This window comes from Jezberella sp., from assembly GCF_964834465.1.
Window position 1 is genome coordinate 114,621 of the sequence record NZ_CBAZRM010000002.1, and the last position, 57,671, is coordinate 172,291.

Sequence of the window (57,671 nt, forward strand, 5' to 3'; positions counted from 1 at the left end):
AGCGCCGGTCGGCAGTCTTGAGTTGTTTGCGCCGGACTCTGCCGTTGCTGCGGCGACAGCCGCGCATCATTTCGGCATTGGTCATATGTTGAGCTCAGTTTGCCAAGTCAATGTTGAAGCCGTTGCGCACGCCGTACCAGAGGCGCTGCGGCTCTTTCAGCTATACGTTCATGGGGATGCGGCGTGGGTTGACGCCATGGCTGACCGCAGCATGGCTGCAGGTTGCAGCGCCTTTTGCTTAACCGTGGATAGCGCTTACTACAGCCGTCGCGAACGCGACATCGCGCAACGCAATATCCGTCGCAGTCAGGTGCCAGGGCGAGAGTTTCAACCTCAAATCACTTGGAAGGATATCGATCGCTTAAAGCAGAGACTGAGGGTTCCTTTGATATTGAAGGGCATCAGCACAGCCGACGATGCCGCGATGGCCATCGATCATGGCGTCGATATGATTTACGTTTCAAATCATGGGGGCAGGCAGTTAGATCACGACAGAGGCAGCATGGACGCACTGCCCGAAATCGTGCAGGCCGTCAAAGGGCGCGCGACGATCATCATTGATGGTGGGTTTAATCGTGGCACTGATGTGGTGAAAGCCATCGCGCTGGGCGCCAACATGGTTGGTTTGGGTCGGATGCAGTGCTTTGGCTTGGCGGCCGCCGGGGCCGAAGGCGTCGTTCGCGTGCTAGAGCTACTCGAAACAGAGATACGTACGTGTATGGGGTTGCTCGGTGTCACGTCACTCGGTGACCTCGATCCCGGCTACCTTCAAGCGCTGCCGCCTGTCACAGAAAGCCATGTTCTAAGCGCCTTCCCCCACCTTTCGCTGGATCAGAAAGCGTTTTATTGAGACCCCCAACCGTAAGGTAGCACCGTTGCACCACGATATTGAAATCCTTCGTTCGTTTTGGCTTGCCGCCAACGGCGATCCCGCCAAAGTCAGTCAAGTATCCCTCACCGGTGACGGAGAGTTGCCGTCAGTTTTCGCGGTCACCTCTTTTGCCTCGGCAACAGTCGGTGCTTGTGGCTTAGCGCTTGCGAGCCTCGTTCAGGCGATGGGATTCGATACTGAACAAAAAGCACGGGTCATGGTCGACCGCCGATTAGCCTCGTTTTGGTTTCGTGATTCGATACGCCCTGTTGGTTGGCAGACACCCCCGAACAGCGACCCTATCACTGGGGATTACCAAACTCGAGACGGGTGGATCAGGTTGCACACCAACGCGCCTCACCACTATCAAGCTGCCCTATCTGTTTTAAACGCTGAGGGGCATCGTGCATCCGTGGCGAAAGCCGTCGCCAACTGGTCAAGCAATGATTTAGAGTCTGCCATTGTTGCCAGCGGCGGGTGTGCGGCGACCATGCGATCGTTTGAAGATTGGCAACAACATCCGCAAGGGCAAGCCGTGATGGCCGAGCCTCTCATTGACTGGGCAGAGGGCGCAGTGCGCAGGCAGCCCGCTTGGGCATTCAATCTGGCCAGACCGTTACAGGGATTGAAAGTGCTCGATCTCACCCGCGTGTTGGCCGGGCCCACCTGCACAAGAATGCTAGCGGCCTTCGGCGCCGAGGTGCTTCGAATAGATCCCCCTTGGTGGGTCGAACCCGGTAATGAGCCAGAGATGACGGTGGGTAAACGCTGTGCACGGGTCGACTTGCTAGCACCTGGCCATCTAGATCTCTTCAAATCCTTACTGCAAGCCGCCGATGTCATCGTACATGGCTATCGTAGCGACGCGCTCGACCGCTTGGGTTTGGGCGCGGCCGCTCGACAGGACCTCAGCCCCGGTCTGGTGGACGTCTCACTCAATGCGTACGGGCATACTGGGCCATGGAGACACCGACGCGGGTTTGATAGTCTTGTACAAATGAGTATGGGGATCGCAGAGCGAGGACAGCGGATAACACAAACGCTTGAACCAAAGCCCCTACCTGTACAAGCGCTGGACTTTGGAACGGGCTATTTACTAGCGACGGCGGTATTGCGGGCTTTAGAGACCAGAATTCGGACAGGGGCAGGATCGACTGCTCGGCTATCTTTGGCCAGAACAGGGCTTGAAGTCATGAAACTTCAACATCCCAGCGAACACACTCACCTCGGTTTACGACCAGAAACGAGCGAAGATCAGGATGCGCGACCCGAGCACACGCATTGGGGGTTAGCTCATCGGCTCAAGTCGCCAGTTCATCTCTCTGGCGTGGCTCAGTATTGGCAAATACCCGCCCAGCCACTAGGGAGTTACCCTTGTCATTGGTAACAAAATGACAGCACGCCGGTGGGTGTTACTCGTCTATGCATTACACTTTTTGTTACAACAACACATTGAGAGGATTCAACCATGGCAACCGATCAAGCGCACGCCCTCAGCCGGCGCAAACTACTTGCGTTAGGCGTTGTAGGGGCGGCTTCATCTTCGCTCTCATCTCTTTCCTACGCGGCCGGCACGAAAGTCAACTTACCATTCGCGTCGGGCGAAAGAGATCTGGTTGCTTTTCCTGAAAAAAAACCACTCATTGTGTTGACAGTTCGGCCACCACAACTGGAAACGCCTTTTAGCTATTTCGACAATAAAGTCATCACCCCGAACGATGAGTTCTTCGTTCGCTATCACTGGAATGGCATCCCGACTTCGATTGATGCCGCGACCTATCGTCTGAAGATTGGCGGCAATGTCGCCAAGCCTCTCGAACTCACGTTGCAGGATTTAAAAACCAAATTCACGTCCAAAAAAATTGTCGCCGTCAATCAATGTTCAGGTAACAGCCGCGGTTTTTTTGAGCCTCGTGTCAACGGCGGACAACTCGGTAACGGTGCCATGGGCAATGCGACTTGGGTTGGCGTACCGTTGAAAGATATTTTGAAAGCGGCCAATCCTGGCCAAGGTGCAAAGCAAGTGACCTTTAACGGGCTCGATAAGCCGCCACTGGGCGACGGGCCAGATTTTGTCAAGGCATTGGATATCGATCACGCGTTAGACGGCGAAGTGATGGTCGCCTATCAGATGAATGGCGCAGACATCCCCTTCCTGAACGGCTATCCCATCAAGTTGATTGTGCCCGGCTATTTCGGCACTTATTGGATCAAGCATCTCAGCGAAATCAATGTGGTCAATGATGTGTTTAGCGGTTTTTGGATGGCCGCCGCCTATCGTGTGCCAGACAATGACTGTCAATGTGTTGAGCCCGGCGCTGCTGTGGCAAAAAGCATCCCCATCAACAAATTTGGTGTGCGCTCTTTCATCACCAATTTGACCGACAAGAGTGTCTTGCAGGTTGGCAAGTCGAGCTTGGTGCGGGGCATTGCGTTTGACGGTGGCGCGGGGATCAAAGCGGTTAAGTTCTCGCAAGATGGCGGTAAAAGCTGGATGGCAGCCAAATTGGGACAGGACCTTGGGCGGTATTCCTTCAGACCATGGAGCCTCGAGTTCAAACCTGCCCAGAAAGGCACACTGGATTTGCGTGTGCAGGCAATTAGCGCTTTGGGTGAAACCCAACCAACGAGCGCTCGCTGGAACCCGCCAGGTTACATGCGTAATGTCATTGAATCCATTGCTGTCACCGTAGCTTGAAGGACGCTCATATGAAAACCAAACTGATCTGCCTCGCGATCGTCTTATTACCCAGCACCCTCTTGGCTAAAGAGATCCAGTTGCCAGAAGATGGCATTCTGTGGCGCACGTCATCGCTGCCCGGCTACCAAACCACGCTGGCCAATTGCTCGACGTGCCACTCGGCACATTACGCAGAGTACCAACCGCCAAACAGCGGCAAGGGTTACTGGCAGGCGACCGTCGTTAAAATGAAAAACGTCTTTAAGGCACCTATTAATGAAGAAGACGTCCCCGCAATCGTTGAATACCTGACCGAAACCTACGGCGCCAACAGAAAGTAGGTTTTTCAGTGCCCTTGTGACGGTTTAAACCTTACCCAGATGAGTATTGTCGTCGTCAAACGTTTGTTAAGATAAAAATCCAGTGAAGCAGTTCAACGACAGGAGATCGACATGGGTCAAGTGGTTCAACTCAAGGCAAGTGATGGTCACGAATTCGCCGCCTACGTGGCAAAGCCCGTTGCTCAGGCGCGTGGGCTGATCGTGGTCGCCCCTGAAATTTTCGGTGTTAATAGCCATATAAAGTCAGTCGCTGATGCGTATGCCGCAGACGGCTATCTCGCCGTTGCCGCTTCGTACTTCGATCGTGCTCAGCGTGATTTTGAAGTGGGCTATACCCAGCCAGATATTGCCGCTGGTATCGAAATCATGAAACAGGTCAAGTTCGACGATGTCATGCGTGATGTGGCTGCGGTTCTCGACTTTGGCAAATCAGCCGGCAAGGCTGGGATCGTCGGCTATTGTTGGGGCGGTGTTGTCGCCTTTTTGGCCGCTGCTCGCGTCCCGGGGTTGGCTGCTGCGTCGTCTTACTACGGCGGCGCGTTGCCCAACTTCATGTCAGAGAAACTTCAGTGCCCTGTCGAATTTCATTTCGCTGAACTAGATCACTCAATTACCTTGGCACAAGCTCAAGCGGTCGCGGCTGCTTACCCCGGCAATCCCGCGTTTTACTATGCTGCGGATCACGGATTCAACTGTGATCAGCGTGGGTCGTATGATGCCGCTGCTTCAAAGTTAGCCAGAGAGCGCACGCTCGCGATGTTTCACAAGTATGTTGGTTAGTCTCAAGAAGTCTTGATTCGACCACTCATCCCCCGATCGTTCCTCTGGTAACGCGGGGGATTTTTTCTGGAGACAACATGGAATTCAGCATTCAACACGCGAAAGAGGCGAGCTTTAAACACGACGGATTACGTGAGTATTTCGACTACCGAGATTTAGGTATTCACAGTGCGACGACCGGCAAAGCAGTCATGCATGTCATCAAGGCCGTCAAAGGCACCAACGCCCATGGCGAATGGCATAAGCACGACGTAGACATGCAGCTAGTCTATGTTCTCAAGGGCTGGGCAATCTTCGAGTACGAAGGCCATGGTCAACACAAACTCGAGGCGGGCACCTGCGTGCATCAACCCCCTGGGATTCGGCATCGTGAAATCGCTCATTCCGATGATGTCGAAATTCTCGAGCTTGTCATGCCGGGTGATTTCAAAACGGTAGTGCTTGAGTAGCAATCCTCTGGCGGCTGAGGGGGCACTACTTGAAGCTTCTCATCGTTTGTTCGCTGCTATCCTCGCTGCCTGTGTCCTCTTCAGTGTCAGCGTTGCCCTCTTGCGGCACTTCAATTTTGACCGCATTCACGTCAATGACTTGAGGTTTATCAACAAAGACAGTGACCGTCTGGGGCAAAAAAATGACAATCACCACCAGTAAAAGTTGTAACAAGACAAACGGAATTGAACCGAGATAAATGTCTTTGGATAAGACTTTTTTGGGCAAGGCACCATCTTTATAAATCTGATCAGCCGCGCCCCGAAGATAGAACAGCGCAAAACCGAAGGGCGGATGCATAAAGCTGGTCTGCATGTTGACGCACAACAGCACACCAAACCAGATCATATCGATGCCCAGCTTATTGGCGACAGGCGCCAGCATGGGCAAAATAATGAAGGCGATTTCAAAGAAATCGAGAAAGAACGCCAAGAAAAATACAAAGAGGTTAACCGCAATCAAAAACCCGATTTGTCCGCCCGGCAAGGACGACAGCATATGTTCGATCCAGAGTGCGCCATCGACCCCCTGAAAGACCAGAGAAAAAACTCGTGAGCCAATCAAAATAAACACCACCATCGCGGTGATGCGCATGGTACCTGTCACACCATTTTTGATGATGGGCCAGTTTAAACGGCCATGAAACGCTGCCAACAGAATGGCACCCACGGCGCCCATGGCACCTGCTTCAGTCGGCGTTGCAACAGCTGTGTCCATCCATGGCAATCCGCCCATGCTGCCCAACACCGCGAAGATCAGCAAGGCCGACGGAATGATGCCGCGCAGACATTTCTTCCAGAGCGGCCACCCTCTGAGTTCAAGTGACGCTTTGGGGATCCCCGGCAAATAAGAGGGCTTCACGCGACTCAGGATAAAGGTGTAGAGCATGAAGATCCCCACTTGCAGGATCGACGGGCCCCAAGCCCCTTTATACATATCCCCCACCGAACGTCCCAGCTGATCAGCCATCACCACCAACACCAAAGACGGCGGGACAAGTTGAGTAATCGTGCCTGAAGCAGCCAGCACGCCTGTGGCATAGCGCATGTTGTAGCCGTAGCGCATCATGACGGGCAGAGAAATCATCGCCATGGCAATGACTTGCCCTGCCACCGTGCCAGTGATCGCACCAAGAATAAAACCGACGATAATGACCGAATAACCCAAGCCGCCGCGAATAGGCCCGAACAACTGGCCCATTGAGTCGAGCATATCCTCAGCCAGACCGCATTTTTCAAGCACCGCCCCCATCAGCGTGAAAAACGGGATAGCTAAGAGCAAGTCATTGGTCAGGATACTGAATACATTCAGTGGCAGGTTATACATGAAGCTGACAGGAAACCAGCCCATATAAATTGCGATCCCTGCCGACATCAGGCCTAAGGCCGACAACGAAAAGGCGACCGGAAAACCGATCAGCATAATGATGATCAATCCCGCAAACATCAGCGGGGCAAACGTCTGCATACTCATCATTGCAGTGGCCTCTCGTAGGTCAGGTCCATCTCATAACGACCCAGCAACCACCCGATTCGCTTAATTAACTCTGACCAACCCTGCAACCAGACCAGCGTAAATCCCACTGGCAACATCAGCACCACAGGCCAGCGGATTAAACCGCCCGTGTTGCTCGAGACTTCGCCAGAGACATACATCCCCCAGAACATCGGCCAAGACAAATAAGCGAAAATCGCCATTGCCGGAAGCAAAAAAAGAACAATGCCCATGATGTCGATCAGGATTCGCTTTTTGCTAGATAACGTACCATAGATCACATCGACGCGCACGTGTTCGTTGACTCGCAGCACTTGCGCCGCGCCCAGCAGCACACAGGCCGTAAACAAGTACCACTGGATTTCAATCCAGGCATTTGAGCTATAGCTCAACGTATAACGCACGATGGCGTTAATGGCACTGATAAAAACGCACAAAATGACCGACCACTTCGCGATCAGTGCGAAAAAATCGTTCACCGCATCGATGAGACGCGCGAGATTTAAAAAGGCTTTCATGGCTGTCCTGAACTACAACCGTCTGACCAATTGTCAAACGGTTATTTATGCTTGCAAGACAGCAATCATACCTAAAAGGCCAAGCGCTTGAGGATTTGAGCCCTCCGGGCACTGGTTGTCCATGCGCCCGAACGACTAGAAAGCGACGTTATTACCGCCTTTCAGGGCTAAGATATCTCGGGCTTCGTCTGGGGTTGCCACCTCGAAGTTCAGGGCTTCAAGAATCGTTCTGATGCGAGTCACTTGCGCCGCGCTGGATACGGCGAGTTGCCCCGGCCCCATCCACAGCGAGTCTTCCAGACCCACGCGTACGTGCGACCCCATGGCGGCACCAATCGTCGCCAGTGGGATTTGGTTGCGTCCAGCGCCCAGAATCGACCACTGGTAACTGTCACCGAAGAGGCGATCCGCGGTGCGACGCATGTGCATCAAATCCTCAGGATGAGGGCCGATACCACCTAAGATCCCGTAAACCGTTTGCACGAAGATGGGGCCGGTGACTAAGCCGCGCTCAGCAAAATGTGCCAGGTTGTACAAATGGCTGACGTCGTAGCACTCAAACTCGAATCGAGTACCGTTTTCAGTGCCTTTACGCAGAATCGTTTCGATATCTTTATAAGTATTTTTGAACACCAAATCACGGCTGTTTTCGAGATGTTGACGCTCCCATTCGTGTTTGAACTCTTTAAATCTGCCCAACATCGGAAACAAACCAAAGTTCATTGAACCCATATTGAGCGACGCCACCTCTGGCATGAAAGTCATCGCTGGGCGCATCCGTTCTTCAACTGTCATGTGCGGGCTGCCACCCGTTGTCAAGTTAATGACCGCGTTGGTTGCTGCTTTGATCTGTTTTAAAAATGGTAAAAAAAAGGCGGGGTCTTGCGTCGGTTTGCCATCGACAGGGTCGCGTGCATGCAAGTGCAAAATCGCCGCACCGGCATTCGCTGCGTCAATCGCCGCTTTGGCAATCTCATCTGCCGTACAGGGCAGGTAGGGCGACATGGATGGGGTATGGATTGCGCCTGTGGGTGCACAGGTAATAATGACTTTACGAGCTGATGCCATGTTATGTCTCACTTATGATGAAGTCTTTAAAAATGCATTAACACCTTGAAAACCGTTGCGTCATATAGGTTTTAATTATTGACCGATATCGCGCTCTGCCGCCTTTTTGTGCGCCGCGAGCCCCATCAACCGACGGTCGCGCCACATCCGTCGATCCAGCAATTTATCTGCGTCTAAATATTCGCGACGTTCTGCCTCTAGCTTGGCTACAATTTCGTCGGACCACGGTTCGGTCGAGGTCTGCTCCTTCGCGATCGATTCGTACATTGGTCCGTACCGTTTTGCGTAATCTGCAATGCCGCCTGGCGCGTTCAAATCAATGGTTTCAAACGGCCCCATGAAAGCCCACCGTAAGCCGAGCCCATCTTTGACGGTGACATCAAGACCTTCGGCGTCAACGTAACCTTGCTCTACCAAGCGAAATGCTTCTCGCAACAAAGCGCCTTGCAGTCGATTCAGAATGAACCCTTCTAACTCTTTATGCACCTTGACGGGCTTCTGACCCGTGCTTTGCATGACCTCCCAGGTGCGTGTCACGGTATCTGCATCCGTCCAAGGTGCGCCACAAATTTCAACAACCGGCACCAGGCACGGTGGATTCACCGGGTGTGCGATAACACACCTCGCTCGGCCAGACAGATGTTCTGTAAACGCTGATGCCGGAATACTTGAGGTTGAACTGGCGAGCACCGTACCCGCCGGTGCGATGTGATCCATACGTGCAAAGATCTCCTTTTTGATGTCGAGCTTCTCAGGCAAACTTTCTTGCACATACTCAGCACCTTCCAAAGCCTCTTCGAGCGTCTTTACGCCTTTGATTCGTGCCAGCAGGACGGCGGGTGACTCATCGATCAGACCGGCCCGCTGCAAGTCGCCAAGCTGCTCTGCAATCAATGGCCTCGCCTTTGTGGTCGCTTCTGCAAACCCATCCCACATGCGAACTTCGTGCTTGCCGCGGGCAAAAACGATTGCCCAAGCTTGTCCGATGAGTCCCGTCCCGATGACTGCGATTTTCATGGTTGTCTCTCAACTGAGTTTTTGGGTGTAGCCATCTACCACCAATTCTTGCCCGTTAATGTAGCGGGCGGCGTCTGTGGCAGCAAATAGGGCCATATTGGCGATGTCAATAACGGTGACTAATGAACCCATCGCCGCCTGGGTCTCGTAGATTTTGGCAATGTCATCGACCGGTGCACCCAAGGTTTGCGCTTTGGCTGCTATGACCGCCCGGATACGAGGGCCATCAACGGCGCCGGGCAAGATTGCGTTAACACGGATGCCGTGAGGCCCCAGCTCAAGTGCGAGGGATTTGGTAAAACCAATAACCCCCCACTTCGACGCTGCGTAAGCGCTACGACCGGGAAACCCCAGATGACCGGCAGCCGAAGACAGATTGATCATGCTTGCACCGTTACCCGCTTTCAAGCGTGGCACAGCGAGCCTGGCACACAAAAACTGACCCGTCAGGTTAATCGCTAGCGTTCGTTCCCAGTCACTTAATTGAAGGTCTTGCACCATGCCGGTGGGCCCGGCGATGCCCGCGTTGTTGATCATGATGTCTAATCCGCCAAGCGCTGTATCCACCGCTTGAAACAGCGTTGCAACACTTTGCTCATGAGAGACATCGGCGTGGCAGCTTAGCAATCCTGGCAGCTCATTGGTCGTCTTGGCCAACGCCGCATCATCTACATCACAGATGAACACTTTTGCACCGTTTTCAACAAACCCTTGTGCGATGGCGCGTCCAATACCGCTGGCACCGGCCGTCACCAGCACGCGCTTACCCTTCAAAGATGGATCTTTGAGAAACATGTCTACCCCTGTGGTTATTGTTTTTAGTCAGGGGATCATAACAATATCTTATCGCTTGCGTGCTGGTCGGTTGACGCTAGCTTTGGCAGCAAGCCAGAGACACATGGCAGTTCATCCCTAGGATGTCTCGCCACACGGTAAGTTCGGGCTCGCCGGGCTTGCGGGCGCCGAAAAACTGCACGGTCAAACCTTCGTCAGCATCGTAAAGTTCTACGGAAGTCACCCATCCATCGACCGTTGGCTTGCTAACCACCCAAGCGGATGCAATCGCTTGCGTATTGAGATGCAAGTTGAAGCTGGGGTCGATGATGTTGTACCAAGGACCTTGACGATAAAGCGTATGTATCTGGCCCGTGTAAATCTGAATAGCCCCTCGGTTTGCGACAAAACACATCAGCGGCATCGCCCGGGTGGCGGTGTCTGCGAGTATCGCTTCAACGGCCTCAATCTCAATCCGTTGTGCAAGGTCTGTGCCGACTGCTTTAAACGCCGCCACGCGTGACACTTTGAAGCGACGAATCAACCCGTGAAACTCATGCGTATCCTGTAGCGCGAGCCATGCCTGTCTGAGTACCTGAGGTTGATCGACGCTTGAGTTCAGCACCTCACCCGGAGAATCGGCGCAGAGAGGCCAGGTGTTAGCGGGTGCTAGAAAGTCTTCAACTAGTGCCTGATAGGCAAGCATATTCGTGCGTTCAGTGCAGTAAATTTTGTGTAGGGCTCGGCCCGCCCGATCGAAAAACTGCAGGCTGCACCGCCCTAGCTCTGAGACTGCCCAGATGCTTTGGATGGCTGCTGTGAAGATCCTGAGGTCAATGGGATCGCCTTGAATCAGGATGACATGCCCTTCGTGATTGACGCTTGAGTATTCACCTCTTAACTCATGAACGCAAGCGTCGTTTCGAGTGATGGCAATCACTTGTCCGAGCTCGCCCATGCGACCGAACAAAGCGCTCGGTTCGAGGCGCAACTGCCTACTTGAGAGACGGTCTTGCCCGGCTGCCACCCATTGCACTTCCGTCAGCCCAAGAGAGCTAGCGATATCTCTGGCTCTGGCAGATCGTTGTTCTGGGGTTAACGCTTTTAGCTTCTCTCGCACCTCTAGTTGTCTAGCCCGATAGGAGCAATCTGCGACGGTTGTGTTCATTTCACTTGCTTTCATTTCACTTGCCTTCATTTCTCTACTATTCATATGCCTGTGGTGTTCAGCTCCGATGCCCTCAACCGGTTGGCCTTTCGGTTGGCCTTTCGGTTGTCCTTCTGGTTGGCCTTCCGGCTGCCCTTGCGGTTGGCATTCCGATTGGCGGTCCTTGAGATCGCCGTATTTTCAATATTGATAGGTCAGGGTTAAGCGGTAGTTGCGACCAGGCTCGCTGTACCAGTCGACAGGGCGCTGAGTGAGCTGAGCCAGTGCGGCGGGCTTGGCCCCGGCCGACGGCACGCCAGACGAGAGCCAATACTGCTTATCAAACAAGTTATTGACCCCCAATTGAACCGTCAGCCCCTCAATCACCGAAGGCCGCCAGTAGGCCGCAAGATCTACCACGCCATAGCCAGGCGTTTGATAATCCGGGATAGGTACAGCCGGCGTTGCGGTTGGATACTTCACGCTCGTACGTGCTGCCGCTGCCGTCATGATGGCGTGAGCACCCCACTGCTGATGGCGATACCCCAACCCTAGGGTGGTCGTGAGCGGAGCGACCGAATTCAAGGCCTGGTCAGTTTGCTGGTCGCGGCCGTCAGCCCAAGCGGCGCTTCCCCAAAGCCGCCAACCACTGCCAAGGTCTAAGTGGCCGCGGGCCTCGAGACCGTAAATTCTCGCTTGCTCAATGTTGGAGGAGGTCGTGACGCCCAGTGGATACATCGACGCCATCCCCGCTTGCCAAGCGCTGTGAGTTGCGCCGATCGGCACATTGCTTTCAATGAGATTTTGATATTGGTTATCGAAATAAGTGAGGCTCGCGCCACGCGCCTGACTGCCCAGCTGCAAGCCAAGTTCATAGCCTTGACTGGTTTCTGGTTGCAAGTCTGGGTTACCCAGGTTCAGATATGAACCGTAGCTACCGTAACGGCTGTAGAGTTGGGTCGCGCTGGGAGCATTGAAGCCCGTCGCATATTGTGCATAGAGGGTTGCCTCGTCGTGGATTGACCAGGAAGCCAACAGCTTGGGCGAAAGCCTAGCACCACTTGCGGTGGTGTCTGTCGAGGCATCTGGCGCCGAGAATGCCGACTGCCCTTGCCCATGAGGCCGCAGTTGGTAGCTGTCATATCGGATCGACGGCGATAGCGTGAGCCCGATCTCGTTGAGCGCTATCGCATGCTGATACCAAGCTGCCCATTGAGTACCGAGCACAGGGGGTACGTCGGATTGGTTGCTGTTGAGCACGGTGCACGCGCGTGGCCCAAAGGGTTGCTTCAGTTGTGCTGAAATAGAAGGGCAGTTGTCTTGGCCGGCAGAATACTGGGTGACATCGGTGTTAAACCATTCACCGCCAAGGGTAAAGGTCTGAGCGACTGTGCCAGCCAGATACTTGGATATTTCAGCATCTGCGCCATAGAGGTTTTCAGCGATGCTATTTTGACGGACGAAACTGCCATAAGGGTAGGCATATTGGTAAGGGTCACCGCGCAATATTCGGCCTCTCGCATCTGGTTTTCGGATGGCGTTCAGGTCACTGGCTAGTGCCGTTTGCTGCCAGTAGACTTTTGCGTGTAGCTCATCGACGAGACCCTGGGGGTGTGCCGCCTGATAGCGGTAGTCGAATGACAAACGCTCTCGGCGATGTTGATCGTGCGTCTGATGGTGGTGTTGCCGATAAGGGGTGTTGGCACCCTGCGCTGACATGTTGTCGATATCCCCGTCCTTCTCAAAATGCTCACCGGTAAGACCGAAGCGATGCTCAGACCCCAAGCGTTGCTGCACTTTCAGTAAATACGTTTGCTGCCCATAGTTCGCTGGATCCATTTGGCTACGCCCTGCCCCGTAGCCACCTTGCTGGCCCTTGTTGCTTACTTCAAGACCTTCACGCACGCCAGCTTGCACCAACCATGATGTCGAGTGGTGACGCCAAGCAATTGCCGTGTTAATGCCTGTACTTTGATCCAAGGTACTCAGGTCTGTCTTGACAAGTGCTGCAAAGCCCTTGTCACCCGTCAGCAGATCGTGAGGGCTTAGCGTCGTGAGCTTGATGGCTGCACCCAATGCCCCTGAGCCGACTGCGTTAGAGTCAACCCCGCGCACAATATGTAACGCCCACAGCGTATTGAAATCAAAAGCACTCAACCCGCCACGCACCCCACGTGCACCATCGTTTAGCCAAGGCTGGCGTATCTCGTCGATTCGCGTATTGACACGGCTTTCGTCCAATCCTCTGATGTTGATGCTTTGCGTACGGGGATTGAACTTCACACCGGGGTCTGCACGTTGTCCAAAATCAGACCAACTTTGGATTTGCAAATCATCGAGCGCCTGCCGGTCTGTGTGGGTCGTCCACGGCGTGTCGATGGCGTGATATGGCGCTTGCACCACCACCGGTTGAAGTTGTGTGACCCCACTTTGCGTGTTGGCCAAGGCAATAGACACCACCCCCAGCGACACAAAGCAAAGCGAGGTTTTGTAAGCAGACCGTACCGGCATGAAGCCCCCTTTGAGACATAAAGCGAGGGATCATCAAAGCCCTCAAATGAGAATGAGAATTATATTCATTTGAGTTACTAACAATGCCATTTGCCCGGTAAATTATGGTTACGAATTGCAAGCAGATGTGTCTGCCATCACGACGAGCATCACCGTGTTGTTTTTATAAAATCCCTTCTGTCGTCAACGCACTCAATTCTTGGTCGGTATAACCAAACCATTTTGCGTAGATTTCAGCGTTATGTTGCCCCAAGGACGGGCTCGCGATGGTGTCGATCCGATCTGCGCCATGCAGCATCAACGAGGTGTGCGGCAGCACCACTCGGCCAAGCTCTGGGTCGTCAAACCACTCAAGCGTCCCGCGCGCGTGCATGTGCGGATCATTCATCACCTCAATCAAATCCCGAACAGGTGCCGCAGGAAACCCATACTTTTTACTCAGTTCAAAAATCGTTTGTCGTGTCAGTGTCTTTGTCCACGCTTGAATCACGCTGTCGGTGTACTCAATATTTTCAACACGGGCCTGGTTGGTGGATAGACGTACATCACCCTGCAAATCAAGACGATTCATCGCGGCGAGAATATTTCTCCAGTGAGGCTCAGTGACGCAGACAAACGCGATGTGCCCGTCCGCAGCTTCGTAGACGTTATATGGGGCAAGCGCCAAGCCCCCGTGCCGGTTCCCGACTCTTGGCGGAACCGCACCGTTTGCACGGTAGGCGAGCCCCAAGTTTGAAGCAAGCGTCGGATAGGCGGTCTCTTGCATCGATACTTCAACGAGTCGACCCACCCCAGTGCGGGTTCTTTCAAAAAGCGCAGTCATCAATCCAGCGTAGAGATGAACCCCACTCAGAAAATCGACCACTGAAGCCCCAGACCGCATGGGTGGGCCGTCTGCGACACCTGTCACACTCATTAACCCAGCAGCGGCTTGAATCGTGACATCCATGGCAAGGTTGTCGCGATCAGGTCCTGATAGCCCAAATCCAGTCCCACTGCCGTAGATAAGTTTGGGATTAATTTCATGCAACACCGACCAACCGACGCCCAGTCTATCCATGACACCTGGTGCGAAATTTTCGACAACAACGTCTGCCTTTTTGACCATCTCTTTAAAGATGGCGACGCCACGCGGCGACTTCAAATTCAGCGTAATCCCCTTTTTGTTGGTGTTGAGCATAGCCATCGGAAAAGACGCCCCACCTCCAACTTTTGCTCTCGTGCGCGTAGGTTCGCCGTGCACCGGCTCTATTTTGACGACCTCAGCACCCGCTTTGGCCATCAGGAAGGTGCAATATGGCCCCTGATAAATCTGCGTCAAATCTAAGACCGTCACCCCAGCCAGTGGTGTATTTGCCAATGCCGCCTGAGTCGCCCCGCTCATTTGGTGTCCTTGAGAATCTTCTTGGCGATCGACATGAGATGAACCTCGGTTGGCCCCTCATAAACCCGCATCACGCGGACCCGTTGCGCCATTAAGTGCAGCGGCAACTCTTTCGTGACACCCATCGCACCAAACGTCTGCATCGCATGATCGATGACCTCGCTTGCCATTTCGGTTGCGTAAACTTTGATCATCGATGCCTCAAACCGCACATCTTGACCCTCATCTTGTTTGCGCGCGGCGTCTAGCACCATCAGCCGGCAGGCGTGAATTTTCGTGGCTGCATCAGCAATCCACCACTGGATAGCCTGTCGGTTGGCGAGTGGTTCACCAAAGGTGACCCGCTGCTTCGCATGTGAGCACATCATCTCGAGCGCACGACTGGCCATCCCGATACACCACGCCCCCATTTGCAAGCGTCGAACAATCAGTCGAAGTTGCATGGGCCCGAAGCCGCTACCCAAAGACCCGAGTAAATTACCGACGGGAACGCGGCAATTCTCAAACGCAATCTCATAGGTGCGATGACCAGAGAGCATCGGGATTTCGCGCAGAATCTCATACCCTGGCGTCCCTTTATCAACCAAAAAGGCGGTGACGCCGTCTTGGCGCTTGCCTTCGCCTGTGCGAGCCATCACGATAGCAAAGTCCGCATAAGAAGCACGGCTCACCCAAATTTTGCGTCCATTGATGACCCAGTGATCGCCGTCAAGCTCCGCGCGAGTCAACATCCCCGAGGGGTCCCCTCCCGCACCGGGTTCAGAAATTGCAATGGCCCCAGTGATCTTGCCTTCTGCATAGGGCAGTAGATACTTTTCACGCTGTTGCTCGTTGGCGACTGCCAGCAGCATATGAAGATTCGGCGAATCCGGTGGGAACACGAACGGTACAACCGTGCGTCCGAGCGCTTCATTGATTGCCACCAAGGTCGTGGCATCCAGGTTGGCGCCCCCGAGCGCTTCTGGCGCATCCAAGGCCCAAAGGCCGAGAGATTTGCATTTTGTTAGCAGCGCCGCCTCTTCGTCGGGCAGCAACTTACAGGCTTCACCTTTGATTTCTCTTGCCAAAATCGCCGGTTCAAGCGGCATCAACTCTTGCTCAACAAATTTGACCACCAAGTCGGTGATCATCCGACGCTCTTCACTTTGCTCGCTGGGTAAACCGCTCATCCTGACTCCTCTTGACACGACTGTTTTGTTATTCTCGTTGCATATTACCGTTTGTTTTGAATGTAATTAAGGGCGCGGGGACTGCAAAGGCATTTTTCAGTTACCCCCGGTTAAAACAAGGACAACGCATGGCTCTCAGCAGACGTCAACTTCTGAAAACGGTCGCGACCATTGCCGCGAGTGCGTGTTCGGGTGCGTCGAACAGTGCCGTCAAGACAATGACAACTCAAACATCCATTCGTCTGCGCCAGACCGAAGATCGTCTCCTCAGCGCCGCGATCGCCAGTAAGGATATCCCGGGCGCAATTGCGCTGGTGACCACGGCTGACGACGTGCTGTACGAAGGTGCGTTTGGTGAGCGTGCGTTCGGTAGGGGCCAACCCATGTCGATGGACACCGTCCTCTGGATCGCTTCGATGACCAAGCCGGTCGTCGCCGTGGCGGCGATGCAACTGGTTGAGCGTGGTGAACTCCGTCTCGACGAACCGGCCTCTCAATGGCTTCCTTATCTGGGCAAAGCGCAGGTCTTGCGAGGGTTCGATGAGCACGGTCAACCAGTGCTGCGAGATCCTAAAAGTGCAATCACCCTGCGCCAGTTGCTCACCCACACGGCAGGCTTTACGTACGACTTATGGGATGCCAACCTCGCGAAATACCATCAAGTCACCGGAAAACCACACTCAGCATCGGGTAAAAGACAAGGCCTTGAACTACCACTTGCGTTTGATCCAGGCACCCAGTGGGCTTATGGCATCAACTTCGACTGGGTAGGCCTGATGATTGAAGCAGTCAGCGGGATGACGCTTGGCCAATACTTAAAAATGCATGTCACTGACCCGCTGGGCATGAACAGCACCGGTTTCAAGCTGACCCCCGACATGCGTTTACGCCTGGCTCCCATCCACAAACGGGATGCTAAAAGCCAATTCAACGTGACCGCCATCGAAGCAGGTGCACACGCTGAGTTTGAGTCTGGCGGCGCGGGCTTGTATTCAACGGCGCTCGACTATGCGAAGTTTATGCGAATGATATTGAATCAAGGCAGCGGTAACGGAAACCAGCTACTGCGACCAGAGACCGTCGCCTTGATCACGCAACGCGCCACAGGGTCCTTGACCATCAACCGGTTGCGAACGCAAAGTCAGGCCTGGTCAACCGACGTCGAGTTTTTTGTTGGCACCCCGAAGAGTTGGGGATTAGGTTTCATGAGAAATGAGGGGCGAGCGCCCACCGGCCGCTCTGCGGGCAGCTTATCCTGGGCAGGGATAGGCAACACTTTTTTCTGGATTGATCCCGAACAAGGTGTCGCTGGACTGATCCTGATGCAGTTGTTACCCTTTATGGATAAAAGAGCCGTACACCTTTTTACAAATTTTGAACGAACAGCCTACGATACGCTAACGTGACAGCAGGTTTTCGGCCGAGGTGATCAAAGCATCTCCCTACGAGGACGAAGCTCAAAGGACGACAAGGCAATGAAGCAAATTATCGATGCACTACTAAAACACGCCGTGGATGCGGGCGACGTACCTGGGGTGATCGCCGCGCTGACCAGTGCCGACAAGACAATCTATGAGGGGGCTTTCGGTGAGCGCGCACTTGCACACGGTACCCCGGTCAACATGGATACCGTCGTTTGGCTCGCGTCCATGACCAAGCCCATGGTTGGCGCCGCCGTGATGCAGTTGGTTGATCAGGGAAAATTGAGCCTGAGCTTGAATGAGCCGGCGGCAAAATGGCTTCCTCAACTTGGCAAGGTTCAGGTGTTAACCGGATGGGATGCCGCTGGTCAACCCACGCTTCGAGACCCGAAAAGCCCAATTACCGTGCGTCATTTACTGACCCACACCTGTGGGTTTGCAAACGACATCTGGTGCCCCGATCTGGCGAGATACCATCAAGTCACCGGCAAGCCGCGTGCGGGTTCTGGCAAAAAAATCGGGCTCGATGTCCCGCTCATGTTTGACCCTGGCACTCAATGGGAGTACGGCATTGGGATTGACTGGGCAGGTCAGCTGATTGAAGCGATCTCTGGCATGAGTCTTGGTGCCTTTATTAAGCAACACATCACAGAACCACTGGGCATGACCAGCACAGGTTTCAAACTGAGCCCAGAGATGCGTCAACGCATGGCGAAAGTTCATCAGCGAGATGCCGCGGGCAAACTCACCGCGACCCAATTTGAAACCAATCAGAATCCTGAGTTTGAACCTGGGGGCGGTGGCCTGTACTCAACCGCGAACGACTATCTCAAATTCACGCGGATGATCTTAAATCGAGGTTCTGGCAATGGGCATCAGATTCTCAAGCCCGGCACCGTCTCGTTGATGTCGCAAAATGCCATGGGGACATTGCGAGTGAAGATGCTTCACACCAATGATGTCAATCGGTCGCTAGACGCCGAGTTCTTCCCGGGTCTACATAAGACATGGGGCTTAAGCTTCATGATCAATGAAGAGACAGCAGCCACCGGGCGCTCAAAAGGCAGTCTTGCTTGGGCGGGACTGCCCAACACTTTTTTCTGGATCGACCCCAGCCGCAATGTCGCTGGGGTGATCCTGATGCAGATATTGCCCTTCGCCGATACCAAGGCGATGCAACTGTTCACCAACTTTGAGAAAGCAGCATACGATGCTTTACCCTAGCCCTTGACAACAGCAACGCTGTTCTTAGGCTGCCGGCATCGTTTGCGCCATGGCTGGCAATTTCACGACAGCTTCATACCAAGCCGTTAACTTGGGATGACCAAGCCGCCATGGCTCATTAGCAAATCTGAAATCCAGATAACCTAACGCGCACGCCACTGTCACTTCACCAATCGTGGTCAGTTGCCCGAAGCTGTCGACCTCTTGTTCGAGATCAGCGAGCGCGCGACTGACTTTGCCCTGCTGGGTCGCGATGTATGTGACACGACCTTCATCTTGTGGCAGCGCGATTTCGCGGCGGCGTGGCTGACTTGCATCCAGTATGCCATCACCGAGTGCCTGCAAGCGCAGGGCCTTCCATCGTGCTGGCCCAACCGGCGGAAACAGAGGAGGTGCGGTGCCAATGCTGTCAAGGTATTCACAAATGACGGGACTATCGAAAAGCGCGAGACCATCAGCTGTCAGCAGCGTCGGGATCTTGGCAAGCGGATTGGACTGAGCCAGTACTGGGTCTGTCGTGGCAATGACCCATTTCTCGACCTGAGCGTCAATGCCTCTGAGAATTGAACATACCGTTGCTTTACGTACGTAAGGGCTGGCGCCCGAAAACGTTAATTTCATTGATATCCCCATCTGTTGATGATTATGGTGCTTGGATTCTACCCAATGAACATCGAAAAATGACTACTCTTGCCCGATCAGTTCAATAGATTCAGCAACATCCTCGGGCCGATACCCATAACCATCCCGCGTCAAGACCGCTCTGACATGATCAATACTGGCTCTCAACGAGTAATACTCTGAAATCAGACTGCCCGGAACGGATAAATGCAGCGCACGATATTCAAGCTGATTGATCATTCGTAAGTAAGCATCTTGTTTGGCGGGATCATAGTCAACGCGCAGATCTTCCTCGAACGCGTGCAGATCCGCGTAAAGCGTGCTGAGCCTTTTACGCACTCGTTTTAAGCGAAAGCCGGGAAGCGCCAGCATGAATGGGTAGGCGACGGCACAAATGGGCAAGACAAGCACCGCAATTCTGTTGATGAGCTCTGCCAACCAGAACGGGAAATAATCCATCAACCACGGGGTACCGTTTTTTTCGAAACGGTTAGCGACCACGCTCTCTGTAAAATCCGAACTTTTGTACGAAGGAAACTCACCCCGCTGGGTAAAGAAAGTGCTCGATCCATTAATGGCAGTTGCTGCTTGTAAAAATAAAAACTGAATCGCTGGGTGCAAATTTTTATCGACCAGAATATGGGTCGTCGTTGCCAAAATTTGCATATCAGCCGCTGGTAAATCGCGCTTTAGACTAAAGCCGCCATGAGGAATTCGAATCGTTTTCAAATAAGGCAGAAAATGGGCGAAGGCGTCTGCGGTTTGAAAATCAGCCACCTCAATGGCTGGATCTTTCAGTAAATCTTGCACACTTTGCGAGTCGTAGGACTCAACAAGAAACAACCCATCAATCTCACCTTTCTGTAACGCCTTGACACCCGCTTCATAGGGCAGGTACTTGAAGTGCGGCCCAGGTGCGACTTCAAGGACAGACATGATCTTCAGCGACTGCGCGTGGCTGGCACTGCCAGGTACACCCAGAGAAATTCTCGCTTGATCAATTCTGCGCACCGATTCGGGCTTGCCGTTGAAATCATTCGCTTGTAGTGCGGGTCGGCGGTAAAAAAACCAGATCGGTTCGTACGCAATACTGCCCAGTGATTCAATTTTTACCTTGGGGTCAATTGAATCAATACCAGCCTGAACAAAAGCCGCTTGCACCCCCTCTTTGCGTGTCGCCAAATAATCTAGGTTGTCTTGAGCACCGCGAGTGGCAATCAGCGACAGCGTAATCCCTCTTTTAGCGAAATAAGTGACGTATTTTTTAGCCAAGACGTCATAGGAACTGCCGGGGATACCCGCTGCCATATAAATATGGCGAGGCGGTGGTGGGTCAACATAGAACCAGGTACCAAGCAGCGCAACCGCCACAAGCGTCAGGAGAGGCCAAGCATCTCTGATGAAACTCCACCATTCCGCTAAGGTATCGTGGGTCGCTTCGTACAACGCTGAATAAGTTTCGCGAATTTCGTTTTTTAAGGTTTGCATAGGGATTAGGCGCACTCACGCCGAGAAAAACAGAGTCAGTCAACAGACGAAGTCGTTGTACACAAAACCAGTGGTCATTGTAGGGTTTTTATTTTGTTGAAACCCCAATTCTTACAGTAAACTGAAACCGTGGAAGATATGCTTCACATGATTTACAGCAACCTGCGACAAGGCAAGGCAAACACATGAAGTTCGAAATCACAGCGGCTCAAGTCGATATCATCCGCGATGTACAAAGCAAAATCTCAAACAGTTATGAGCCGTCGCTGTTGAGCCTTTCGCTAAAACTAGCCGGCGTGGTGAAGGCACTAGATTCACAAATTCTCTCTGCAGAAGAAAGCCATGCTGCCATCATGGCAGCGATACGGCAAAAATCGACTTAACTACAACGATCAGTGCCTGTTTTCTGCCAGCCAAACATCGGCGATCAAGTCTAACGGTCTCGTTTCACTGCAAAAGCGCACAGGCCAAGCAACGCCTCTTTGTACTCAGATGCTGGGAACACCTCAAGTGCTTTTCGTGCGAGATCAGCCTCACGCTCTGCGGTGTGCATGGCATAACTTAACGCGTCATTATCGGTGATCGCCAAGGCAACCGCTTCAAAGTCGGCTTCACCATACTCGATCGCGCGACGGACTAAGTCACGTTGAGCGGCCGATCCTACTTCTAGCACCCGGATGAGGGGCAAGGTCGGTTTGCCTTCTTTCAAGTCATCGCCCACATTTTTTCCCAGAGTGGTCGTATCACCGCTGTAATCCAGCACATCATCGACAAGCTGAAACGCGGTCCCGATGTGACGACCGAAGGCCGCCGCGGCGTCGATTTGCTCGGGCGAGCTATCGCTCACCACGGCACCGGCCTGCGCTGCCGCCTCGAACAACTTGGCGGTTTTAAAGCGAACCACCTGCAGGTACCTTGACTCAGAGACGTCTGGATCGTGAATGTTGAGCAATTGCAACACTTCGCCCTCGGCGATCACCGTCGTCGCGCCAGACATAATCTGCATGATCCTCATCCGGTCTACATCGACCATCATCTCAAACGCCCGCGAGTAGAGGTAATCGCCGACCAGCACGCTGGCGGCATTGCCAAAAACGGCATTGGCGGTGCTGCGCCCACGACGAAGATCAGATTCATCAACCACATCATCGTGCAACAGCGTCGCAGTGTGTATGAATTCAACCACCGCCGCTAGTAAATGATGCTGCTGCCCTTGGTACCCGAGCGCTTTGGCGATCATCAACAAAATAGCTGGTCGCATGCGTTTGCCGCCTGCGCCGATGATGTAATCGGCAATCGTTCGGATTAAAACGACCTCAGAATTCAGGCGAGCTCGGATAACGGTATCAACAGCGAACATGTCCTGCGTGACAGGATGGAGTAAATCAGTAAGGTTTTGCACGCGACTTTCTTTTGACTTTCAATTAGTTACACGCTATTATCTATGGCTCAGCTGCGTATCCGCATTGCGAAATTGTGGCTGAACACATTTAATTGCAACAAAACACGAGGTTAACCCATGTACGCGGTCATAAAAACTGGTGGCAAGCAGTATCGCATTGCTACTGGCGAAAAATTGAAAATAGAACAGATACCGGCAGACATTGGGCAAGAAATCACGCTAGACCAGGTGCTTTCTGTAGGCGAAGGTGACCAACTTAAAGTTGGCACGCCGCTTGTAGCAGGCGCAGTGGTTAAAGCAACGGTTCTTGCACAAGGACGCCATGATAAGGTCACGATCTTCAAAATGCGTCGTCGTAAGCATTATCAGAAGCATCAAGGCCACCGTCAAAACTACACCGAGATCTTAATTGGTGATATCGCGGCTTAAGGCCTCGGTCATCAGATCCCGGCTCGCAACAGGAATAAATCATGGCACAGAAAAAAGGCGGCGGCTCGACGCGTAACGGTCGTGACTCAGAATCGAAACGCTTAGGTGTAAAAGCCTACGGTGGCGAACTGATCTCGGCTGGCTCAATCATTATTCGCCAGCGTGGCACTAAGTTTCATCCCGGCACGAACGTTGGTATTGGCAAAGACCATACTTTGTTTGCGCTGGTCGAGGGCAAAGTGCAATTCGCTGTTAAAGGCAAACTCAACAAATCGACGGTTTCTATCGTCGCAGCTGAGTAAGTTATCAAGTAGTACTAAAGGCCCTGTCGCAAGCGGCAGGGCTTTTTTATTTTCGAGTGCTGATAAATTATGAAATTCGTTGACGAAGCTACCATTGAAGTCATCGCCGGTAAGGGTGGTAACGGCGCGCACAGCTTTCGTCGCGAAAAATTCATCCCCAAAGGTGGCCCTGACGGGGGTGACGGTGGGCGCGGTGGCAGTGTGTTCGCGGTGGCCGATCGTAATATCAACACGCTGATTGATTATCGCTATGCGCGCAAGCACATCGCCCGAAATGGCGAACACGGCCGGGGTTCTGATCAATACGGCGCTGGCGCAGAAGACATTGTCTTGCGCTTGCCCGTCGGCACCATCATTTACGACGCGGACACGGGCGAAGAACTTTTCGACATGAATCGCCATGGCCAAGAAGTGGTCTTGGCCGCTGGTGGTGAAGGGGGCTTGGGCAACCTGCACTTCAAATCAAGCGTTAATCGTGCGCCCAAGCAATGGACGCCGGGCAAAGAAGGCGAACAACGTCGCCTTCGCTTTGAACTGAAAGTGTTGGCTGACGTGGGCTTGCTTGGGATGCCGAACGCAGGCAAATCAACGTTGATTAGCCGCATCTCTAACGCACGTCCCAAAATCGCAGACTACCCATTTACGACCCTGCACCCTAACCTAGGTGTCGTTCGAACGTCAGAGTCGCGCAGCTTTGTGGTTGCGGATATTCCTGGATTAATTGAAGGCGCCTCAGAAGGGGCGGGGCTCGGCCATCTCTTTTTACGCCATTTAGCGCGCACGCGGATTCTTTTGCATCTGGTGGATGTCTCATCGCTTGATCCAGACGAAGACAGTGTGGCGCGGGCCGTTGGTGAGGCACGAGCCATCATTGAAGAACTGCGCAAGTACGACGAAACGCTTTACGAAAAACCACGCTGGCTGGTACTGAACAAACTAGATGTCGTCCCAGACGCCGACGCCGTCAAGGCTCGGTTTTGCGAAGAATTCGGTTGGGATGGCAAGGTCTACGCGATTTCTGCGCTCTCTGGCGAGGGCACTCAGCAACTGATCTGGGATCTTCAAGACGCCATTGATGCTTATCGACAAGTCGACAATATCGCCGAAGATAAGGCAGCGGGGACCTTTGTTGCAGAAGACCCTCGGTTTGATGACGCCCGGGGCGATAACCTTCCTCCTCGTTAAACAACAGATATGGCGAAGCACGCATCTCTCACTTCAGTGGTTGCAACGGCCAAACGCGTGGTTGCAAAGGTTGGTTCTTCGTTAGTCACTAATGACGGCCGCGGACTTGACCGCGACGCTGTGGCTCAATGGGCTGCTCAAATTGCCGCTCTGCATGCGCAAGGCAAGCAGGTAGTTCTCGTGTCCAGTGGTGCGATCGCAGAAGGGATGGCTAGGCTTGGGTGGCCAAAACGTCCCACCTCGATGAACGAGCTGCAAGCGGCCGCTGCAGTTGGTCAGATGGGACTGGCGCAAGCCTATGAAGTTGCGTTTGGTCTTCACCAGATTAAAGCGGCGCAAATCCTGCTGACCCACGAAGATTTGTCTGATCGACAGCGTTACCTCAATGCGCGATCCACGATCTTTGCACTCCTTCGTTTAGGCGTGGTGCCCATTGTCAATGAAAACGACACCGTATCCACGGAAGAAATTGCCGTGGGTGACAACGACACCCTTGGTGCACTGGTGACAAATTTGATTGAAGCAGATGCGTTGATCATTTTGACGGATCAGAGAGGCCTTTACGAATCCGATCCTCGCAAAGACCCTGAGGCTAAATTTGTCGCGCACGCGCAGGCGGGTGATGCCAAGCTGGAAGCGATGGCAGGGGGCGCGGGATCTGGCATCGGCAAGGGCGGCATGCTCACAAAAATCCTCGCAGCCAAACGCGCTGCCGGCAGTGGTGCTCACACCATCATTGCCTCAGGGCGTGAACCGAATGTCATGGTGAGATTAGCCGCAGGCGAATGCATTGGGACCGAACTCAAGGCTAGCGTTCAGGTGTTGTCAGCGCGCAAACAGTGGATGGCGGATCACTTAAGGTTACGCGGTCGGCTGGTGCTGGACGATGGGGCCGTTAAAGCCCTTCGCAAAGAGGGTAAAAGCTTGCTCCCGATTGGGGTCAGAAGCGTGCAAGGGCGTTTTGAGCCCGGCGATGTGGTCGCCTGCCTGGATAAAGACGGTCATGAGTGTGCACGCGGCTTGATCAACTACTCATCCGCCGATGCCCGCAGGATCATGGGTAAGCCATCCGGGGACATCATGGCAATTCTCGGTACGATGAGTGAGCCAGAGCTCATGCATCGGGATAATCTCATCCTTGTCTGACCGATCGAACCTCAGCGGCAGATAAGCTATCATTAGGTAGTTTTGCGGGGGTACTTGGCGATGGCGTCAGGTTGAGAAATACCCTTCGTACCAGTACGGATAATGCCGATGCTGGGAGCGCTTTCCGGTGTTGCCGGAATCCATCCCGATTCGGCTCCAATCATTGGAGCTCATCAGAAAATGAATGCAAACCCAAAATTTTTAGCGGCTACCGCTGAAGTCGACGCAGCTGCGGTTGCACCTTTGCCCATGTCGCGCAAAGTCTACGAGATCGGCTCACGGCCAGACATCAGAGTCCCGTTTCGGGAAATTAGTCAGGGTGATACGCCAACATCGTTTGGCGGGGAAAAAAACCCGCCACTAACCGTCTATGACTGCAGCGGCCCCTATACAGATCCCGATGCCACTATCGATATTCGTCACGGTCTGCCTGAACTGCGCCGAGCTTGGATCGAAGAGCGTCACGACACCGAATTGCTGGCCGGCCCCAGTAGTGAATACGGTCAAGAGCGACTCAATGATCCGAAACTCACCGCCATGCGCTTCAATCTGCGCCGCCACCCCCGCCGTGCAAAAGCGGGAGCCAATGTGTCGCAAATGCACTATGCCCGAAAAGGCATCATCACCCCTGAGATGGAGTTTGTTGCCATCCGCGAAAATCTTCGGATAGAGCAGTACATCGACAATCTGCGAGCCAGCGGCCCAGACGGTGAAAAGCTCGTGCGCCGCATGTTGCGCCAACATCCTGGTCAATCATTCGGGGCCTCAATCCCTAACAAAATCACCCCTGAATTCGTACGTGACGAGATCGCGCGTGGCCGAGCGATTATCCCTGCCAATATCAATCATCCAGAACTCGAGCCTATGGCCATTGGCCGTAACTTTTTAGTCAAAATCAACGCCAATATCGGCAACTCAGCGGTTAGCTCTGGCATTGGTGAAGAGGTCGAAAAAATGACGTGGGCTATCCGCTGGGGTGGTGACACGATCATGGATTTATCGACTGGCAAAGACATCCACGAAACGCGCGAATGGATCGTGCGAAATTCGCCAGTCCCCATTGGTACTGTTCCAATTTATCAAGCGCTCGAGAAAGTGAACGGCAAAGCCGAAGATCTGACCTGGGAAATCTTCCGTGACACGCTGATTGAGCAGGCCGAGCAAGGCGTCGATTACTTCACCATTCACGCAGGTGTGCGCCTACCCTTCATCCCCATGACGGCAGACCGAATGACCGGGATCGTGTCTCGTGGCGGCTCGATCATGGCCAAATGGTGTCTGGCTCATCACAAAGAAAGTTTCTTGTACGAACGCTTCGAAGAAATCTGCGACATCATGAAAGCGTATGACGTGAGCTTTTCGTTGGGCGACGGCCTGCGCCCCGGCTCAGGGTACGACGCCAATGACGAAGCGCAATTGGCTGAACTCAAGACCTTGGGTGAACTCACCCAAGTAGCCTGGAAGCACGACGTGCAAGTGATGATCGAGGGCCCTGGTCATGTGCCTATGCATATGATTAAAGAGAACATGGACTTGCAACTTGAGCAGTGCGGCGAAGCGCCCTTCTATACCTTGGGGCCTTTGACTACTGACATTGCCCCAGGCTATGACCACATCACCTCAGGCATTGGGGCAGCGCTCATTGGGTGGTACGGCACTGCTATGCTGTGCTACGTGACCCCTAAAGAGCATCTGGGTCTGCCTAACAAAAAGGACGTTAAGGACGGGATCATTACCTACAAGATTGCGGCTCACGCGGCAGACTTGGCCAAGGGTCACCCGGGGTCAGCGATTCGTGACAACGCGTTATCGAAGGCTCGTTTCGAATTCAGGTGGGATGATCAATTCAATCTCGGTCTTGATCCAGATACTGCCAAAGACTTTCACGATGAGACCTTGCCCAAGGATTCAATGAAAGTTGCCCACTTCTGCTCTATGTGTGGCCCGCACTTCTGTAGTATGAAAATCACCCAGGATGTTCGTGACTATGCGGCAAAACAGGGCCTTGAAAATGACAAGGCACTGAAAGCGGGCATGCAAGAAAAAGCCATTGAATTTGTGAAAAAAGGCGCTGAAATTTATCACAAGGCTTAACGCATCAATCGAGAAGCTTCATTTCATGATTGACACTTTGCCCAGCCGTTAAAGACTTATCTTGCAAGTTCAGGCGAAGCCACCAACAGCGTCAAGACTCCCTTTCATCGATGCGATGAAAGGGGTCGGCTGCCTCGCCATCATCTTGCATCACCTTGCCTTTTATGGCCCCATGGCTAACGTCGTAGAGGTGGCTGCGCCTGGCTTGATCGGCTGGTTGTTCGATGAGGCACGTCTTGCCGTGCAAATGTTTTTCGTTTTAGGGGGCTATCTTGTTGCGGCGCGCCTAGCACCCCAAGCGAGGCCAACACCGTCCGGTCATTTTGATTTGATTTGGGGAAGATACAAGCGTCTCGTTACGCCATTTGTGTTTGCCGTTGCACTGGCAACCCTCGTGACGGGCCTCACTCGTCCTTGGTTCGAGCATGACTCATTGTCAGCCCCGCCGTCCGTCGCGCAATGGATCGCACACGGTCTATTGATTCATGATTTGCTCGGCTACCAGGCCTTATCGGCGGGTGTCTGGTACGTTGCGATTGATTTTCAGCTGTTCATCATCACCGTGTTGTTGACCCTCATCATGCGGACATTACCCCCCCGTTGGCAAGTATTGTTTCCGGTCAGCATCATCGCTCTGTCTTGCGCATCGCTCTTTGTCATCAATCGACACACCGAGCTTGACGTCTATGCCCTCTATTTCTTTGGCGCCTACGGGTTGGGCATGTTGGCTTACTGGTCCAACCGCTCGATCATGGGTGCCATGGCCATGCTCATGATTGCACTACTGGGCACGAGCGCGCTGGTGATTGAATTCCGGCGACCGGTTGCCGTCGCTTTAGTGGCAGCCCTGTTAGTGAGCCTTGCCGCTCGTTTTGAATGGCTTGAAAAATGGCCCAAACCAGGATTTTTTACCACCCCCGGCCAACGCTCTTATTCTATTTTTTTAATCCATTACGGCGTCTGCATCGGTATCAATGCCATTTGGCACAGGTATTTTCCTCAGGGTGTCGTGATAAATGTGGTGGGCATGATGGTGGCCACTGCGCTATCCATCGGGTCGGGCTTCGTGCTCTACCGTTACATCGAAAGCAAAAGCAAGGTATTCGGGCCAAACCTGCCCACACTCGCCTTGGCGCTCATGATCGGCGCCGCCTTCTGGGTAGAAAGCGTATCTTGGTGATGTTCGCGGACGGTCAACCTTCACCATGGATACACCAGCTGATTTGACGACCGCCAGGTGTCCGAGCACATTTCTTCCATCTGAACTACGATCTCGACAAGCAAATTAAGCTTTGTTTAGAACCAAGATCAAGTTGATAACCTTTTCTGATATCTTTTCCTTTGACTATTTTCGAATACAACCATGATTAACAACTCCTCAAGAAAGGTCAGTTCATGAGTGCTAAACGGATCGCAATACCAGTTGCCATCGCCTTCGTTCTTGGCACCATTTGGGTTGGGGGTAGCATGTATGCCCAACGTCGTTTCCAAACAGAAATGGCTTCACTCAATGAACAAATCCGGACAATCGATTCAAGATTGCGGATTGAAAACGAAAAGCATGAGCGTGGTTTTCTCACGTCATCTGGCGAATTCACCGTCGTCTTGGATTATCCGACGCTACCCGTCCCGATCAGTTTTAAATCAGCGTATCAGGCGTCACATTTCATCACGCCTAGCGCCGTGACCAGCACGCAATGGTCGATTAAGCCAGCTGGGATGATTGGCACTTTCGTAAACAAGATGTTTCAAACTGAATTGCAAGTGTCAGGCACAGCGAAGATGGGGCTAACCGGTTCGATCAGTTCGACACTGGAGATGCCTAAACTCATCGCTAAAACAGATGCTGTGGCTGTCGATCTTGGGCCACTGACCGGTCACTTTAGTCATGGCCAAAACACTCGCTCTACCCAGTTTGACTTGCCGCGCGTGATGTTTGAAGACAAACATATTTTGGTTGATATCAAAGACATTAAATATCAGGCCGACTATCTCGACATCAACGCCATGACCAGCGTTGATCAAATTTCAATCAGAGAAATCAAATACCACCACGATACGTTGAGTGATGCAGAAGTCCTGTTATCCGACTTTGTGGGAAAGGGAAAATCCGACACGCATGATGGTCGCCTAAATGTAGCGCTCACGACAAAAACGAAAAGCTTTGCCGCCAAAGGTCACACGATTAGCGGCATCGAATTTGACTACGGTATCAAAAACCTCGATGTCCAAAGCGTTCGTCGTCTCAAAACGATCTTTCAAAAAGTACGCTTTGGCGGGCTAGACAAACTGCAAGAGGAAGATGAAACGGCTATTCACACTGCCCTAAAAGATATAGTCTTGCAAGGGTTTGTGTTTGACATTCCCAATGTAAAGGCCAGCTCGTCACAAGGTGTGCTTGAGGGCAAGGCATTCATCGAGTTAGGCAAGAGCGCATCAGAAGACCCGCTGAACTACGACTTAACCAAACAATTACAGTCATCAGGCCAATTGGTGATCAAGGACTTGATCTCTCCCGTCAAAGACATGTTGAGAGCCATGCAAGTAGGGCAAGATAGCCCAGAAGGCTATAAGCTTGCCTACGACTTACGTGAAGGCAAACTAAGTTTTGACGGCAAAACCATCAATGTCTCGGATAAACTAGCAGAATCACAGTCACGGTTTCGAAAGTTTCTCAACAATCCGAAATTCTTAAGCCAGAAATAAAACACCCCGCAACGTCGAGACTCAGGGTAGATCCCTCTACCCTAAACTCGGCGCTAAGCTGCGGCGCACATCCTGCTCGCTACGGCCGCTTCGCTTGACGTAATCACTCACTTGGTCGTCGCCAATCATCCCGACATTAAAGTACTGAGATTGTGGATGGCTGAAATAAAAACCTGAAACACTTGCCGCCGGATGCATGGCAAAGCTATCTGTCAGCATCATGCCAATATCAGCGCCGTCTAACACCTGAAACATGTCACGTTTAACGACATGTTCTGGGCACGCAGGGTAGCCCGGTGCTGGGCGAATGCCTTGATACTTCTCTGCGATCATCTCTTCGTTCGACAAGGATTCATCGGTGACGTAACCCCAAATGTCGGTGCGCACACGAGCATGCAAAGCCTCGGCAAAAGCCTCAGCACAACGATCTGCCAAAGATTTGAACATGATCGCTGAATAATCGTCCTGGGCTTTTTCAAACGCTTGTTCTTTCTTTTCGACACCGATGCCAGCAGTGACTGCAAACAGACCGATGTAATCCATGACCCCCGAGGACTTCGGTGCGATGTAATCGGCCAGACATTTGTTGTCAACGCCTTCGCGCTTGACGCCCTGCTGACGAAGACCTCGCCATGTGAATAGCACTTTTTCACGCGTCTCGTCTTGATAGACCTCAATATCATCATCATTGACCGTATTAGCGGGATAGAAACCCACCACGCCATTGGCAGTGATCCAACGACCGTCGATCATCTTTTTGAGCATGGCCTGGCCATCGGCGTAAACCTTTTTGGCTTGCTCACCCACGACCTGATCGTCGAGGATGGCTGGAAACTGACCAAACAAGCTCCAGGTCTGAAAAAATGGCGTCCAATCAATAAAGCGCGAGAGCTCAGCCAAATCAAAATTTTTGAAAGTACGCCGACCGATAAACTTAGGTCTGGGTGGTTGATAGTTTGCCCAGTCGATCTTGGGTTTACCCGCCCGCGCATCAGCGATGGATACCAGAGGCGTCACTTTGCGACTTGCATAGCGCCGCCTTACATCTTCATATTCCTGAGACAGTTCTGCAAGGTACGTATTGGCCGTCTCAGACACAAGGTTGGTCGCCACACCCACCGAACGACTCGCATCGGGCACATAAATGACCGGCCCGTCATAATGCGGGGCAATCTTCACGGCGGTATGCACTCGGCTGGTCGTCGCACCACCAATCATCAGTGGCATTTTGCGGCTACGAAAATACTCATCCCGTTGCATCTCGCTCGCCACGTAAGCCATCTCTTCGAGACTTGGGGTGATGAGGCCAGACAGGCCAATAATATCAACACCTTCGGCCTTGGCTCTGGCCAGGATTTCAGCGGCAGGCACCATCACGCCCATGTTGATGACATCGAAATTATTGCACTGAAGGACTACTGTCACGATGTTCTTGCCGATGTCGTGGACATCGCCTTTGACGGTGGCGATCAGGATTTTCCCTTTAGCACGCACGTCACCGCCTGCGGCTTCAATCTGCCGTTTCTCTTCTTCGATGTAAGGCACTAAGTGGCTCACTGCTTGTTTCATGACTCGGGCAGATTTCACCACTTGAGGCAAAAACATTTTGCCTTCACCAAAGAGGTCACCGACGATGTTCATGCCATCCATCAGCGGCCCTTCGATAACTTCGATCGGGCGCCCGCCGCGATCCGCAATTTGCTGGCGAACTTCTTCGGTGTCTTCGACAATGAAGTTAGTGATGCCGTGCACGAGCGAATGTGCCAGGCGCTTTTGCACGTCTTGCGAACGCCAGGCGAGATCCTCTTCCTTTTTGGCGCCAGTGCCCTTGATGGTGTCTGCCGCAATGACCAGACGTTCAGTTGGTGTTCTGGTGTCGTCAACATCTTTTTTACCGAGCGGTACAGCACGGTCAAGCACCACATCTTCAACAAGCTCTCGCAATTCGGCAGAGATATCTGCATAGACGCCCAGTTGACCGGCATTGACAATGCCCATGGTCATCCCTTCACGGATAGCGTAATACAAGAAGACGGTATGGATCGCTTCGCGCATCGGTTCATTACCGCGAAACGAGAAGCTCACGTTTGAGACCCCACCCGAGATGCGGGCATGAGGCAAATGCTCACGAATCCATTGGGTCGACTCGATAAAGTCGACCGCATAATGGTTGTGTTCGTCTATCCCAGTGGCAATTGCAAAAACATTGGGATCAAAAATAATGTCTTCAGGCGGGAACCCCACCACATCCACCAATAACCGATAGGCTCGTGTGCAGATCTCTTTACGACGCTCAAGCGTATCGGCCTGACCCTTTTCGTCAAACGCCATGACAACTGCTGCCGCGCCATAGCGACGACAAAGATGCGCTTGCCTTAGAAACGGCTCTTCGCCCTCCTTCAATGAAATCGAGTTGACAATCGCTTTACCCTGCACACACTTAAGACCTGCTTCGATCACGGCCCACTTTGAGCTGTCGATCATGACGGGCACTCGGGCAATGTCAGGCTCAGACGCAATCAGATTCATGAACCTGTGCATACTGGCGACTGAGTCCAGCATGGCTTCGTCCATATTGACATCGATGATCTGGGCGCCATTTTCGACCTGCTGTCGCGCGACTGCGACCGCCTCGTCGTATTTTTCTTCTTTAATCAACCGAGCAAACATCTTGCTGCCGGTCACGTTGGTACGTTCACCGACATTGATAAACAACGACTGTTCATCGAAATTCAGTGCCTCGAGACCCGACAACCGCGTTTTGACTTCGATGTCAGGCACGACGCGTGAGGGCAAGAATTGCACTTGTTGCACGATGGCTTGAATATGATCAGGCGTGGTCCCACAACAGCCGCCCACCATGTTGACCAGACCTGAGCGGGCAAACTCTTCCAGCAACGCTGAGGTATCACTTGGCAGCTCATCAAAACCCGTATCACTCATGGGGTTAGGCAAACCGGCGTTGGGATAAACGCAGACATAGGTGTCGCAAATTTTCGACAACTCGGCCACGTAAGGGCGCATCAACGCGGCGCCTAAGGCACAGTTCAAGCCGATCGTGACGGGTTTCGCATGTCGGACAGAGTTCCAGAAGGCCTCGACCGTCTGACCTGACAGGATTCGACCCGATGCGTCAGTGACCGTGCCGGAAATCATCACAGGCAACCGCTCGCCGCGGACGAGAAAAACTTCTTCGACCGCAAAAATAGCGGCTTTGGCATTGAGCGTGTCGAAAATCGTTTCGATCAGCACAATATCAATGCCACCGTCTAACAAGCCATTCAATTGCTCAGCGTAAGCGACCCGAAGCTCGTCAAACGTGACATTTCTTGCGCCTGGGTCATTGACATCTGGCGAAATCGAGGCAGTTTTAGGCTGAGGGCCCAGCGCGCCGGCGACAAACCGAGGACGCTCTAAGGTGCTGAATTTATTGCACGCAAGTCTAGCTAGCTTGGCAGACTCGAGGTTCAGTTCATACGCCAGTTCAGGCAAGTCATAATCACTCTGTGCAACAGCGGTAGCGCCAAAGGTATTGGTCTCAATGACATCGGCACCGGCTTGCAGATATTGTTCATGAATGGCAAGAATGACGTCGGGCCGAACCAACGACAACAATTCGTTATTGCCTTTCACGTCTTTGTGGTGATCGACAAACCGTGTCCCACGGAAATCAGCCTCAGACAATTTGTAGCGCTGGATCATAGTGCCCATGGCGCCATCCAAGATCAAGATCCGCCGCCCCAGCTGCTGCACGAATGCGGCGCCACGGGTATAGCTTTCGATTGGATAGGGCAATTTAGGATAAGACATGGCACACACTAAAAAAAGGGCTCGCCCCGATCTCAAAGAAATGAGGCATAAGCAACCCTACATCGTACCAAAAACCCCGCAGCTTCCCCAATCAATCTACCCACGGGCATCGTAAGGATATTCAGCAGCAGTCGATGTCGATCACTTCGTAGCTGCCGAAAGCAATCCTTTGTTGCGGCCAATCTCTCGCGCTTAAGATGCGCGGCTGCTGATGGGCAGTTTCGTTTAAAAAATGAACCGCTTTAATGACCCCCGCGTGAGTCAGCCAAACGCCCTCAACCTGATGGGTCAGGGCGCGCAATCGCGATTGAACCCGTTGGACCAGTTGGCTTGCAGATTCACCCCCACCAAACTGATGGTCGGCAAAATCTTTCACCCATACATCCACGGCCTCTTTCGGGATGTCATCCCACGCCTTTCCTTCCCAACGACCAAAATCCACCTCTTTTAGCGCATCATCGAACTGCAGCGTCAGGTCAGGACGCCGTAGAGCCAGCGAGTAGGCCAGCGAGGCCGCCCGAGCTAATGGGGACGAAAACAGCGGCAGGTCTCGTGGAAGCGCTTTTTCTAACGCGGTCGTGGCCGCCACGACAGCAGCTGGATCTGCAGCCACGTCGAGCTGTCCATAACAGATCCCCTCGGCAATCAAGGGTTGAGGATGACGGACCAACCACAGTCTCACCCCGGCACCACGCCCAGGTATGCAAGCATCGCGACGTAACAGCCCAGCTCTGAACACTGCTGAATGGCACCCAAGGCATCGCCGTTAAATCCACCTAACCGTCGTTTGATCAGTCGATAGATCAAGTGAAAACCAAAAATGCTGCCAACCGTCGCAGCCAACCAAACGAGACTGGGCAGCCAGAGTACCAAGGCAAGCATGACAATTGAGGTAAAGCTCAATGCGAGCTGCACGACATCTCGCCCCGCCACCACGATGCCGGATTTGGAATTCGCAGGATCACCGATATAAGGCAAGATACGAATCGCGACAACAGGCATGAAACGCGACAAAACATGCCCGCCTATCAATGCGGCTGCCGCCAATAAAGGATTGACCTCAAGCAAGGCCGTTAACAGGATGACTTTGCCGAACAAAGCAAAAAACAAAGCGCTTGCACCGAAAGTACCAATGCGTGAATCCTTCATGATCTCGAGCGCCCGGCTTCGATCAGCGGATCCGCCCAGACCATCGATCAAGTCAGTGAGCCCATCCTCGTGAAATGCACCTGTCAGCACTAACCCAAAGGCGGTGCTGCCAGCCGCCGCCAGCCACGGTCTAGCACCTGTCGCTGGCATCGCAAACTCAATCAACAACAACACTGCCGCAGTCAGCACGCCGATCAACAGTCCAATCAGGGGAAAATATCCCATCGCCCGTGTCAACATGCTTTGATCAAAACCAACCCAACGCGCAAGCTTCCCGGCAATGGGGATGCGCGTAAAGAACTGCACAGCCAGCAGAAAGTGCTTGATGGCCATGATGACTGTCTTAACCTGTTGATTCACGGGCAACCCCTGCCGCTTCAAAACTCGCCATCTGGTTAAGGATGGCACACGCTGACACCAGTAACGGCCAAGCCAACATGGCGCCCGACCCTTCGCCCAGGCGCAGCCCCAGATCCAGCAAGGGTTGCGCATTGAGATGAGTCAGCAATAACGTGTGCCCTTTTTCCCCAGATCGATGGGCAAAGACACAGTAATCAAGTACCGCTGGATCGATTTTTGAAGCGACCAGCACAGCTGCGCTGACAATAAAACCGTCCACTAAAATGACTCGTCTCGAGGCGGCGGCTTCAAGCAATGAACCGACCATGGTGGCGATTTCAAAACCGCCCATCGCCGCGAGGGCGTCGAGAGGCTGCACGGCTGCATGATGTAACGCCAGCGTGAGTGACAATACACTCGTTTTATGCAGAATCGCTGCTGAATCCAGCCCCGTGCCGGCGCCAGTACATTGCTCAATCTCTAAGCACGCCAACCTCGCGAGCAATAGCGACGCAGCTGAGGTATTGCCTATGCCCATTTCACCTAGAATGAGCACGTTGCCGGGCAATGCTCGCACAATCTCAATACCGTGCGAGATCGCTTGGAGGCATTGGGCCATTGACATGGCGACATCGCAAGAGGCGTCCGCTGTCCCGGGGCCCAGCTTTTTACTGATCAAGCGGGGATGCGCCTCGAACACATGATTGACCCCACAATCCACGACTGTCATCGCAATCTGATGCTGCCGCGCAAGCACACTTACGGCGGCCCCCCCAGAGAGAAAATTTTGAACCATCTGCCAGGTCACTTCGCTCGGAAAAGCCGACACCCGTTGCCGGGTGATGCCATGATCGGCCGCATAGACCACCAACTGAGGTTGCGTCAATATCGGCGTTGTTGTCCCGAGTATGCTGCCGAGACGAACAGCAAGCGTCTCGAGCTGCCCGAGAGAGCCTTGCGGCTTGGTTTTGTTATCGATCTTGCCGGCTAATTGCTGTATCAGCAAAGCGTCGCCACACGGTTGAATCGTCGGTGTCATGGGGATCATCGCTAATCCTCGATACCTCGTTGGGCCGGGACGCCGGCATTAAAAGCATGTTTAATCTGCTGCATCTGCGTCACGGTATCTGCGATTTCGATAATCTCTGGCGGGCAATTTCTGCCAGTTAAGCATATATGTACCGATTTAGGACGGTCTCTCAAGGTATTGACGACTTCATCCACCGCCAGCCAGCCATAAATCAGCGGGTAAGTCGCTTCATCAAGGACCACCAGAAAATAGTCCCCCGACATAATGTCAGCTTTCGCTTGCGCCCAACCATCGCGCGCCAATTGAGCAGAGCGATCAAGGTCTTTGCTCTTCCAGCTAAAGCCGTCGCCCAAACCAACAATCGGGACCTCCATGGCTTCAAAGGACCGATGTTCACCAAATCTTGCCGTCGGCACTTTCATAAACTGATAAATTTTTACTTTCTTGCCACGGCCATGAGCTCGCAAAGACAGCCCAAAAGCGGCAGTGCTTTTGCCCTTGCCGTCACCCGTATTGACAATGAGCAGGCCTCGACGCTCTCCTTCAGGATTTTCGTAAGGCTTTTCTGTGGGTGGGGTTTCAATTTGCATGAATACGCTTCCTAGAAATGAATCAATCGTTAAACGGGAAACACCACCAACCTGTCCATGAACAGCTGGATGTCGATTCTGTTCTCAAAGACCTGTTTGATCTGCTCGTGTGTTTTAGGATCATGGTTCGACCCTTGATAGACAATCAAGCCCTTATCCATGACAATCATTTCATCGGCATAGAGTGCAAACCCAATATCGTGCAAGACGGTGATGACGGTTGTGCCTTGCAAGACTATGTTTTGGATAAGTTGTAAGCAATCTGATTGGTGGTGGGGATCTAAATGATTAAAAGGTTCATCCATCAGCATGATGTCTGCTTCCACGGCCAGCGCTCTCGCGATAAAGACCCGCTGCTGTTCACCGCCAGACAACTCGGCGATCGACCTATCTTTTAAAGCCAGTGCTCGCATCATTTTCAGTGAATTCGTGACGATGTGATGATCATATTCAGTGGGGGAATCAAGCCAGGACTGATAAGGCAACCTGCCAAGCATGACAACATCGTAGGCCGACATATCCCCCGATATCCGCTCATTTTGACCCAGCCAGGATATTTTTTTTGCGCTTTCGCGGCGCGACATTTCAGTGAAGGCGACACCAGCCAATGAAACAGCCGCTTGTTTGCCCTGCAGACCGGCGAGCGAACGCAGCAAGGTTGACTTGCCTGCCCCGTTCGGGCCAACAACGGCAGTCCACTTACCCTGGGGAACTTTCAAGCTAACGCGATCCAAGGCGACGACCGCGCCAAGCTTGACGGTCAAATCCTGAACATCGATTGCAGGTAAGGATCTGTCAGGTTTCATGGGTGAAACTCATTTTTTTGTCGCCCGGTGTACATCAACCAACAAAGGTAACCTCCCCCCAGCACTGCGGTCAGAACACCCACGGGTAACTCTTGCGGGGCAATCAGGGCGCGCGCCAGAATATCCGCCGCCAGCAACAAGATCCCACCCATCAAGGCTGACAGCATGATCAGCTTAGCGTGATTGACACGTAGCAGCGAACGCACAAGATGTGGTGCCACCAAACCAACAAACGCAACCAAGCCCACCTGCGCAACGGCGGCGCCTGTCGTCAGAGACATCACCACAATCAAGGCCCCGCGCATCAACGTTAAATTCAAGCCCAGACTTGCCGCCGTTGTTTCGCCCAAAGTTAAACCGTCGAGCACTTTGCTCAGTAGGGTGGCCATCAATAAACTGAACAGCAATGCCATCGCCATGACGGCGCAAGCAGCCCAGCTAATAAACCCGGTCGAGCCGAGCAAGAACGCCTGCATCGACTGTAGACTATCGGGGGATCTCAGGGCCACAATAGAACTGAGCGCCGAACCGATCACACCAATCACGACCCCAGACAACAATAGCCGCAGCGTGTTTTGCACCCCTTTGGCTAGAACCAGTGTCAAGAGCACCGCACCCATGGCACCGATGAACGCAGCCCCTGTCAAACCAAGCCTATTCAACAAATAACCAGTAAAAGGGCTACTGCCATAGAACGCCAAGCTCAATGCCACAGCCAGCGAAGCCCCAGAGGCGCTCCCTAATAGATAGGGATCGGCGAGCGGGTTACGAAACAGGCCTTGTGCAATGGCGCCCGTCATCCCAAGCAATGCCCCTGCAAGCAACGCCCCCATCGATCTGGGCAAACGAATCGTCCAGACAATCTGCCCGGATATTGGATCAGAGAACACATCCGCAAGCGTATTTATCCCAGTGCTTCCAACCGAGACACCCACTAGCACCAGCATGCAGGAGAGCACAAGCAATAGGGCTGTCATGAACCGATAGCGTGTCACGGCGTGGGCTGCGAACGCTATCATCATTGGCCTTGCACTTTAGCGGATGCCGCATTGATCTTCTCCAACAGACATTGCGCAATGATTTCAGCGCCTTCTGCAATCCTCGGGCCTGGCCTGACGATCACATCAGCCTCTTGCTCTTTAAAAACACAGACACGGCCATCTCGAATCGCGCGCATATCAGACCAACCAGGGCGCTCGCTCATCCCGTGGTAGTTTTGATGACTCATCATGACGACGTCTGGATTTGCCCGTACTACCAGCTCTGGATTAATTTTAGGAAACGGCCCTAAGCTGGGTGAAAGAATATTTTCTACGCCCAACCGCCTCAGGGTCTCACCAATAAATGAGTTCGGCCCCGCCGCAAACGGCACATCGCTCACTTCAAAATAAACTCGCAATGTTGGCGGCACATGCGGCAACCTGCGCGCAATGGTCGTGAGGTCGTCGTTTATTTTCTGCCATACCGCTTTTGCCTCAGCCATTGGCACATTCAACAGAATGCTCAGCGTCTCTAGCAACCGCTGAACGTCCGCATAAGATTCAGCCTCCATTGAAAACACGGTCAACCCAAGCGCTCGCAACCGCTCTGTCGCACGGGGTGATGCCCCAACAAGTACGACATCTGGCTTGAGCGCGACGATCGCTTCAACGTTAGGGTCAAGGCCGCCCCCAAGTCTGAGCAGATGCAGCACTGCTGCAGGCGCATTTGAATAACGATCAACCCCGACCAGCAATTCGCACTTGCCAAGCGTACAAACAGACTCTGTGATGGACGGCAACAAGCTAACAATTCTCACTGGCGGTCGTTCAAAATGAACCATCACGCCTTTGTCATCTTTGAGCTCAAAGGCTAAGACCGTTGTCCCAAAGACAAAACCAATAAGAACCGCCAAAAGTCTCACGCCGGTCTCTTTATCTCGAGAGGAATCCCTGCAACCATCAAGGTCACCGCTTCGCACAAGGCAGCTGCCATCTGGTTGAGTCTTCCTAACTCGTCGACAAATTGTCGTGTTTCTCGTCCCATGGGGATCACGCCGAGACCGATTTCATTGCTCACCAACACCACCGGCCCTTTTGCTTGCTTGATCGCTTGAAAAAAAGCACTTATCTCGTCTTGCGGGTCAGCTTGCTGAGCGGCCCTCAGCTCAGGATGGGGCATCAGCAAATTGGTTAACCAAACCGTCAGACAATCAACCACAACGAGCTGTTGCGCTGACGAGTAGCAGTTAATCATTTCACCAAGATGCAGCGGTTCTTCAATGGTGTTCAACGTTGGGATATTTTTGGCCCGTGTCGCCACATGCCTATCCACGCGAGCCTGCATTTCATCATCAAATATGGTTGCGGTGGCAATAAGGAGCGCCGAGTGCGAATCCAGTCTATCGAGCCATTGACGCACGCGCCGCTCGGCCAGGTTTGATTTGCCGCTCTTTTGCCCACCCACGATCAGCTCTGTCGAGTGAATCAGCCGCGCCGCCGAGTGGGTGTTGTTCAAAGGCATGCTTATCCTTTAATGCAAAGCATATCTGACACCCAGAAAGACGTTCGATCCAGGGGTACTATAGCCCGAGGTTAGCTGATATTGGGCGTTCAAGATGTTGTTCCATTTTATGAATAGCGCCCAGTCTTTATCAATGTCGTAGTTCGCATAAAGGTTAATGAGCGCATAACTGGCGAGGGTTTCTGTGTTCGCCGAGTCGGCGTAGCGGGCGCCTGACCAGGTTAGGGTCGAACCAATGCTGACAGGCCCCGTCTTGTAATCCGCAGCGAGGTTAAAAACATTGTTCGCTCTTAAGGGTAGCTGTTGGTTCGTTGAGAGATCCAACGGATTCATGATATCGAATGAACCACGCAAGGTGAGCTTGTCGATGACAGCGTTCGCTCCCAGCGAAATGCCACTAATGTCCGTCTTAGCAAAATTGGTTGGGCAATAACCGCTTGATTGCCCACTGCAAGGAAGTGCCACGATCAGATTGTCTATCTTGTTGTCATACCCAACCAGATGCAACCCGTATTGCTTGGTTTCGTAATGAATGCCCACCTCAAAGTTCTGGTTAGTCTCAGGCTTCAATGCGGCGTTGCCGTAGCCCGGGTAGTAAAGGTCATTGAACGTCGGCGCACGAAAGCCCGTGCCGTAGTTCATGTTGGCCCTCAGCTCATCGGTGATGAAATAGCCATACGCCACACTGCCCGTGGTTTGATTACCGTAGCCAGAGATGCTGTCGTTGCGCAACGCCACGGTGGCGATGTTCGACCCCCGGTTAAGTTGGTATGAAGCAGCGACTGAATCGGTGGTGCGACTCTGATTCACGGTGGTGACATCTGTTAGGCCCGTGGTCAGGGCAGCGTAAGAAGCAGTGACGTATTGAACCCTGTGCTCAGCCAGTACTTGCGCCGCGTCTGTCCCAATCTTGATATTGTTTTGCCACAAGATATCGGTCTCCGGTGTGCTGATCGGATCGGTGGTGTAGGTGGTGAGGTTCTGACTTGGGCTATTCGCCTGCGACACCTGAATCAAGCTTGACCATTTGTCGGTCAGTTGATTTTTTGAATACAGCGCAGCGCTGTAGCTACCGCCAGCCTGCGCAGCAATTTCTGGTAGTGAGAAGTTATAGTCGTAACTCGGGTATTTATAATTGTTATGGGTCGCAAAAAACTTGACACCGAACTCTTGACCCGCCCCCCAATCTTGCGACACCTGACCTGCCGCCCCTGTGCGGGTATACCCAGTCGCCGTGGTCGGGTAACCTGGCGCACATCCATGCTTCGCGGCATTCGCCGCGCTGCAGTCATTGTTTGCTGCGACCGTATTAAATCCGTTTGAGCTCTCATGACTGATGCCGATGGCATAGCGGGTTTTATGCGCACCCTCTGTCGAACCAGAAACGCTGATGCTAGAGAGGCTCGTGCCATAGCTGCCATAACCCGTCGAGGCATTGACTTGCAGGGGTCCGTCTCCTCGCTTGGTAAATATCTGAATGACGCCACCCAGCGCGTCAGCTCCGTAAAACGTGCTCTGTGGCCCGAAAACGATTTCAATATGATCTACCAACGACACTGGGATATTGCCCCATACGGCACCGCCAAAACTAGAAGATTCGCTACGAACACCGTCAATTAAGACCAAGGCTTGATTGTTATCAGTGCCTCTGAGAAAAACACTCGACAGATTTCCCGCAGCTCCATACGTGATGACTTGCACGCCCCGTTGCTGTTGAAGCAACTCGGGCACACTGCTTTGCCCAGCGCGTTCGATTTGCTCAGCGCCAATATAGACATGGTCGGCCAGCACATCGTTGGCCGGCGTTGGTTCAATGGTCGCGGTGACGATTATCGGATTGAGGATTTCCGAATCGCGAGCCGCAGACGATGACTGCGCAAGCGCACCGCCGCAAAAGAACATCATGGAGATAGCAACAGCGAGGTGGCACCCACCTTTGTCAGGGCGCGAAACATTGTCGTAAGACATGAAAGAAATTCCGATAACAAGCTCTCTCGCCAACGCTCCCCGTTGGTAAGATGAATAAGGATATCTTGTGAATATCCCACCCGTTGAAGCCGGTATCCGGACTAATGAGAACAAGCCTGCACCTTCTCAGGCATTTCTACCCAATGGTTTCGCAAACCCTTGCATCGTTTTAAGGATGCGCTCACTTACCGTTGCGGGGACAGTATGGTGGCTCTGAAACAGAACGCCAGTTTCCCGTTTAACTGTCTTCTTTGAACAAAAAGACGAGCACTATCAACCTGGCCATGATAGCACTGGTTTGGCTCGATGGATCTTAGGGCGATTACAATGAAAACCGCTGCGGCCTGATGGTGTGGCCTGCCCCTTACCGAAAAATACCTGATTGGACGTATATAGATGACTATGTCAGACCCGCTCGTTATCGCAGGCAAACCCTATCGATCGCGCCTGCTCGTCGGTACGGGAAAGTACAAAGACTTCATGGAGACACAACAGGCGATCGAAACCAGTGGGGCCGAGATCATTACCGTGGCGATCCGGCGCACGAATATTGGTCAAACCGCGGGTGAGCCCAGCTTGCTCGATTACCTGCCCCCTAGCCGATACACCATGCTGCCCAACACGGCAGGTTGCTACAGTGCTGACGATGCCGTTCGCACCTTGCGATTAGCACGGGAGCTGCTCGACGGCCACACACTTGTCAAACTGGAAGTGCTGGGTGACCCTCATACGTTGTTCCCAAACATGCCCGAAACCTTGGCTGCAGCGAAGACGCTGGTCGCTGATGGCTTCGATGTCATGGTTTATTGCACGGATGATCCTATCCAGTGCAGGATGCTTGAAGATATCGGCTGTGTGGCGGTGATGCCTCTTGCCTCGCTGATTGGCTCGGGCATGGGCATCTTGAACCCCTGGAACTTAAAACTGATTATCGACCAAGCTCGCGTCCCCGTGCTGGTCGACGCGGGGGTGGGGACTGCATCAGATGCAGCCATCGCCATGGAGCTTGGTTGTGATGGTGTGCTCATGAACACGGCGATCGCTGGCGCTAACAATCCGCTGCTGATGGCCAGCGCCATGAAAAAAGCGGTCGAGGCGGGTCGTGAGGCTTTCATGGCCGGTCGGGTACCACGTAAGACCTATCAAGCGGCACCCAGCTCACCGACCACTGGCATGATTGGTAGCTAAGATGTCAACCCAGATACCCAATACGTTAACGATTGCTGGCGTCGACCCAAGCGGTGGGGCCGGCATCTTGGCAGATGTCAAAACCATGAGTGCGCTTGGCGCGTATGCCTGCGCAGTTGTCGCGGCGCTCACCGCCCAAAATACCCATCGGGTGTCCGATATCTCGGTCGTTGATCCGAATTTCATCAGCGCGCAAATTGACACACTGTTCGAAGATGTCCGCATTGATGCGGTAAAAATCGGCATGCTGGGTCAACGTAAGACGATCGAAACCGTCGGAGATCGTCTAGCACACTGGAAGCCAAGCCATCTTGTCCTAGACCCAGTGATGGTCGCCAAAAGCGGGGATTTACTGCTAGAACAAGACGCTATATCGACCCTTCGAGAATATTTGCTTCCTCAAGCAACCATCTTGACCCCAAATTTGCCCGAGGCGGGGGTATTACTTAACCAACGCCAGGTAGAGTCGGTGCGCGACATGCGACGCGTCGCCGAACGTCTCAGAAACCTGCTCAATCTCAACGGTCACCGCTGGGTGCTGCTCAAAGGTGGGCATCTGCCCGGGGATGAAACGATTGATCTCTTGCACGATGGCGACAAAATGATCGAGTTACCGGGGCACAGAATTCAAACTCGACATACCCACGGCACAGGGTGCACCCTATCGGCTGCTTTAACGGCGTTGCTACCCCAAATACGAGATGTGCCCGAGACGGCGAGACAGGCAAAAGCTTATCTCGTTGAAGCGATTGCTTCAGGCGCTAAGCTTGAGGTTGGGACGGGTCATGGCCCACTCCACCATTTTCATCGTATTTGGTGAAAACCCCTATTACAATCGCGATACTATTTTTACAACTTGATGGATCTTGATTGATGAAAGCCTCTTCAATACCTGATATCGAACGCGCCCGCTTCAATATGGTCGAGCAACAGATTCGTCCCTGGGACGTTTACGACGCAAACGTCTTAGACGCGTTGTTGACAGTCAAGCGCGAGTTGTTTGTCCCAACGGTCCATCGGGCACTGGCATTTTCTGATCTTGAAATTCCGTTGATCGTTCAGTCTGTTGACACCCATCAAACCATGTTGTCCCCTAAGCTCGAAGCCAGACTGGCTGGGGCGTTGTTGCTGACTTCAGAAGACTGTGTGCTCGAAATAGGCACAGGTTCGGGTTATCAAGCAGCACTTCTCGCGAGCTTAGCGCGTGAAGTGATCACCGTTGAAATCGACCCAAGACTGGCAGCGTTTGCACAAGATAACCTGCGTCAGACGCACACTGAACATGTTAAGGTCGAAACGGGCGATGGTAGCAACGGCTGGGGAACCACCGAGTACGACGCTATTTTAGTCACTGGCTCGCTGCCAACGATCCCTGACGGTCTCAAATACCAATTGCGTGTCGGCGGCCGTATGGTTGTCGTCGTGGGTAGTGCGCCAGCAATGACTGTTTATCGGATTACACGCAGCACCGCGGCTAGTTTTGAAACGGTGTCGTTATTCGAAACCGTGATCAAACCTCTGATTGGTTCAGTCGTGAGCCGTTTCAAATTTTAAGCGTGAGAGGCGCCGGTTCAAGTGGTTCGTATCTTTTGAACCAGCGCAGTCGTTGACCGATTAAATTCGAAGGCAATCGCCACGGCTTTACCGCCCCAAGACTCCACCAGTTGGGTTTCTGGCAATTTCTGCATATCGTAATCGCCACCTTTGACGATCACATCGGGCCGTAATTGCCGAATTGTTTCGACTGGTGTATCTTCTTCAAAAATCACGACTGCTGTCACGCACGCTAAAGCCGCCAGCAGCGCAGCGCGATCCTGCTCGTTATTCAGCGGGCGATCTGGGCCTTTACCCAACCGTTTAGCGGACGTGTCTGCGTTAACGGCAACGATCAGTGTGCTACCCAACTGTGCCGCTTCATCAAGATAAGTCACGTGGCCGCGGTGCAAGATATCAAAGACACCGTTGGTAAAAACAATGGGCCCGGGCCAACTGCCTGCGGCGATACGGCCCGCGCAGTCGGCAATCGACATCACCTTGCTTTCGAACCTTGCAGACATACCGCTTGACCTGTCGCCGCTCAAGCGCCTGCGGATTGCAAGGCAGGCGTCGCTCGTAACAACTCTTTGCGATAACGATTCAAATCTTGAACCGTTTTGAACGAGACATCCATCAGCAAGGACATATTATGCAAAATACGGGTGCTGACTTTAACTTCCCACGCTTTATCAAACACGATCTGCTGATCAAGCCAGCGCTCTAACCAACCGGGTTCAGGCAACTTCGATTGCACCGTATCGTCAGGAAACATCTCTTTATTGACATGCAAGTTCGTTGGGTGCAACGCTTGCGGTGTGCGGTGCGCAGATGCCATCAGCACGCCGATTTTTGCAAATGCCATCCGTGCCTGAGCACCGATCTCTTGCCCGCGATGGGTCAATGCTCTTTTCATGTAACGCAAATAGGCGCCTGCGTGACGAGCTTCGTCTTGCGAAATCACTTTGTAAATTGCCTTGATGACAGGCTCAGTGTGCCAGTCAGAGGCACAGCGGTACCAATGGTTGAGCCTGACCTCACCGCAAAAGTGCAGCATCAGGGTCTCGAGCGGTGGGGCTGGATCAAACTCAAACCGAACCTTATGCAACTCTTCTTCCGTCGGCAGCAAATCTGGGGCGAACCGCCGCAAGTATTCCATCAACACTAACGAGTGCTTCTGCTCTTCGAAAAACCAGACCGACATGAAAGCTGAAAAATCGCTGTCGTCCTTGTTATCACGCAGAAACATCTCTGTGGCGGGCAATGCCGCCCACTCAGTGATGGCGTTCATTTTGATCGTTTGAGCTTGCTCATCCGTGAGTTTGCTCCGATCAAAATCAGCCCAAGGGATATCAGACTCCATATTCCAACGGACTGACTCCATTGATCTAAAAAGCTCAGCGTAAAGCATCATTAATTGCCTTTAAATTACATAACTCATCATTATTAGCAAACGGTAACGTCAAATTGATGACAAAACCATTAAATAATTAGAATTTACCGTAAAAATACCACCAACTTACCGCAACGCCTGCAGCTAAAACGAGCCCAGCAAGCACAACCAATAGCCGATTGCCACGCTCACGAGCCAATCGGTTCAACTTTAATTCTTGCAAAATCTCTGCTGACACATCCCGCTGAGTCAGGCGCTGATGCAGCAGTCTGGGAAACTCGGGCGTCATCTGCGCCCACTGGCTTGCCTCTTTGGCGATTTTCGCTCGAAAACCACGAAACCCCATGCGCTCATGCATCCAGCGCTCAAGGTAGGGCTTCGCTGTCATCCACAAGTCTAACTGAGGATCAAGCTCTCGGCCCAATCCCTCTACATTGAGGAGGGTCTTTTGCAGCAACACTAACTGAGGCTGAATCTGTACATGAAACCTGCGGGACATTTGAAAGAGCCTCAGTAACACTTGACCCAGCGAGATTTCAGCTAAGGGCCTATCGAAATAAGGTTCGCAAACGGCACGTACAGCAGCTTCGAGCTCTTCTTCCCGGGTATTTTCGGGCACCCAACCTGATTCAATATGCAACCGAGCCACTCGGCGGTAATCACGTTGAAAAAAGGCCAGAAAGTTCTGCGCCAGATAGTTTTTATCAAAATCTGACAGCGAACCCACGATACCGAAGTCAAGTGCAATATATCGGCCTAAGGTTTCGGGTCTGTTCGACACAAATATATTGCCAGGATGCATGTCGGCATGAAAGAAGCCATCACTAAACACTTGCGTAAAAAAGATCTCGACGCCTGTTTGAGCCAACTTGGCGATATCGACGCCAGCGTCGCGCAGCCGATCAATCTGGCTGATCGGCAAGCCGTACATGCGCTCCATGGTGAAGACGGTGGTGGCGCAATAATCCCACATCACCTCAGGCACCCAGAGTATCTTGCCTCTTTCAGTCCCTGGTGCGAAATTACGTCGCAACTGACTACAGTTCGACGCCTCGCGCAACAGATCGAGTTCGTCATGTAAGTGCTTATCGAACTCACCGACCACTTCCCGCGGTTTCAGACGCTTGCCGTCGACGAGCATCTTTTCAACCAGATTGGCGAGTGCTCGCATTAATGACAGATCTTGCTCGATCACCGCTTGCATACCAGGTCGCAGCACTTTAACGGCGACATGCCGGCCATCGTGCAACGTTGCAAAATGCACCTGCGCGACCGAGGCCGAGGCGACCGGATCAGTTTCGAAATGAGCAAAAATTTGATGCGGTGAAGCACCCAAGGCCGCTTCAATCACTGCAGCGGCCTGATCTGAGGGGAAGGGTGCGACCTGATCCTGCAACAATGAGAGCTCATCCGCGATATCCGACGGGATTAAATCCCGCCTGGTCGATAGCACTTGCCCAAACTTGACAAATACTGGCCCAAGCGTCTCCAAGGCCAACCGCAGCCGCATACCCCGTGATATTTGCGGGCGTTTGCCAAACCGCAGACAGCGGATCAAGACGGCAGCAAAAGGGTGATTAATTCCGGATAAAACGAGATCATCCAGCCGGTAACGGTATACCACCAGGAAAATGCGAGCGAGCCTGATCCACGACATCATGATGCTGGGCGATCTCGACGCAACATCAGTTGTTCAACGCGGGCGTTTAACAGCGTCTCACGCGCTGAGAGTTCATTTAACTGAGCGCTTAATGCCGCCATTGATTCAGCAAAGGTCAACACTGATCCTTTATCGACCAAGGCTTGCGTTTCATAGGTTAGATATTCGATGACATTTTGACCGAGATTCAGTAGTGAAGATTGCACAGTATTTACCGTCTGCCGGACAGCTTGCGTGATTCGTGCCGCTGGAATATCACCGACTCGTTTTGCCAATCCGTCTTCGATATCTGGTCGCAAATCACGGGCAAGCATTGACAGCGTTTGAGCCAATGCCGCATCCCCTGAAACACGAATATTTAAAGGCAACGCTTGTTCGGTGGCTTGCAATGGCCTCGACATCAATTCGGCCAAACTATCGTCGAGGTAAATGTCGACATCAGGCGTCGCCGAGGCAGCCGCTGTCGTCAAATGACCCGTGTCGCCAATGGTCAGCATAACCGCCACTTCTCGCCAATGTATTTGAAACGTCTTACCTGCTTGGGTTGACAGCAGATCGGTTGCCCAAGGCTGCTGCTGCGCGAGTTGATTGACCCCAAACGTCAGCAAACGCGCACCCCGAGCTTTTGCTCCAGCGAACAGGTCAGGCAGTTCAGAGGTGGGGTAACGAGTCAAAACGAGGGCGCCATACGTGGAAACCCTCATTTTAGCGTTTAACTGGGCACTGCAACATCTCACTTGCGAATGCGCACGTTAACCAATGACCTCAGCTTGCCATTTCGACAGGGATTTGCTGAATCCCAGCGAGCATCCAACCGCCTTGCTCTGATTTGAAGAGGTTCCAGATTTCCTCGAAGCGGAATGCTTCTGTCTGAGGTTTCTCACGCAGCATCCCAGAGAAGCGAACGCTTGCTAGATGTCCGTCGGTGACTTTTTCCATCCCTAGCATCTCAGCATTCAGCAACACCACTTCGGTTTCGTTCACGCCTTGCCGGCTCTCAAACTGCCCTTTCAATGCTTTGATTAGGTCATCCGTCAAAAACTGATGCAATTGCGTCACGTCGCCGATATCCCAGATTTTCTGAATCGCAACAAACTGTTTTTTCGCTTCAAGCAAGAATGACGGCGTGTCGAAATCAGCAGGGATAAACCATTTCGGCTCAGTGTTCTCAGGCGAAACGGCTGCAATCGTCGCACCCGATGACGGCGCAACCGAAGGATTGGCGGCTGGCTCAGCAGGTCGCCAGACCGGCGGCGCACTAACCGGTTGGGGAGCCTGCGGATAAGCGTTAGCCAACGCGTTGGCCGACTGAGCCGATGCTGGTTGGTTGCGACCCATCAACAGCTTCATCAGCATGCGGATCACGAAGAAGCCAAGTGCTGCAAAAAGAATCAAAGTCAAGAACTCGCCCATGGCGCCGCCTAAGCCTAAGTGTGACAAGAGCATACCAATCCCTAAGCCGGCGGCGATACCAGCCAGCGGGCCGAGAAATCGAGAGGCACCGCTTCTTGGTGCTGGTGCACTAGGTGGCGTTGCACCAGCAGCGGCGGGGCTTGCTGCCGTGTTGGGTACGGCACTTTTTTGCGTCACCGCGGGCGCCGCGCCCTTCGTTGCGCCCATCGATTGGGATCCTAAACTCTTCCCGCCACCGAGTCGTGCAGCATCAGACTGCAGGGGCGCCAACATCATGGCTGCTAGGACCATCGAAATCGACACCGCAGCGAGATAGCTTGAGGCGCGAGTGCGCTGGCCAAACCACTGGGAGAGTGAAGCGAAAAGGGCAGTAAACATGAAAATCTCCGTCATCGTGCAAACGCAAAACTGCGCAGACGACGCAACCTTACAATAAGCTGAACGACATTGCAAGTAGAAGTACTCAACCAGGCAGGAGGTCAAGATCCGCCACATCACGCTCAGGAGAGCTTGATGCCCTCATGCAGGGCTGTCAGCCCTGCCGACAAGTTGAAGTACTGCACCCGGCCAAGACCCGCTTGCTCAAGCATCTGCTTTAGGGTCTGCTGGTCAGGGTGCATTCGGATTGATTCTGCCAAATAGCGATAGCTTTCGCTGTCTTTCGCGACCTTCTCGCCAAGCCATGGCAGAACCTTGAACGAATACCAGTCGTAAATGGGCGCAATCGGTTTAGCCACCCGGGAAAACTCAAGCACCAACAACTTGCCACCGGGTGCAAGCACCCGAGTCATCTCAGCCAGCGCAATATCCTTGTGCGTCATATTGCGAAGGCCAAACGCCACCGTGACACAATCAAAGTATCCGTCGGGGAACGGCAGTTTCTCAGCATCACAAACGGCAACAGGCAGCAGCACACCTTCGTCAGTCAAACGATCTCGACCAACGCTCAGCATCGAGTCATTGATATCGGTCAGCCATACCTCACCTGTCGGACCGGCCGCTTTGGCAAAAGCACGAGCGAGATCCCCTGTGCCGCCAGCAATGTCAAGGACTTTCATGCCTGGACGAACACCAGCTCTGGCAACCGTAAATGCTTTCCAGACCCGATGCAGGCCAGCAGACATCAAGTCATTCATGACGTCGTAGCGTTTGGCAACCGAGTGAAAAACCTGCGCAACTTTGCGCGCCTTTTCAGATTCGTCAACGGTCTGATAGCCAAAATGCGTTTGCTGTTCGGACATAAGCGATAAAGAGCCAAGTAAGTGGTGTGGGGCGCTATCGTGGGGATAACAGATCTACATTATCGCAGGTTGTCCCAGCCGATCGCCCAAATTAAAAATGTTGCTGGTCGAACGATGTCATATACATGTCATATAAACGCCATACTATCGAAATCTTGTTGACATTTAACCCTTGACCTTTTGAGCAAAAGCGCCATGTCCAGCACAATTTTAGTCGTTGAAGACGAACCCGCCATCCAGGAACTGATCGCGGTCAACCTGTCCTTTGCAGGTCATAAGGTGCTGCGTGCTTTCGATGCGCCTCAGGCTGAGACCCTGATCAGTGCAGAGCTGCCTGACTTGATTTTGTTGGACTGGATGCTGCCTGGCGCCTCAGGGCTCGCCCTTGCCCGAAAACTTCGCAACGAAGACCGAACCAGAATGGTGCCTGTCATCATGCTGACGGCGAAAGGGTCGGAACAAGACAAAGTCGACGGCCTCGAGGCTGGCGCAGATGACTACATCACCAAACCATTTTCACCGAAAGAGTTAATGGCTCGAATCAAGGCGGTGCTGCGTCGCCGTGCGCCACAATTGACTGACGATTTGATTGAAGCGGGTGGCTTGAGATTGGATCCCGTGTCACATCGTTTGGCCGGCAGTGGTCAGCCCTTGAACATCGGACCGACTGAATTCAGATTGTTACACTTTTTCATGACGCACCAAGAACGCGTCTTTTCACGTGGGCAATTGCTTGATCAAGTCTGGGGCGATCATGTCTTCGTCGAAGAGAGAACCGTCGATGTGCACATTCGGCGATTGCGCAAAGCGCTCGAGCCCACAGGTCATGACATTCATGTTGAAACGGTTCGAGGCAGCGGTTACCGTTTCACGACTCAAGTGACTCGTGCTTAGCGGGAAGAGTCTCAAAGATATCGCCAGCGCCTAGGCGCAGCCTCTCTCGCGTCTAACCGGCAATGCGACAATATCAATCATGAAATGGTTTCTCCACCTGATCTTTGCCGCAGTGCTTTCGAGCCTGGCCGCCCTGATTGAATACGTCTGGGTTTCGCCGGTCGGTTGGTGGATTTTGACACTAGGTTATGGCGTCATTTTGGCATCCGACACCGATAGTCGACACAAGTTCGAACGCTGGATAAAACAACCCGGCACCTTACGCCCAATCAATCTTGGTAACTTCGAGGCGCTTGGCGCTGAACTCGTCGCACAACGCAAAGCGCATGCGGATGCGTTAGCTGACGCGACTGAAACCAACGCGGCTATCATGGCTGCTGCCGAGGCTTTGCCCATCGGCATCATCACGATGGATAGAGAGTTTCAAATCACGTGGGCAAATCAAGCGTCAGAACAATTGTTGCATCTGAGATCCCAACAAGACCGGGGACAAAGCCTGCTTAACTTGTTGCGGTCTCCAGAGTTTGCATCCTACGCTAATCAGCGCGAGTGGGCTGAACCAGCGATTGTCAAAATAAGTCGAGCAGGGCAAAGTCAAAGCATCATGCTTCGCTTGGTCACGTATGCGCGAGATCAATATTTACTGATTGCGCGTGATCTCACGCAAATCGAAAAGCTTGAGACCACCAGAAGAGATTTCGTGGCCAACGTGTCACACGAACTGCGAACCCCATTGACAGTGCTGACGGGATTTGTCGAAACCTTGAAAGACGCCCCCTCGGGCGCGCTGTCAACTGAACAGCGCGAGCAATATTTCAACATGATGTATCAACAAGCGCAGCGAATGGAGGCGCTCGTCTCTGATCTGTTGACGTTATCGAATATCGAAACGTCCCCGAGTGCTGCCTTCGCATTCGTTGATATGGATCTATTAATCGAACAAGAAAAGCAACAGATCGAAGCCTTGTCGGCAAACCGTCATCACTTCGATTGGGATATCGCACCCGGACTTCATGTGTACGGCGACAGGGCCGAAATAGCCTCAGCCTTGTTGAACTTGATGACGAATGCCGTGCGGTACACCCCTCAAGGCGGATCGATTCAAATCAGATGGACACCTGAAGCGCACGGCGCTGCTAAATTTAGCGTCACAGATACGGGCATTGGCATCTCGTCAGAACACATCCCCCGTCTGAGTGAACGTTTCTATCGAGTTGACCGTGGTCGTTCAAGAGAAGCCGGCGGCACAGGTCTTGGCCTCGCGATCACCAAACACATTGCCATGCGCCACGAAACCGAACTGGATATCCAGAGCAAACTGGGCAAAGGCAGCACTTTCAGTTTGATTTTCCCCCCTGAGCGGCTCATCAAACCCGATGACATCAAGAGCCAAGACTAAAACGTATCCGGCCATCGTCAAACGGGATAAACTTCTGAGATAGCGGTTTAACTATCCAGGAGATTATCAATGAGTGCACAAACAGCCATGCCACCGTTTCATCTCGCTTTTCCGGTTCGTGATCTGGAAGAAGCTCGCAGCTTTTATGCAGGTGTGCTGGGTTGTGGCGAAGGCAGAAGTTCACCTGAATGGATAGACTTTGACTTTTACGGTCATCAAATCGTCGCCCACCTCTCGCCCGAAGAGTGCGGCCACAAGCAAACCAGCGCTGTCGACTCGCACAACGTGCCAGTTAGACACTTCGGCGCCGTGCTGTCCATCCCAGAGTGGGAAATCATGGCTGACAAACTTCGTGCGATTGGCACCAAATTCATTATCGAACCATACACTCGCTTCAAAGGCGAAGTTGGTGAACAGGCGACTATGTTTTTTCTTGACCCCTCGGGCAACGCCATCGAATTTAAAGCCTTTAAGAACATGGAATCCCTGTTCGCCAAGTAAAGCAACCCGATGACTCAAGCGGAGACTCAGGCAGGATTACTTCACCCCAGTTATGAACTTCGGGCACAAGGCGATCGCTGTCTGAGTATCGATTTCGGCGAAGGCATTAGTGCAGAGATTGGTCGAGTCTGCTTGAGTGCCGCGGCTGTGTTTCGACAGGCCAACCTACCTGGGGTGATCGACATCACCCCATCTTTCAACTCCGTTGCGTTGCAGTACACGCCCGTTATCCCCCCCGATGGGTCTGCGCCGGGATTAGGTGCGTTCGCCATGCTGTCACGGGCGGTGTCTGCACTGATTGAAAAAGGGCTACCCGAGCTCGATCAAACGGCTCGAATCATCGAGATCCCCGTATGTTACGGTGGCCGGCATGGGCCTGACCTTGCTGAGGTGGCCAAGATCACTGGCCTGACGCAAGCGCAAGTCATTGAACGCCATACGCACAGTGATGTCATGGTATTCACACTGGGCTTTGCCCCTGGTTTGCCCTACATTGGGGTGCATGATCAGATTTTTGCTATCCCCAGACGCGATACCCCCCGCACTGCGGTACCTGCGGGATCCGTCGCCGTTGCCAATCGACAAAGTACGATCTATCCAAACTTGTTACCCGGTGGCTGGCATATCTTGGGGGCCACGCCGCTGACCATGTTCGATGTCAGGCAATCCAATCCGTCGCGGCTGATGCCGGGTGACATTGTCAAATTCATCTCCATCAGCGATACACAATTCGACGAAATGGCGCTCGCGGCGAGGTCAGCGAAATGAATATGCGTGTCATCAAACCAGGCATGCTATCGACTTTTCAGGACAGCGGTCGTGTTGGTTACCAGCACCTTGGGGTACCGACCGCCGGGCCGATGGATAGGCGCGCTCATCAGTTGGCCAATCTGTTAGTTGGCAATCCCGTCTCGCTGGCCACCTTGGAAATCACGCTGACCGGCCCGACCCTTGATTTCTCAGCGGCGTGTTGTATTGCCATCACGGGCGCTGACTTAGGCCCCCAAATCAATGACCAGCCAGCGGCGATGCATCGGCCACTCATCTTGCGTCCGGGTGATCGGTTGTCGTTCGGCGCAAGAGTCAGGGGGGTAAGAGCCTATCTGGCAGTTCACGGTGGCTATCAGCTCGAGGCCGTGTTGGGCAGCACAAGCACTTATCTTCGCAGCGCCATCGGTGGCTATCACGGCCGAGCCCTGAAACGAGACGATCAAATCGAATTAAACACAACGCTCAAGACGCCCGAGCTGACGAGTCTGGCACAAGACTTATGGAATCTGCGCCTCTATCTCCCTGCGGCAGTGACAGAACAACCGCGTGATCGGCTCAGGATCATTAAAAGCCAACAGTGGCAGGATTTCACGCTAGAAAGTTGCGCCGCGATGCTGACAGCAACATTTCGAATCAGCCCGGACTCAGAGCGCATGGGCTACCGCCTGACGGGACCGACGATTGCACTCAGTCAGCCACGCCAAATGATCTCTGAGGCCACCACCTTCGGCACAATCCAAGTGCCTGCGGGCGGTCAGCCAATTGTGTTGATGGCCGATACTCAAACGACTGGGGGGTATCCAAAAATCGCCTACGTCGCTAGTGTCGATCTGCCGCTACTCGCCCAACTGGCACCCGGTGATCACGTGAAGTTTCAGTGCATCGAACTCGAAGACGCGCAAGCACTTGATTTGGCACGAGCACAGGCTTTCGAGAAACTCGCCACCACCCTTAAACCCATTGAAAAAATGCTCTCGGGGCAGGCGTTGTCGTGATGACAATACAACGCTGCCCTTGAACCCTCAAAGGAATCTGCCTCAAATGACCTTACGTATCGATTTGAACTGCGACATGGGCGAGAGTTATGGCGCCTGGAAAATGGGCAACGACGATGCCATTTTGCCTTTCGTGTCATCTGCGAATATTGCTTGCGGTTTTCACGGTGGCGATCCGGCCACGATGCGAAAAACAGTGGCCGCGGCGCTCAAAAACAAGGTGGGTCTCGGGGCCCACCCCGGCCTGCCAGACCTGCAGGGGTTTGGTCGTCGTGATATGAAAATCACGGATCAAGAAGCTTATGACATGATGGTCGTACAAATCGGTGCGCTAGCCGCAGTCGCAGCCTCACAAGGCGCAAAACTGCAACACGTTAAAGCGCACGGTCAGCTCTACAACATGGCTGTCAAAAACGAAGGATTAACTCACGCCTTGGCACAGGCAACTTATGATGTCGACAAAAATCTGGTGTTCTTTGGGCTCGCCGCCAGCAACATGATTTCGATCGCTGAAAAAATTGGTCTAACGGCCAAGAGCGAGGTTTTTGGTGATAGAACCTATCAGGCCGACGGTACGTTAACGCCAAGAACTCAAGCCGGCGCCATGATTACCGACGTCAAACAAACGATTGCTCAGGTTCTGCAAATGATTAAGACCGGTACGCTGACCGCACAGGATGGCACGGTGGTTAAAGTACGCGCGGATACACTTTGTATCCACGGGGATCAACCGGGGGCCGTTGAGTTTGCCAAGGCCATCAGAGTAGCGCTGCAGACAGAAGGCATTCAAATTGGTTTTTAAGCGTTGCGATCAATGGGTCAGCGGCTAGTGTCAGAAGCCCGTGCCAGTCGGATGTCTGTTTGCATACGATACCTTTGGCTACACCAGCACGCGTTCAATTCCGCCATCATTGGCGCGCGCAACATAATCCTCAAGCCAGTTCGGACCCAGAATATGTTTGGCCATTTCAACAACAATGTAATCTGACTTAGCGCCTGTATCCTGTTCAAAGCGCGATAAGCCCTGCAAACAAGCTGGGCACGATGTCAGCATTTTGACCTCGCCGGTATAACCATCACTGCGCAGTGTTGCCGTATTTTTAGTCAACTCTTCTTCTTTACGATAGCGGATCTGCGTCGAAATATCAGGGCGAGAGACAGCCAGCGTGCCGGCTTCGCCACAGCAACGATCGGTTTTAATGGTTGAATCGCCCACCAAAGATTTCACGGTTTTCATCGGGTCTTGTAACTTCATCGGCGAATGACAAGGATCGTGATACATGTATCTCACACCCTGAACACCCTCGAGTTTGATATTTTTCTCAAGCAAATATTCGTGAATATCGATCAAACGACAGCCAGGGAATATCTTCTCAAACTCGTAACCTGCCAACTGGTCATAACAGGTACCGCAGCTGACCACCACCGTCTTGATATCAAGATAGTTCAGGGTATTGGCCACTCGATGAAATAAAACTCGATTGTCGGTGATGATTTGTTCGGCTTTATCTTGCATGCCGTTGCCGCGCTGCGGATAGCCGCAACAGAGATAGCCAGGGGGCAAGACGGTTTGGACTCCGGCGTGCCAGAGCATGGCCTGAGTTGCCAAACCCACTTGAGAAAACAGTCGCTCAGAGCCGCAACCAGGAAAATAAAAAACCGCTTCGGTCTCTGCTGCCTGTTTTGGATCTCGGATAATCGGCACATAATTGGCATCTTCAATATCGAGCAATTTACGCGCCGTCTGTTTCGGCAGACCGCCAGGCATTTTCTTATTGATGAAATGCACAACTTGTTCGCGAATCGGTGGCTTACCAATCGTCGCAGGTGGTTTTTCAGTTTGTTTACGGGCAAATTTCGATAAAAAATCATGCGCAAGGCGCTGTGCTTTGTAACCAACGCCCACCATGGCTTTACGTGTGGCATTGATGGTCGCAGGATCCTTAGCGTTCAAAAAGAACATGGCAGCCGTCGTGCCTGCGTTGAAAGATTTATGACCCATGCGGCGCAACACGGCGCGCATATTCATCGACACATCGCCAAAATCGATGTCAACCGGACAGGGGTTATAGCACTTATGACAGGCAGTACAGTGATCCGCGACGTCTTCAAACTCTTCCCAGTGCTTGAGGCTGATACCACGACGAGTTTGCTCTTCATACAAGAACGCCTCGATGAGCAACGACGTCGCCAGAATTTTATTTCTGGGTGAGTAAAGCAGATTCGCC

At 52.9% G+C, this 57,671-nt stretch carries 54 protein-coding genes and 1 riboswitch (2 of these 55 cut by a window edge); of the genes, 25 read left to right on the top strand and 29 right to left on the bottom strand.

The window, feature by feature from the left end:
- The 6 genes from AC1W8Y_RS01865 to AC1W8Y_RS01890 form a co-directional block, all read left to right on the top strand.
- Positions 1–850, top strand: the 3' portion of a protein-coding gene (locus tag AC1W8Y_RS01865) for an alpha-hydroxy acid oxidase (protein WP_482012761.1). The gene continues 266 nt to the left of window position 1, outside the view; 850 of the gene's 1,116 nt are visible here — the last part of the coding sequence; the start codon falls outside the window, past its left edge; it ends in the stop codon at positions 848–850.
- Between the two features lie 25 nt (positions 851–875).
- On the top strand, positions 876–2,258 hold the full coding sequence (locus tag AC1W8Y_RS01870) for a CoA transferase (protein ID WP_482012762.1): 1,383 nt from the start codon (positions 876–878) through the stop codon (positions 2,256–2,258).
- 81 nt (positions 2,259–2,339) lie between these two features.
- Complete coding sequence (sorA, locus tag AC1W8Y_RS01875; RefSeq protein WP_482012763.1) at positions 2,340–3,569, top strand: SorA family sulfite dehydrogenase catalytic subunit; 1,230 nt, start codon at positions 2,340–2,342, stop codon at positions 3,567–3,569.
- A gap of 11 nt (positions 3,570–3,580) precedes the next feature.
- Positions 3,581–3,892, top strand: coding sequence for a SorB family sulfite dehydrogenase c-type cytochrome subunit (gene sorB / locus AC1W8Y_RS01880; RefSeq protein ID WP_482012764.1), 312 nt, complete (start codon positions 3,581–3,583; stop codon positions 3,890–3,892).
- Positions 3,893–4,003: 111 nt separating this feature from the next.
- Complete coding sequence (locus tag AC1W8Y_RS01885) at positions 4,004–4,672, top strand: dienelactone hydrolase family protein (protein ID WP_482012765.1); 669 nt, start codon at positions 4,004–4,006, stop codon at positions 4,670–4,672.
- A 77-nt stretch (positions 4,673–4,749) separates the two neighbouring features.
- Positions 4,750–5,121 (top strand): cupin domain-containing protein, encoded by a 372-nt coding sequence (locus AC1W8Y_RS01890; RefSeq protein WP_482012766.1) that lies wholly within the window; start codon positions 4,750–4,752, stop codon positions 5,119–5,121.
- Positions 5,122–5,146: 25 nt separating this feature from the next.
- On the opposite strand, the gene AC1W8Y_RS01895 is transcribed toward AC1W8Y_RS01890, so the two are convergent.
- The 9 genes from AC1W8Y_RS01895 to AC1W8Y_RS01935 all read right to left on the bottom strand — a co-directional run bounded on the left by AC1W8Y_RS01895 (position 5,147) and on the right by AC1W8Y_RS01935 (position 16,243).
- Complete coding sequence (locus AC1W8Y_RS01895) at positions 5,147–6,634, bottom strand: TRAP transporter large permease (protein ID WP_482012895.1); 1,488 nt, start codon at positions 6,632–6,634, stop codon at positions 5,147–5,149.
- A complete protein-coding gene (locus tag AC1W8Y_RS01900; protein WP_482012767.1) occupies positions 6,634–7,173 on the bottom strand; it encodes a TRAP transporter small permease subunit in 540 nt (179 codons plus the stop codon). The genes AC1W8Y_RS01895 and AC1W8Y_RS01900 overlap by 1 nt, the downstream gene beginning before the upstream one ends.
- Positions 7,174–7,308: 135 nt before the next feature.
- A complete protein-coding gene (kce, locus tag AC1W8Y_RS01905) occupies positions 7,309–8,241 on the bottom strand; it encodes a 3,5-dioxohexanoate:acetyl-CoA acetone transferase (RefSeq protein WP_482012768.1) in 933 nt (310 codons plus the stop codon).
- 75 nt (positions 8,242–8,316) lie between these two features.
- Complete coding sequence (locus AC1W8Y_RS01910; protein WP_482012769.1) at positions 8,317–9,258, bottom strand: 3-hydroxyacyl-CoA dehydrogenase; 942 nt, start codon at positions 9,256–9,258, stop codon at positions 8,317–8,319.
- Between the two features lie 9 nt (positions 9,259–9,267).
- On the bottom strand, positions 9,268–10,053 hold the full coding sequence (locus AC1W8Y_RS01915) for an SDR family oxidoreductase (protein ID WP_482012770.1): 786 nt from the start codon (positions 10,051–10,053) through the stop codon (positions 9,268–9,270).
- Between the two features lie 76 nt (positions 10,054–10,129).
- Positions 10,130–11,215, bottom strand: coding sequence for a hemin-degrading factor (locus AC1W8Y_RS01920; RefSeq protein WP_482012771.1), 1,086 nt, complete (start codon positions 11,213–11,215; stop codon positions 10,130–10,132).
- Positions 11,216–11,380: 165 nt separating this feature from the next.
- Complete coding sequence (locus AC1W8Y_RS01925; RefSeq protein ID WP_482012772.1) at positions 11,381–13,690, bottom strand: TonB-dependent hemoglobin/transferrin/lactoferrin family receptor; 2,310 nt, start codon at positions 13,688–13,690, stop codon at positions 11,381–11,383.
- A gap of 163 nt (positions 13,691–13,853) precedes the next feature.
- Positions 13,854–15,074 (bottom strand): CaiB/BaiF CoA transferase family protein, encoded by a 1,221-nt coding sequence (locus tag AC1W8Y_RS01930; RefSeq protein ID WP_482012773.1) that lies wholly within the window; start codon positions 15,072–15,074, stop codon positions 13,854–13,856.
- The gene (locus tag AC1W8Y_RS01935; RefSeq protein WP_482012774.1) at positions 15,071–16,243 is read right to left on the bottom strand and encodes an acyl-CoA dehydrogenase family protein; all 1,173 of its coding nucleotides are present in this window, start codon (positions 16,241–16,243) and stop codon (positions 15,071–15,073) included. The genes AC1W8Y_RS01930 and AC1W8Y_RS01935 overlap by 4 nt, the downstream gene beginning before the upstream one ends.
- Before the next feature lie 128 nt (positions 16,244–16,371).
- Between AC1W8Y_RS01935 and AC1W8Y_RS01940 the strand changes: the two genes are divergently transcribed.
- Positions 16,372–17,649: a serine hydrolase domain-containing protein gene (locus tag AC1W8Y_RS01940; protein ID WP_482012775.1), complete on the top strand. Its 1,278-nt coding sequence runs from the start codon at positions 16,372–16,374 to the stop codon at positions 17,647–17,649.
- A 69-nt stretch (positions 17,650–17,718) separates the two neighbouring features.
- Positions 17,719–18,888: a serine hydrolase domain-containing protein gene (locus AC1W8Y_RS01945; RefSeq protein ID WP_482012776.1), complete on the top strand. Its 1,170-nt coding sequence runs from the start codon at positions 17,719–17,721 to the stop codon at positions 18,886–18,888.
- Between the two features lie 24 nt (positions 18,889–18,912).
- Here the strand turns inward: AC1W8Y_RS01945 and AC1W8Y_RS01950 are convergent, their stop codons facing one another.
- A complete protein-coding gene (locus AC1W8Y_RS01950) occupies positions 18,913–19,509 on the bottom strand; it encodes a glutathione S-transferase N-terminal domain-containing protein (RefSeq protein WP_482012777.1) in 597 nt (198 codons plus the stop codon).
- Positions 19,510–19,572: 63 nt separating this feature from the next.
- Positions 19,573–20,997 (bottom strand): TAXI family TRAP transporter solute-binding subunit, encoded by a 1,425-nt coding sequence (locus AC1W8Y_RS01955; RefSeq protein WP_482012778.1) that lies wholly within the window; start codon positions 20,995–20,997, stop codon positions 19,573–19,575.
- A gap of 185 nt (positions 20,998–21,182) precedes the next feature.
- On the opposite strand from AC1W8Y_RS01955, the gene AC1W8Y_RS01960 reads away from it, so the two are divergent.
- Entirely contained in the window at positions 21,183–21,380 is a 198-nt protein-coding gene (locus AC1W8Y_RS01960; RefSeq protein WP_482012779.1) for a hypothetical protein, read from the top strand.
- Positions 21,381–21,430: 50 nt separating this feature from the next.
- Here AC1W8Y_RS01960 and AC1W8Y_RS01965 read toward each other — a convergent pair whose 3' ends face one another.
- Positions 21,431–22,357: a polyprenyl synthetase family protein gene (locus AC1W8Y_RS01965; protein ID WP_482012896.1), complete on the bottom strand. Its 927-nt coding sequence runs from the start codon at positions 22,355–22,357 to the stop codon at positions 21,431–21,433.
- A 159-nt stretch (positions 22,358–22,516) separates the two neighbouring features.
- On the opposite strand from AC1W8Y_RS01965, the gene rplU reads away from it, so the two are divergent.
- The 7 genes from rplU to AC1W8Y_RS02000 all read left to right on the top strand — a co-directional run bounded on the left by rplU (position 22,517) and on the right by AC1W8Y_RS02000 (position 30,261).
- A complete protein-coding gene (gene rplU / locus AC1W8Y_RS01970) occupies positions 22,517–22,828 on the top strand; it encodes a 50S ribosomal protein L21 (RefSeq protein WP_106227624.1) in 312 nt (103 codons plus the stop codon).
- Between the two features lie 41 nt (positions 22,829–22,869).
- Positions 22,870–23,130, top strand: a complete 261-nt coding sequence (gene rpmA, locus AC1W8Y_RS01975) for a 50S ribosomal protein L27 (RefSeq protein ID WP_482012780.1) — start codon at positions 22,870–22,872, stop codon at positions 23,128–23,130.
- 69 nt (positions 23,131–23,199) lie between these two features.
- A complete protein-coding gene (gene obgE / locus AC1W8Y_RS01980; protein ID WP_482012781.1) occupies positions 23,200–24,315 on the top strand; it encodes a GTPase ObgE in 1,116 nt (371 codons plus the stop codon).
- A 9-nt stretch (positions 24,316–24,324) separates the two neighbouring features.
- A complete protein-coding gene (gene proB / locus AC1W8Y_RS01985; RefSeq protein WP_482012782.1) occupies positions 24,325–25,461 on the top strand; it encodes a glutamate 5-kinase in 1,137 nt (378 codons plus the stop codon).
- A gap of 180 nt (positions 25,462–25,641) precedes the next feature.
- The gene (gene thiC, locus AC1W8Y_RS01990; RefSeq protein ID WP_482012783.1) at positions 25,642–27,555 is read left to right on the top strand and encodes a phosphomethylpyrimidine synthase ThiC; all 1,914 of its coding nucleotides are present in this window, start codon (positions 25,642–25,644) and stop codon (positions 27,553–27,555) included.
- 61 nt (positions 27,556–27,616) lie between these two features.
- On the top strand, positions 27,617–28,735 hold the full coding sequence (locus tag AC1W8Y_RS01995) for an acyltransferase family protein (RefSeq protein ID WP_482012784.1): 1,119 nt from the start codon (positions 27,617–27,619) through the stop codon (positions 28,733–28,735).
- A 215-nt stretch (positions 28,736–28,950) separates the two neighbouring features.
- Positions 28,951–30,261, top strand: coding sequence for a DUF945 family protein (locus AC1W8Y_RS02000; protein ID WP_482012785.1), 1,311 nt, complete (start codon positions 28,951–28,953; stop codon positions 30,259–30,261).
- A 36-nt stretch (positions 30,262–30,297) separates the two neighbouring features.
- Here AC1W8Y_RS02000 and metH read toward each other — a convergent pair whose 3' ends face one another.
- From metH to AC1W8Y_RS02050, 10 genes are all read right to left on the bottom strand, one after another.
- Positions 30,298–34,071 (bottom strand): methionine synthase, encoded by a 3,774-nt coding sequence (gene metH, locus AC1W8Y_RS02005; protein WP_482012786.1) that lies wholly within the window; start codon positions 34,069–34,071, stop codon positions 30,298–30,300.
- 121 nt (positions 34,072–34,192) lie between these two features.
- A complete protein-coding gene (locus AC1W8Y_RS02010) occupies positions 34,193–34,753 on the bottom strand; it encodes a histidine phosphatase family protein (protein ID WP_482012787.1) in 561 nt (186 codons plus the stop codon).
- Positions 34,750–35,580, bottom strand: coding sequence for an adenosylcobinamide-GDP ribazoletransferase (locus tag AC1W8Y_RS02015; protein ID WP_482012788.1), 831 nt, complete (start codon positions 35,578–35,580; stop codon positions 34,750–34,752). The genes AC1W8Y_RS02010 and AC1W8Y_RS02015 overlap by 4 nt, the downstream gene beginning before the upstream one ends.
- Positions 35,564–36,598 (bottom strand): nicotinate-nucleotide--dimethylbenzimidazole phosphoribosyltransferase, encoded by a 1,035-nt coding sequence (gene cobT / locus AC1W8Y_RS02020; RefSeq protein ID WP_482012897.1) that lies wholly within the window; start codon positions 36,596–36,598, stop codon positions 35,564–35,566. The genes AC1W8Y_RS02015 and cobT overlap by 17 nt, the downstream gene beginning before the upstream one ends.
- Positions 36,599–36,609: 11 nt before the next feature.
- A complete protein-coding gene (gene cobO, locus AC1W8Y_RS02025; protein WP_482012789.1) occupies positions 36,610–37,179 on the bottom strand; it encodes a cob(I)yrinic acid a,c-diamide adenosyltransferase in 570 nt (189 codons plus the stop codon).
- A gap of 29 nt (positions 37,180–37,208) precedes the next feature.
- Positions 37,209–37,985, bottom strand: a complete 777-nt coding sequence (locus tag AC1W8Y_RS02030) for an ABC transporter ATP-binding protein (protein ID WP_482012790.1) — start codon at positions 37,983–37,985, stop codon at positions 37,209–37,211.
- Positions 37,982–39,007 carry a FecCD family ABC transporter permease gene (locus tag AC1W8Y_RS02035; RefSeq protein ID WP_482012791.1) on the bottom strand — a complete coding sequence of 342 codons (1,026 nt, stop codon included), beginning with the start codon at positions 39,005–39,007 and terminating at the stop codon, positions 37,982–37,984. Before AC1W8Y_RS02035 ends, AC1W8Y_RS02030 begins: the two co-directional genes overlap by 4 nt.
- On the bottom strand, positions 39,004–39,888 hold the full coding sequence (locus AC1W8Y_RS02040; RefSeq protein WP_482012792.1) for an ABC transporter substrate-binding protein: 885 nt from the start codon (positions 39,886–39,888) through the stop codon (positions 39,004–39,006). Before AC1W8Y_RS02040 ends, AC1W8Y_RS02035 begins: the two co-directional genes overlap by 4 nt.
- Positions 39,885–40,487 carry a bifunctional adenosylcobinamide kinase/adenosylcobinamide-phosphate guanylyltransferase gene (gene cobU, locus AC1W8Y_RS02045; protein WP_482012793.1) on the bottom strand — a complete coding sequence of 201 codons (603 nt, stop codon included), beginning with the start codon at positions 40,485–40,487 and terminating at the stop codon, positions 39,885–39,887. The genes AC1W8Y_RS02040 and cobU overlap by 4 nt, the downstream gene beginning before the upstream one ends.
- Before the next feature lie 9 nt (positions 40,488–40,496).
- Positions 40,497–42,455, bottom strand: coding sequence for a TonB-dependent receptor domain-containing protein (locus AC1W8Y_RS02050; RefSeq protein ID WP_482012794.1), 1,959 nt, complete (start codon positions 42,453–42,455; stop codon positions 40,497–40,499).
- Positions 42,456–42,525: 70 nt separating this feature from the next.
- Positions 42,526–42,746, bottom strand: a riboswitch (cobalamin riboswitch).
- A 105-nt stretch (positions 42,747–42,851) separates the two neighbouring features.
- Here AC1W8Y_RS02050 and AC1W8Y_RS02055 point away from each other — a divergent pair.
- The 3 genes from AC1W8Y_RS02055 to AC1W8Y_RS02065 are packed head-to-tail and all read left to right on the top strand — an operon-like array spanning position 42,852 to position 45,197.
- Positions 42,852–43,643: a thiazole synthase gene (locus AC1W8Y_RS02055; protein WP_482012795.1), complete on the top strand. Its 792-nt coding sequence runs from the start codon at positions 42,852–42,854 to the stop codon at positions 43,641–43,643.
- 1 nt (position 43,644) lies between these two features.
- Positions 43,645–44,463 carry a bifunctional hydroxymethylpyrimidine kinase/phosphomethylpyrimidine kinase gene (thiD, locus tag AC1W8Y_RS02060; RefSeq protein ID WP_482012796.1) on the top strand — a complete coding sequence of 273 codons (819 nt, stop codon included), beginning with the start codon at positions 43,645–43,647 and terminating at the stop codon, positions 44,461–44,463.
- 53 nt (positions 44,464–44,516) lie between these two features.
- Positions 44,517–45,197, top strand: a complete 681-nt coding sequence (locus AC1W8Y_RS02065; RefSeq protein ID WP_482012797.1) for a protein-L-isoaspartate O-methyltransferase family protein — start codon at positions 44,517–44,519, stop codon at positions 45,195–45,197.
- Positions 45,198–45,214: 17 nt separating this feature from the next.
- Here AC1W8Y_RS02065 and rfaE2 read toward each other — a convergent pair whose 3' ends face one another.
- The 6 genes from rfaE2 to ubiE form a co-directional block, all read right to left on the bottom strand.
- Positions 45,215–45,700, bottom strand: a complete 486-nt coding sequence (gene rfaE2 / locus AC1W8Y_RS02070) for a D-glycero-beta-D-manno-heptose 1-phosphate adenylyltransferase (protein WP_482012798.1) — start codon at positions 45,698–45,700, stop codon at positions 45,215–45,217.
- Between the two features lie 20 nt (positions 45,701–45,720).
- Complete coding sequence (locus AC1W8Y_RS02075) at positions 45,721–46,587, bottom strand: ferritin-like domain-containing protein (RefSeq protein ID WP_482012898.1); 867 nt, start codon at positions 46,585–46,587, stop codon at positions 45,721–45,723.
- Positions 46,588–46,666: 79 nt separating this feature from the next.
- Positions 46,667–48,229 carry a ubiquinone biosynthesis regulatory protein kinase UbiB gene (ubiB, locus tag AC1W8Y_RS02080; RefSeq protein WP_482012799.1) on the bottom strand — a complete coding sequence of 521 codons (1,563 nt, stop codon included), beginning with the start codon at positions 48,227–48,229 and terminating at the stop codon, positions 46,667–46,669.
- Complete coding sequence (locus tag AC1W8Y_RS02085) at positions 48,226–48,903, bottom strand: ubiquinone biosynthesis accessory factor UbiJ (protein WP_482012800.1); 678 nt, start codon at positions 48,901–48,903, stop codon at positions 48,226–48,228. Before AC1W8Y_RS02085 ends, ubiB begins: the two co-directional genes overlap by 4 nt.
- Positions 48,904–48,994: 91 nt before the next feature.
- Positions 48,995–50,020, bottom strand: a complete 1,026-nt coding sequence (locus tag AC1W8Y_RS02090; RefSeq protein WP_482012801.1) for a Tim44 domain-containing protein — start codon at positions 50,018–50,020, stop codon at positions 48,995–48,997.
- A 122-nt stretch (positions 50,021–50,142) separates the two neighbouring features.
- Complete coding sequence (gene ubiE / locus AC1W8Y_RS02095) at positions 50,143–50,883, bottom strand: bifunctional demethylmenaquinone methyltransferase/2-methoxy-6-polyprenyl-1,4-benzoquinol methylase UbiE (protein WP_482012802.1); 741 nt, start codon at positions 50,881–50,883, stop codon at positions 50,143–50,145.
- A 195-nt stretch (positions 50,884–51,078) separates the two neighbouring features.
- Between ubiE and phoB the strand changes: the two genes are divergently transcribed.
- The 6 genes from phoB (at position 51,079) to AC1W8Y_RS02125 (ending at position 56,245) form a co-directional block, all read left to right on the top strand.
- The gene (gene phoB, locus AC1W8Y_RS02100; protein ID WP_482012803.1) at positions 51,079–51,777 is read left to right on the top strand and encodes a phosphate regulon transcriptional regulator PhoB; all 699 of its coding nucleotides are present in this window, start codon (positions 51,079–51,081) and stop codon (positions 51,775–51,777) included.
- 79 nt (positions 51,778–51,856) lie between these two features.
- Positions 51,857–53,176 (top strand): phosphate regulon sensor histidine kinase PhoR, encoded by a 1,320-nt coding sequence (phoR, locus tag AC1W8Y_RS02105; protein WP_482012804.1) that lies wholly within the window; start codon positions 51,857–51,859, stop codon positions 53,174–53,176.
- 69 nt (positions 53,177–53,245) lie between these two features.
- The gene (locus AC1W8Y_RS02110; protein WP_482012805.1) at positions 53,246–53,677 is read left to right on the top strand and encodes a VOC family protein; all 432 of its coding nucleotides are present in this window, start codon (positions 53,246–53,248) and stop codon (positions 53,675–53,677) included.
- Between the two features lie 9 nt (positions 53,678–53,686).
- Positions 53,687–54,445: a 5-oxoprolinase subunit PxpB gene (gene pxpB, locus AC1W8Y_RS02115; protein WP_482012806.1), complete on the top strand. Its 759-nt coding sequence runs from the start codon at positions 53,687–53,689 to the stop codon at positions 54,443–54,445.
- A complete protein-coding gene (locus tag AC1W8Y_RS02120; RefSeq protein WP_482012807.1) occupies positions 54,442–55,443 on the top strand; it encodes a 5-oxoprolinase subunit C family protein in 1,002 nt (333 codons plus the stop codon). The genes pxpB and AC1W8Y_RS02120 overlap by 4 nt, the downstream gene beginning before the upstream one ends.
- Before the next feature lie 46 nt (positions 55,444–55,489).
- On the top strand, positions 55,490–56,245 hold the full coding sequence (locus tag AC1W8Y_RS02125; protein ID WP_482012808.1) for a LamB/YcsF family protein: 756 nt from the start codon (positions 55,490–55,492) through the stop codon (positions 56,243–56,245).
- Between the two features lie 78 nt (positions 56,246–56,323).
- On the opposite strand, the gene AC1W8Y_RS02130 is transcribed toward AC1W8Y_RS02125, so the two are convergent.
- Positions 56,324–57,671: the 3' end of a DUF3683 domain-containing protein gene (locus AC1W8Y_RS02130; protein ID WP_482012809.1), read on the bottom strand. Its footprint extends 2,591 nt past the window's final position; 1,348 of the gene's 3,939 nt are visible here — the last part of the coding sequence; its start codon lies off the right edge, out of view — the gene reads right to left on this strand; its stop codon occupies positions 56,324–56,326.

What these genes read in the sequence shown, in the direction of transcription:
- sorA (WP_482012763.1), top strand. Translation starts at nt 2,340, where the DNA reads ATGGCAACCGATCAAGCGCACGCCCTCAGCCGGCGCAAACTACTTGCG.
- sorB (WP_482012764.1), top strand. Translation starts at nt 3,581, where the DNA reads ATGAAAACCAAACTGATCTGCCTCGCGATCGTCTTATTACCCAGCACC.
- AC1W8Y_RS01885 (WP_482012765.1), top strand. Translation starts at nt 4,004, where the DNA reads ATGGGTCAAGTGGTTCAACTCAAGGCAAGTGATGGTCACGAATTCGCC.
- AC1W8Y_RS01890 (WP_482012766.1), top strand. Translation starts at nt 4,750, where the DNA reads ATGGAATTCAGCATTCAACACGCGAAAGAGGCGAGCTTTAAACACGAC.
- AC1W8Y_RS01895 (WP_482012895.1), bottom strand. Translation starts at nt 6,634, where the DNA reads ATGAGTATGCAGACGTTTGCCCCGCTGATGTTTGCGGGATTGATCATC.
- AC1W8Y_RS01900 (WP_482012767.1), bottom strand. Translation starts at nt 7,173, where the DNA reads ATGAAAGCCTTTTTAAATCTCGCGCGTCTCATCGATGCGGTGAACGAT.
- kce (WP_482012768.1), bottom strand. Translation starts at nt 8,241, where the DNA reads ATGGCATCAGCTCGTAAAGTCATTATTACCTGTGCACCCACAGGCGCA.
- AC1W8Y_RS01910 (WP_482012769.1), bottom strand. Translation starts at nt 9,258, where the DNA reads ATGAAAATCGCAGTCATCGGGACGGGACTCATCGGACAAGCTTGGGCA.
- AC1W8Y_RS01915 (WP_482012770.1), bottom strand. Translation starts at nt 10,053, where the DNA reads ATGTTTCTCAAAGATCCATCTTTGAAGGGTAAGCGCGTGCTGGTGACG.
- AC1W8Y_RS01920 (WP_482012771.1), bottom strand. Translation starts at nt 11,215, where the DNA reads ATGAAAGCAAGTGAAATGAACACAACCGTCGCAGATTGCTCCTATCGG.
- AC1W8Y_RS01925 (WP_482012772.1), bottom strand. Translation starts at nt 13,690, where the DNA reads ATGCCGGTACGGTCTGCTTACAAAACCTCGCTTTGCTTTGTGTCGCTG.
- AC1W8Y_RS01930 (WP_482012773.1), bottom strand. Translation starts at nt 15,074, where the DNA reads ATGAGCGGGGCGACTCAGGCGGCATTGGCAAATACACCACTGGCTGGG.
- AC1W8Y_RS01935 (WP_482012774.1), bottom strand. Translation starts at nt 16,243, where the DNA reads ATGAGCGGTTTACCCAGCGAGCAAAGTGAAGAGCGTCGGATGATCACC.
- AC1W8Y_RS01940 (WP_482012775.1), top strand. Translation starts at nt 16,372, where the DNA reads ATGGCTCTCAGCAGACGTCAACTTCTGAAAACGGTCGCGACCATTGCC.
- AC1W8Y_RS01945 (WP_482012776.1), top strand. Translation starts at nt 17,719, where the DNA reads ATGAAGCAAATTATCGATGCACTACTAAAACACGCCGTGGATGCGGGC.
- AC1W8Y_RS01950 (WP_482012777.1), bottom strand. Translation starts at nt 19,509, where the DNA reads ATGAAATTAACGTTTTCGGGCGCCAGCCCTTACGTACGTAAAGCAACG.
- AC1W8Y_RS01955 (WP_482012778.1), bottom strand. Translation starts at nt 20,997, where the DNA reads ATGCAAACCTTAAAAAACGAAATTCGCGAAACTTATTCAGCGTTGTAC.
- AC1W8Y_RS01960 (WP_482012779.1), top strand. Translation starts at nt 21,183, where the DNA reads ATGAAGTTCGAAATCACAGCGGCTCAAGTCGATATCATCCGCGATGTA.
- AC1W8Y_RS01965 (WP_482012896.1), bottom strand. Translation starts at nt 22,357, where the DNA reads ATGTTCGCTGTTGATACCGTTATCCGAGCTCGCCTGAATTCTGAGGTC.
- rplU (WP_106227624.1), top strand. Translation starts at nt 22,517, where the DNA reads ATGTACGCGGTCATAAAAACTGGTGGCAAGCAGTATCGCATTGCTACT.
- rpmA (WP_482012780.1), top strand. Translation starts at nt 22,870, where the DNA reads ATGGCACAGAAAAAAGGCGGCGGCTCGACGCGTAACGGTCGTGACTCA.
- obgE (WP_482012781.1), top strand. Translation starts at nt 23,200, where the DNA reads ATGAAATTCGTTGACGAAGCTACCATTGAAGTCATCGCCGGTAAGGGT.
- proB (WP_482012782.1), top strand. Translation starts at nt 24,325, where the DNA reads ATGGCGAAGCACGCATCTCTCACTTCAGTGGTTGCAACGGCCAAACGC.
- thiC (WP_482012783.1), top strand. Translation starts at nt 25,642, where the DNA reads ATGAATGCAAACCCAAAATTTTTAGCGGCTACCGCTGAAGTCGACGCA.
- AC1W8Y_RS02000 (WP_482012785.1), top strand. Translation starts at nt 28,951, where the DNA reads ATGAGTGCTAAACGGATCGCAATACCAGTTGCCATCGCCTTCGTTCTT.
- metH (WP_482012786.1), bottom strand. Translation starts at nt 34,071, where the DNA reads ATGTCTTATCCTAAATTGCCCTATCCAATCGAAAGCTATACCCGTGGC.
- cobT (WP_482012897.1), bottom strand. Translation starts at nt 36,598, where the DNA reads ATGACACCGACGATTCAACCGTGTGGCGACGCTTTGCTGATACAGCAA.
- cobO (WP_482012789.1), bottom strand. Translation starts at nt 37,179, where the DNA reads ATGCAAATTGAAACCCCACCCACAGAAAAGCCTTACGAAAATCCTGAA.
- AC1W8Y_RS02030 (WP_482012790.1), bottom strand. Translation starts at nt 37,985, where the DNA reads ATGAAACCTGACAGATCCTTACCTGCAATCGATGTTCAGGATTTGACC.
- AC1W8Y_RS02035 (WP_482012791.1), bottom strand. Translation starts at nt 39,007, where the DNA reads ATGATGATAGCGTTCGCAGCCCACGCCGTGACACGCTATCGGTTCATG.
- cobU (WP_482012793.1), bottom strand. Translation starts at nt 40,487, where the DNA reads ATGCCTTTGAACAACACCCACTCGGCGGCGCGGCTGATTCACTCGACA.
- AC1W8Y_RS02050 (WP_482012794.1), bottom strand. Translation starts at nt 42,455, where the DNA reads ATGTCTTACGACAATGTTTCGCGCCCTGACAAAGGTGGGTGCCACCTC.
- AC1W8Y_RS02055 (WP_482012795.1), top strand. Translation starts at nt 42,852, where the DNA reads ATGACTATGTCAGACCCGCTCGTTATCGCAGGCAAACCCTATCGATCG.
- thiD (WP_482012796.1), top strand. Translation starts at nt 43,645, where the DNA reads ATGTCAACCCAGATACCCAATACGTTAACGATTGCTGGCGTCGACCCA.
- AC1W8Y_RS02065 (WP_482012797.1), top strand. Translation starts at nt 44,517, where the DNA reads ATGAAAGCCTCTTCAATACCTGATATCGAACGCGCCCGCTTCAATATG.
- rfaE2 (WP_482012798.1), bottom strand. Translation starts at nt 45,700, where the DNA reads ATGTCTGCAAGGTTCGAAAGCAAGGTGATGTCGATTGCCGACTGCGCG.
- AC1W8Y_RS02075 (WP_482012898.1), bottom strand. Translation starts at nt 46,587, where the DNA reads ATGCTTTACGCTGAGCTTTTTAGATCAATGGAGTCAGTCCGTTGGAAT.
- ubiB (WP_482012799.1), bottom strand. Translation starts at nt 48,229, where the DNA reads ATGATGTCGTGGATCAGGCTCGCTCGCATTTTCCTGGTGGTATACCGT.
- AC1W8Y_RS02090 (WP_482012801.1), bottom strand. Translation starts at nt 50,020, where the DNA reads ATGTTTACTGCCCTTTTCGCTTCACTCTCCCAGTGGTTTGGCCAGCGC.
- ubiE (WP_482012802.1), bottom strand. Translation starts at nt 50,883, where the DNA reads ATGTCCGAACAGCAAACGCATTTTGGCTATCAGACCGTTGACGAATCT.
- phoB (WP_482012803.1), top strand. Translation starts at nt 51,079, where the DNA reads ATGTCCAGCACAATTTTAGTCGTTGAAGACGAACCCGCCATCCAGGAA.
- phoR (WP_482012804.1), top strand. Translation starts at nt 51,857, where the DNA reads ATGAAATGGTTTCTCCACCTGATCTTTGCCGCAGTGCTTTCGAGCCTG.
- AC1W8Y_RS02110 (WP_482012805.1), top strand. Translation starts at nt 53,246, where the DNA reads ATGAGTGCACAAACAGCCATGCCACCGTTTCATCTCGCTTTTCCGGTT.
- pxpB (WP_482012806.1), top strand. Translation starts at nt 53,687, where the DNA reads ATGACTCAAGCGGAGACTCAGGCAGGATTACTTCACCCCAGTTATGAA.
- AC1W8Y_RS02120 (WP_482012807.1), top strand. Translation starts at nt 54,442, where the DNA reads ATGAATATGCGTGTCATCAAACCAGGCATGCTATCGACTTTTCAGGAC.
- AC1W8Y_RS02125 (WP_482012808.1), top strand. Translation starts at nt 55,490, where the DNA reads ATGACCTTACGTATCGATTTGAACTGCGACATGGGCGAGAGTTATGGC.